Annotated in this window: 50 protein-coding genes and 2 tRNA genes; 19 read left to right on the forward strand and 33 right to left on the reverse strand. The window is 70.0% G+C overall.

Going from position 1 to position 55,074, the window contains the following annotated elements:
• Window positions 1-129: 129 nt before the first annotated feature.
• The 4 genes from D2K64_RS03620 to D2K64_RS03635 all read right to left on the reverse strand — a co-directional run bounded on the left by D2K64_RS03620 (window position 130) and on the right by D2K64_RS03635 (window position 2,896).
• Window positions 130-501 carry a hypothetical protein gene (locus D2K64_RS03620; RefSeq protein ID WP_120006858.1) on the reverse strand — a complete coding sequence of 124 codons (372 nt, stop codon included), beginning with the start codon at window positions 499-501 and terminating at the stop codon, window positions 130-132.
• A 100-nt stretch (window positions 502-601) separates the two neighbouring features.
• Window positions 602-1,120 (reverse strand): hypothetical protein, encoded by a 519-nt coding sequence (locus tag D2K64_RS03625; RefSeq protein WP_120006860.1) that lies wholly within the window; start codon window positions 1,118-1,120, stop codon window positions 602-604.
• A gap of 73 nt (window positions 1,121-1,193) precedes the next feature.
• Window positions 1,194-1,955, reverse strand: coding sequence for a TerC family protein (locus tag D2K64_RS03630; protein ID WP_120006862.1), 762 nt, complete (start codon window positions 1,953-1,955; stop codon window positions 1,194-1,196).
• Window positions 1,955-2,896, reverse strand: coding sequence for a lipid kinase (locus tag D2K64_RS03635; protein WP_120006864.1), 942 nt, complete (start codon window positions 2,894-2,896; stop codon window positions 1,955-1,957). The genes D2K64_RS03630 and D2K64_RS03635 overlap by 1 nt, the downstream gene beginning before the upstream one ends.
• 141 nt (window positions 2,897-3,037) lie before the next feature.
• On the opposite strand from D2K64_RS03635, the gene D2K64_RS03640 reads away from it, so the two are divergent.
• On the forward strand, window positions 3,038-3,802 hold the full coding sequence (locus D2K64_RS03640; RefSeq protein ID WP_120006866.1) for a phosphatase PAP2 family protein: 765 nt from the start codon (window positions 3,038-3,040) through the stop codon (window positions 3,800-3,802).
• 79 nt (window positions 3,803-3,881) lie between these two features.
• On the opposite strand, the gene D2K64_RS03645 is transcribed toward D2K64_RS03640, so the two are convergent.
• Complete coding sequence (locus D2K64_RS03645; protein ID WP_120006868.1) at window positions 3,882-4,232, reverse strand: hypothetical protein; 351 nt, start codon at window positions 4,230-4,232, stop codon at window positions 3,882-3,884.
• A 534-nt stretch (window positions 4,233-4,766) separates the two neighbouring features.
• The gene (locus D2K64_RS03650) at window positions 4,767-5,006 is read right to left on the reverse strand and encodes a hypothetical protein (RefSeq protein ID WP_120006870.1); all 240 of its coding nucleotides are present in this window, start codon (window positions 5,004-5,006) and stop codon (window positions 4,767-4,769) included.
• 272 nt (window positions 5,007-5,278) lie between these two features.
• Here D2K64_RS03650 and D2K64_RS03655 point away from each other — a divergent pair, with 272 nt between their 5' ends.
• Window positions 5,279-7,066, forward strand: a complete 1,788-nt coding sequence (locus tag D2K64_RS03655) for a hybrid sensor histidine kinase/response regulator (protein WP_120006872.1) — start codon at window positions 5,279-5,281, stop codon at window positions 7,064-7,066.
• 158 nt (window positions 7,067-7,224) lie between these two features.
• On the opposite strand, the gene D2K64_RS03660 is transcribed toward D2K64_RS03655, so the two are convergent.
• Together D2K64_RS03660 and D2K64_RS03665 are read right to left on the reverse strand one after the other, a co-directional pair.
• Window positions 7,225-7,296, reverse strand: a tRNA-Thr gene (locus D2K64_RS03660).
• Window positions 7,297-8,004: 708 nt separating this feature from the next.
• Window positions 8,005-8,223, reverse strand: a complete 219-nt coding sequence (locus tag D2K64_RS03665) for a hypothetical protein (protein ID WP_157985706.1) — start codon at window positions 8,221-8,223, stop codon at window positions 8,005-8,007.
• A 222-nt stretch (window positions 8,224-8,445) separates the two neighbouring features.
• Here D2K64_RS03665 and D2K64_RS03670 point away from each other — a divergent pair, with 222 nt between their 5' ends.
• On the forward strand, window positions 8,446-9,453 hold the full coding sequence (locus tag D2K64_RS03670; protein ID WP_120006876.1) for a DUF4214 domain-containing protein: 1,008 nt from the start codon (window positions 8,446-8,448) through the stop codon (window positions 9,451-9,453).
• Window positions 9,454-9,528: 75 nt separating this feature from the next.
• Here D2K64_RS03670 and D2K64_RS03675 read toward each other — a convergent pair whose 3' ends face one another.
• Window positions 9,529-10,704 (reverse strand): 2-methylaconitate cis-trans isomerase PrpF family protein, encoded by a 1,176-nt coding sequence (locus D2K64_RS03675; protein ID WP_120006879.1) that lies wholly within the window; start codon window positions 10,702-10,704, stop codon window positions 9,529-9,531.
• On the reverse strand, window positions 10,701-11,639 hold the full coding sequence (locus D2K64_RS03680; RefSeq protein ID WP_120006882.1) for a GntR family transcriptional regulator: 939 nt from the start codon (window positions 11,637-11,639) through the stop codon (window positions 10,701-10,703). The genes D2K64_RS03675 and D2K64_RS03680 overlap by 4 nt, the downstream gene beginning before the upstream one ends.
• Before the next feature lie 133 nt (window positions 11,640-11,772).
• Between D2K64_RS03680 and acnA the strand changes: the two genes are divergently transcribed.
• Complete coding sequence (gene acnA / locus D2K64_RS03685) at window positions 11,773-14,556, forward strand: aconitate hydratase AcnA (RefSeq protein WP_120006884.1); 2,784 nt, start codon at window positions 11,773-11,775, stop codon at window positions 14,554-14,556.
• A 15-nt stretch (window positions 14,557-14,571) separates the two neighbouring features.
• On the opposite strand, the gene D2K64_RS03695 is transcribed toward acnA, so the two are convergent.
• The gene (locus D2K64_RS03695; RefSeq protein WP_162306144.1) at window positions 14,572-16,359 is read right to left on the reverse strand and encodes an AI-2E family transporter; all 1,788 of its coding nucleotides are present in this window, start codon (window positions 16,357-16,359) and stop codon (window positions 14,572-14,574) included.
• A 166-nt stretch (window positions 16,360-16,525) separates the two neighbouring features.
• Between D2K64_RS03695 and D2K64_RS03700 the strand changes: the two genes are divergently transcribed.
• From D2K64_RS03700 to D2K64_RS26440, 3 genes are all read left to right on the forward strand, one after another.
• A complete protein-coding gene (locus D2K64_RS03700) occupies window positions 16,526-19,531 on the forward strand; it encodes a response regulator (RefSeq protein ID WP_162306145.1) in 3,006 nt (1,001 codons plus the stop codon).
• On the forward strand, window positions 19,528-19,905 hold the full coding sequence (locus D2K64_RS03705; RefSeq protein WP_120006890.1) for a response regulator: 378 nt from the start codon (window positions 19,528-19,530) through the stop codon (window positions 19,903-19,905). The genes D2K64_RS03700 and D2K64_RS03705 overlap by 4 nt, the downstream gene beginning before the upstream one ends.
• Before the next feature lie 63 nt (window positions 19,906-19,968).
• Window positions 19,969-20,814 carry an alpha/beta fold hydrolase gene (locus tag D2K64_RS26440; protein WP_456316363.1) on the forward strand — a complete coding sequence of 282 codons (846 nt, stop codon included), beginning with the start codon at window positions 19,969-19,971 and terminating at the stop codon, window positions 20,812-20,814.
• A 57-nt stretch (window positions 20,815-20,871) separates the two neighbouring features.
• On the opposite strand, the gene D2K64_RS03715 is transcribed toward D2K64_RS26440, so the two are convergent.
• Complete coding sequence (locus tag D2K64_RS03715) at window positions 20,872-22,638, reverse strand: SLC13 family permease (protein ID WP_120007279.1); 1,767 nt, start codon at window positions 22,636-22,638, stop codon at window positions 20,872-20,874.
• 157 nt (window positions 22,639-22,795) lie between these two features.
• On the opposite strand from D2K64_RS03715, the gene D2K64_RS03720 reads away from it, so the two are divergent.
• Complete coding sequence (locus tag D2K64_RS03720) at window positions 22,796-23,449, forward strand: DUF533 domain-containing protein (protein ID WP_157985708.1); 654 nt, start codon at window positions 22,796-22,798, stop codon at window positions 23,447-23,449.
• Here the strand turns inward: D2K64_RS03720 and D2K64_RS03725 are convergent.
• The 5 genes from D2K64_RS03725 to D2K64_RS03745 all read right to left on the reverse strand — a co-directional run bounded on the left by D2K64_RS03725 (window position 23,430) and on the right by D2K64_RS03745 (window position 26,941).
• A complete protein-coding gene (locus tag D2K64_RS03725) occupies window positions 23,430-23,864 on the reverse strand; it encodes a CBS domain-containing protein (protein ID WP_238383997.1) in 435 nt (144 codons plus the stop codon). The two genes, D2K64_RS03720 and D2K64_RS03725, sit on opposite strands and share 20 nt — an antisense overlap.
• Before the next feature lie 57 nt (window positions 23,865-23,921).
• Window positions 23,922-24,245 (reverse strand): antibiotic biosynthesis monooxygenase family protein, encoded by a 324-nt coding sequence (locus D2K64_RS03730; protein ID WP_120006892.1) that lies wholly within the window; start codon window positions 24,243-24,245, stop codon window positions 23,922-23,924.
• Between the two features lie 63 nt (window positions 24,246-24,308).
• On the reverse strand, window positions 24,309-25,574 hold the full coding sequence (locus D2K64_RS03735) for a molybdopterin molybdotransferase MoeA (protein WP_120006893.1): 1,266 nt from the start codon (window positions 25,572-25,574) through the stop codon (window positions 24,309-24,311).
• On the reverse strand, window positions 25,562-26,074 hold the full coding sequence (gene mobB, locus D2K64_RS03740; protein WP_120006894.1) for a molybdopterin-guanine dinucleotide biosynthesis protein B: 513 nt from the start codon (window positions 26,072-26,074) through the stop codon (window positions 25,562-25,564). The genes D2K64_RS03735 and mobB overlap by 13 nt, the downstream gene beginning before the upstream one ends.
• A gap of 51 nt (window positions 26,075-26,125) precedes the next feature.
• Window positions 26,126-26,941 carry a DUF305 domain-containing protein gene (locus D2K64_RS03745; protein WP_120006895.1) on the reverse strand — a complete coding sequence of 272 codons (816 nt, stop codon included), beginning with the start codon at window positions 26,939-26,941 and terminating at the stop codon, window positions 26,126-26,128.
• 77 nt (window positions 26,942-27,018) lie between these two features.
• Between D2K64_RS03745 and D2K64_RS03750 the strand changes: the two genes are divergently transcribed.
• A complete protein-coding gene (locus D2K64_RS03750) occupies window positions 27,019-28,017 on the forward strand; it encodes an NADP-dependent oxidoreductase (protein WP_120006896.1) in 999 nt (332 codons plus the stop codon).
• 46 nt (window positions 28,018-28,063) lie between these two features.
• Here the strand turns inward: D2K64_RS03750 and D2K64_RS03755 are convergent, their stop codons facing one another.
• Both D2K64_RS03755 and guaD read right to left on the reverse strand, forming a co-directional pair.
• On the reverse strand, window positions 28,064-28,321 hold the full coding sequence (locus D2K64_RS03755; protein ID WP_120007281.1) for a GlsB/YeaQ/YmgE family stress response membrane protein: 258 nt from the start codon (window positions 28,319-28,321) through the stop codon (window positions 28,064-28,066).
• Between the two features lie 197 nt (window positions 28,322-28,518).
• Window positions 28,519-29,880 (reverse strand): guanine deaminase, encoded by a 1,362-nt coding sequence (gene guaD, locus D2K64_RS03760; protein ID WP_120006897.1) that lies wholly within the window; start codon window positions 29,878-29,880, stop codon window positions 28,519-28,521.
• Between the two features lie 231 nt (window positions 29,881-30,111).
• Here guaD and D2K64_RS03765 point away from each other — a divergent pair, with 231 nt between their 5' ends.
• Window positions 30,112-32,670 carry a cation:proton antiporter domain-containing protein gene (locus D2K64_RS03765; RefSeq protein ID WP_120006898.1) on the forward strand — a complete coding sequence of 853 codons (2,559 nt, stop codon included), beginning with the start codon at window positions 30,112-30,114 and terminating at the stop codon, window positions 32,668-32,670.
• 16 nt (window positions 32,671-32,686) lie between these two features.
• On the opposite strand, the gene D2K64_RS03770 is transcribed toward D2K64_RS03765, so the two are convergent.
• The 4 genes from D2K64_RS03770 to D2K64_RS03785 all read right to left on the reverse strand — a co-directional run bounded on the left by D2K64_RS03770 (window position 32,687) and on the right by D2K64_RS03785 (window position 37,610).
• Entirely contained in the window at window positions 32,687-34,885 is a 2,199-nt protein-coding gene (locus D2K64_RS03770) for a response regulator (RefSeq protein ID WP_120006899.1), read from the reverse strand.
• Window positions 34,886-35,052: 167 nt separating this feature from the next.
• Window positions 35,053-35,676: a class I SAM-dependent methyltransferase gene (locus D2K64_RS03775; RefSeq protein WP_238383998.1), complete on the reverse strand. Its 624-nt coding sequence runs from the start codon at window positions 35,674-35,676 to the stop codon at window positions 35,053-35,055.
• Window positions 35,677-35,703: 27 nt separating this feature from the next.
• Window positions 35,704-36,747 carry a glycosyltransferase family 4 protein gene (locus tag D2K64_RS03780; protein ID WP_120006900.1) on the reverse strand — a complete coding sequence of 348 codons (1,044 nt, stop codon included), beginning with the start codon at window positions 36,745-36,747 and terminating at the stop codon, window positions 35,704-35,706.
• A gap of 38 nt (window positions 36,748-36,785) precedes the next feature.
• Window positions 36,786-37,610, reverse strand: coding sequence for a UDP-2,3-diacylglucosamine diphosphatase (locus tag D2K64_RS03785; protein WP_120007283.1), 825 nt, complete (start codon window positions 37,608-37,610; stop codon window positions 36,786-36,788).
• A gap of 172 nt (window positions 37,611-37,782) precedes the next feature.
• On the opposite strand from D2K64_RS03785, the gene D2K64_RS03790 reads away from it, so the two are divergent.
• Complete coding sequence (locus tag D2K64_RS03790; protein ID WP_120006901.1) at window positions 37,783-38,688, forward strand: diacylglycerol/lipid kinase family protein; 906 nt, start codon at window positions 37,783-37,785, stop codon at window positions 38,686-38,688.
• Window positions 38,689-38,697: 9 nt separating this feature from the next.
• Here the strand turns inward: D2K64_RS03790 and D2K64_RS03795 are convergent, their stop codons facing one another.
• From D2K64_RS03795 to D2K64_RS03830, 8 genes are all read right to left on the reverse strand, one after another.
• Window positions 38,698-39,486 carry an inositol monophosphatase family protein gene (locus tag D2K64_RS03795; protein ID WP_120006902.1) on the reverse strand — a complete coding sequence of 263 codons (789 nt, stop codon included), beginning with the start codon at window positions 39,484-39,486 and terminating at the stop codon, window positions 38,698-38,700.
• Between the two features lie 56 nt (window positions 39,487-39,542).
• Window positions 39,543-40,385, reverse strand: coding sequence for a metallophosphoesterase family protein (locus D2K64_RS03800; RefSeq protein ID WP_120006903.1), 843 nt, complete (start codon window positions 40,383-40,385; stop codon window positions 39,543-39,545).
• 3 nt (window positions 40,386-40,388) lie between these two features.
• Window positions 40,389-41,678, reverse strand: a complete 1,290-nt coding sequence (locus D2K64_RS03805) for an ABC transporter substrate-binding protein (RefSeq protein WP_120007284.1) — start codon at window positions 41,676-41,678, stop codon at window positions 40,389-40,391.
• Between the two features lie 26 nt (window positions 41,679-41,704).
• Window positions 41,705-42,541: a carbohydrate ABC transporter permease gene (locus D2K64_RS03810; protein ID WP_120006904.1), complete on the reverse strand. Its 837-nt coding sequence runs from the start codon at window positions 42,539-42,541 to the stop codon at window positions 41,705-41,707.
• Window positions 42,534-43,448, reverse strand: a complete 915-nt coding sequence (locus tag D2K64_RS03815; RefSeq protein ID WP_120006905.1) for a carbohydrate ABC transporter permease — start codon at window positions 43,446-43,448, stop codon at window positions 42,534-42,536. Before D2K64_RS03815 ends, D2K64_RS03810 begins: the two co-directional genes overlap by 8 nt.
• Complete coding sequence (locus D2K64_RS03820) at window positions 43,441-44,586, reverse strand: ABC transporter ATP-binding protein (RefSeq protein WP_120006906.1); 1,146 nt, start codon at window positions 44,584-44,586, stop codon at window positions 43,441-43,443. The genes D2K64_RS03815 and D2K64_RS03820 overlap by 8 nt, the downstream gene beginning before the upstream one ends.
• Window positions 44,587-44,686: 100 nt before the next feature.
• Window positions 44,687-45,319, reverse strand: coding sequence for a bifunctional nicotinamidase/pyrazinamidase (gene pncA / locus D2K64_RS03825; RefSeq protein ID WP_120006907.1), 633 nt, complete (start codon window positions 45,317-45,319; stop codon window positions 44,687-44,689).
• Window positions 45,320-45,346: 27 nt separating this feature from the next.
• Window positions 45,347-46,372: an amino acid ABC transporter substrate-binding protein gene (locus tag D2K64_RS03830; RefSeq protein WP_120006908.1), complete on the reverse strand. Its 1,026-nt coding sequence runs from the start codon at window positions 46,370-46,372 to the stop codon at window positions 45,347-45,349.
• Between the two features lie 196 nt (window positions 46,373-46,568).
• Here D2K64_RS03830 and D2K64_RS03835 point away from each other — a divergent pair.
• The 7 genes from D2K64_RS03835 (at window position 46,569) to hpf (ending at window position 52,297) form a co-directional block, all read left to right on the forward strand.
• Window positions 46,569-46,652: transfer RNA gene (locus D2K64_RS03835), tRNA-Leu, on the forward strand.
• 56 nt (window positions 46,653-46,708) lie between these two features.
• Window positions 46,709-47,362: a ribonuclease D gene (locus D2K64_RS03840; RefSeq protein WP_120006909.1), complete on the forward strand. Its 654-nt coding sequence runs from the start codon at window positions 46,709-46,711 to the stop codon at window positions 47,360-47,362.
• A gap of 248 nt (window positions 47,363-47,610) precedes the next feature.
• On the forward strand, window positions 47,611-48,237 hold the full coding sequence (lptC, locus tag D2K64_RS03845) for an LPS export ABC transporter periplasmic protein LptC (protein ID WP_238383999.1): 627 nt from the start codon (window positions 47,611-47,613) through the stop codon (window positions 48,235-48,237).
• The gene (locus tag D2K64_RS03850) at window positions 48,234-49,244 is read left to right on the forward strand and encodes an LptA/OstA family protein (protein WP_120006911.1); all 1,011 of its coding nucleotides are present in this window, start codon (window positions 48,234-48,236) and stop codon (window positions 49,242-49,244) included. The genes lptC and D2K64_RS03850 overlap by 4 nt, the downstream gene beginning before the upstream one ends.
• Window positions 49,241-49,993, forward strand: coding sequence for an LPS export ABC transporter ATP-binding protein (gene lptB / locus D2K64_RS03855; protein WP_120006912.1), 753 nt, complete (start codon window positions 49,241-49,243; stop codon window positions 49,991-49,993). The genes D2K64_RS03850 and lptB overlap by 4 nt, the downstream gene beginning before the upstream one ends.
• A gap of 73 nt (window positions 49,994-50,066) precedes the next feature.
• Window positions 50,067-51,557 (forward strand): RNA polymerase factor sigma-54, encoded by a 1,491-nt coding sequence (gene rpoN, locus D2K64_RS03860; protein WP_120006913.1) that lies wholly within the window; start codon window positions 50,067-50,069, stop codon window positions 51,555-51,557.
• Window positions 51,558-51,634: 77 nt separating this feature from the next.
• A complete protein-coding gene (hpf, locus tag D2K64_RS03865) occupies window positions 51,635-52,297 on the forward strand; it encodes a ribosome hibernation-promoting factor, HPF/YfiA family (protein ID WP_120006914.1) in 663 nt (220 codons plus the stop codon).
• Window positions 52,298-52,401: 104 nt separating this feature from the next.
• On the opposite strand, the gene D2K64_RS03870 is transcribed toward hpf, so the two are convergent.
• Together D2K64_RS03870 and pdxH are read right to left on the reverse strand one after the other, a co-directional pair.
• Window positions 52,402-53,277, reverse strand: a complete 876-nt coding sequence (locus D2K64_RS03870) for a universal stress protein (protein ID WP_120006915.1) — start codon at window positions 53,275-53,277, stop codon at window positions 52,402-52,404.
• A 207-nt stretch (window positions 53,278-53,484) separates the two neighbouring features.
• On the reverse strand, window positions 53,485-54,081 hold the full coding sequence (gene pdxH, locus D2K64_RS03875; RefSeq protein ID WP_120006916.1) for a pyridoxamine 5'-phosphate oxidase: 597 nt from the start codon (window positions 54,079-54,081) through the stop codon (window positions 53,485-53,487).
• 111 nt (window positions 54,082-54,192) lie between these two features.
• Here pdxH and fabI point away from each other — a divergent pair, with 111 nt between their 5' ends.
• Window positions 54,193-55,032, forward strand: a complete 840-nt coding sequence (gene fabI / locus D2K64_RS03880) for an enoyl-ACP reductase FabI (protein ID WP_120006917.1) — start codon at window positions 54,193-54,195, stop codon at window positions 55,030-55,032.
• Window positions 55,033-55,074 lie beyond the last annotated feature (42 nt).

The following is a 55,074-nucleotide window of genomic DNA, read 5'->3' on the forward strand; positions in this document are numbered from 1 at the left end:
GCCTTCACCCCAGCAGAATGCGCCAACTACTTCACCGCCGCCGGATATGAGCCGGAGTAGGTGGAAAATGCTCTAGTTGGCCCGGATGCTGGCCGGCATCCGGCGGAAGCGGCCAGTGGAAACGCCGCCTCAGGACACCACGCCCGGCACCAGCCGGATGCGCTGCTTCCGCTGCGCCGGCATCCAGCCATGCGCCCGGATCACCGCATTGCTTTCCACCGGCCGGCGCCCCTCCGCCAGGGACCAGGTGATGTGAAAGGTGGACCCGTCCGGCCGATCAGTGGTGCCGTCGATCTCCACCACCAGCGCCTGCACCCCGGCGCCGTCATCGGCCTCGCCCAGCACGAGCCCGTCGGTGACCCGGCGCAGCCACTCCGCGGTGTCGGCACCCTTCATCGTCACGTGGTGGGCGATGAGGCGTGGATAGCGCGGCGGAAACTGCCGCAGCAGCGCGTTCCGATCCTCCGCTGGCAACAACCAGCCGCGTGTCGCCTTGCTCATCGCTCCGGCCTTCATCACCGTGGCGGATCCCGGCGGAGAAGGGTTTCAGCGCCGGCATCCGCCGTTCAGCGCACCGCCGCCCCACTCGGCGGGCTTCCCGTCAACGGTCGTTCTGGGCCTGAAAATTCTTGTTCTGCTGCGACACGCTGCCGACCTGCCGCGGATCCACCGTCGCGGTCCCGGCACCGCTTTCGACCGGCCGCATGCCGTGCGCGGCCGTACGGCCCGCGCCGGGGTGGTGCCGCATCCGGTTGGCGCGTTTCATCTCAAGGGCGCGCCGGGCGATCTCGCCCTGGCTTCCGCGGCGGTCGGCATCCTCCTGCCGCGTCAGCTGGCGGTTCACCCGCTTCAAGGCCGAGGCGAAGACCTGCTTCTTTTCCGTGAGCCCGCTCGGGTCGCGCGCCGGGGTGGCTCCGCGCGGCTCGGCCTTGCCGCGAGCTTCCCGGCGGCGGGACCGGCCCAGGTCCCGGGCCTTGTCGCGGAAGTTCCGCAAGCTGCGGGCGACCTCCACCAATTCGCCACGCTCGAGTTGGCAGATCACCGGGTACCGGCTGCGTTCCACGGCAGACAATTCTGCGCCGGTGAGAATGCGTCGCTCGTCGGCAATGGGGCGGCTCATGCGATCTCCTTCTGGTGCGCCGCCCGGTCTGGCGGCTTCATGAACATGACAAAACGTTCATGAAGCCAGGGTTTCAATGAGTCGCGGCCGGCCTGCCCGCCATCTTCCGATCGCGCGCGCGGCGCGACAGCATGTTCAGGCCCTCCACCAGGATCGAGAAGGCCATGGCGGCGTAGATGTAGCCCTTGGGCACATGCGCCCCGAAGCCTTCGGCGATCAGCGTCATCCCGATCATCATCAGGAAGGCGAGTGCCAGCATCACCACCGTGGGGTTGTGCTTGATGAAGGTGGCCAGCGGGTCGGCGGCCAGCAGCATCACCGTGACGGCGGCCAGCACCGCGATCACCATGATGGGCACGTGCGGCGTCATGCCGACCGCCGTGATGATGCTGTCGATGGAGAAGACCAGGTCCAGGATCAGGATCTGCACGATCGCCGATCCGAAGGTCAGCCCGGCCGCCTTGCCGTCGAACATGTCGCCCTCGGCCGGCGGATCGACGTTGTGGTGGATCTCCTTGGTGGCCTTCCACACCAGGAACAGGCCACCCGCGATCAGGATCAGGTCGCGCCAGGAGAAGGCGTGGCCGAACAGCTCGAACAACGGGGCGGTGGCGCGCACGATGATGGCGATGGTGCCGAGCAGCGCCAGCCGCAGGATCAGCGCCAAGGCGATGCCGATTCGCCGCGCCCGCGCCTGCTGCTCCGCCGGCAGCTTGTTGGTGATGATCGAGATGAAGATCAGGTTGTCGATCCCGAGCACGATCTCCATCGTGACCAGCGTGGCGAGTGCGATCCACACGGCCGGGTCGGCGGCCAGGGCGAGCAGCGAATCCATCAGGGGACGGTTCCTTCGGGATGGGTGGGGGCGAAAACCTGGACGGCCCGCGGCAGCAGCCTGAAGCGGGCGGGAGTGCTGGCGTTCAGCTCGCCATCGGTGTTGATCGGCATTGGCCGGCGGGTGCGCACCTCGCATTCCGTGGTGTGGAAAGTGCGGACGTCCTTCCATTGGCCGTGGGTGCCGCGCCGCAGATAGGGCAGCAGCGCCAGCAGCCGCCACCAGTGATCCAGCTCCAGGCTGTACACGTCGAGCTTGCCGTCATCGGGCCGCGCATCGCTCGCCACCGTCATGCCACCGCCGTAATGCCGCCCATTGCCCACCGAGACCTGGATGGTTTTGCCTTTCTCCTCGGCGCCGTCATGCCGGATCCAGACGGTGAACGGCCGGGACCGGCGCAGCAGCCGGAAAGCGGCGATGGCGTAGCCCAGCTTGCCCCAGCGCTTCTTCACGTCCTGGCCGAGGTCCCGCGCCAGCTCTGCGCTGAAGCCGATCGAGGCGACATTGAAGAAAGGGATGCCGTTCACCTCCCCGAGGTCGATCGGGCGGGGCGGCACGCCCGCGATGATGCGGGCCGCCTCAACGGGGTCGGGCGGAATGCCGAGGCTGCGTGCCAGATCATTGGCGGTGCCGAGGGGCAGGATGCCAAATGGGAGGCCCGTCTCGATCAGCGCCGGCGCCGCGCCGTTCAGGGTGCCGTCGCCACCGCCGAGGATCACCGCCCCGATCTCCGGCCGGGCCTGGGCGCGGATCACGTCGGCCGCCATCTGGCCCGGGGAACAGGGTACCTCCTGCAGGATCCAGCCGGCCCCGCGCAGCACGTCCAGCGCTTCCTCGATGGCGGCGCCGCCATTGCGGGCGTTGCGGTTGACGATCAGCAAGGCATGTCGTGCCCCGATCGTGGTCAGGGCCTCTGCGCTGGACGCGGCCCGCTCCTGCATAACTGCCCCCTGTCCGAATGCTGCCGCAGATTGCGATAAACTGTCGCCGGCGCAATGTGCAAAGCCGCAGAAGCTCGGCAGTTTCCGGCAACTGTTCCGCCCCGGCGGCGTCTGAGCCCTGTCCGCTGCCGAGGAACCGACATGCCCGACGGTCTGCCCTTCCATCGTCAACTGCGCGCGCGGTTCGGCTGGGGACAATTCGTCACCCTGGCGGCCCTGCTTTGCTGCGCCCTGGGGCTGTGGGGCTTCGCCTGGCTGGTGGACGAGGCGCTGGAAGGCGACACCCGTGTTTTTGACGAGACCATCCTGCTGGCCCTGCGCAACCCGGCCGACCGCTCCGACCCGATCGGGCCGTTCTGGCTGGACATCATGATGCGCGACTACACCGCGCTGGGCAGCCACGCCGTGCTGATCCTGGTCGGGCTGCTAGCGCTGGGCTACATCCTGTTTCTGAGGAAATGGGCCTCGGCGCTGTTGCTGGCAGTTTCGTTCGGCGGCGGCATGCTGCTCAACAGCCTGTTGAAGCAAGGCTTCGACCGCCCGCGGCCTGGCCTGGTCGCGCATCTCGCCGAGGTGCATACGGCCAGCTTCCCGTCGGGCCATGCCATGCTGTCCGCCACCTGCTACCTGACGCTGGGCACGCTGCTGGCCGGCGTGACCCGGTCGCGGCGGCTGAAGGCTTATGTTCTGGGTGCCGCGGTGATGCTGGTGGTGATCATCGGGGCGAGCCGGATCTATCTCGGCGTCCACTGGCCGACGGATGTGCTGGCCGGCTGGGCCCTGGGCGCGGCCTGGGCCATGGGGTGCTGGCTGGCGCTGCGGGCCTGGGTGGCGTGGCAGGGTGACTGGCCGGCGACACCGGATCAGGCGGGCCGGCCACCGGCGGCCGGCGATCCGCCGCCATGACGGGGCGGGCGGGCCCACGCCGGCATCGCCTTGCCCGACCGGAGGCCGACCTCATCCCGCCGCCCGGCCGCGACCCGCGCTAGAGCCCGCCTGTCGGGCTCCAGCCCTGGTCACGCATGCAGCTGGCCACCACGCTCTCGCGCAGCCCCGCATTGGCATCGCGGGTGCGATATTCCGGCCATTGGAAGCGGGCGCCATCGTTGCGGCAGGCCCGGCCATCAGCGGTGCATTCGGTGCGGGAGGGGATCCAGGCGCCGGAGCGGGCAATGGTGTTCTCCCACACCGGCGGCACCGCGGCCTCGGCCCCGGCCTCGCATTGCCGCAGCGTGGCCCGGCGCTCGGCCGTGGAGGCTCCGGGCTTGCTCCAGCTGGCGCAGCCGGACACCAGAAGCAGGGCGCAGCAGGCCAGGCGGTTCCAGGACATTGCCATGCGGGTTCTCCCTCGACCGGTCAGGCCCGCATTCTACACCAAGCCTGCCGCTGAGGCGCACTCTCCGGATGGCGGGATCGGTGATCCTGCCGAATGACCCATGAGCGGCCTTCACGAGGCCGGTGGCAAATTGGATCACCTGGAGCCAGCCGCAATAACGTATGTATGCAAATGAACTACTCGCTGTGAGGCACAGCGGAGAACTTAATCTCTCGGTTGACGCGGCGCGGCGGCGATCCCTACAGTCACAACAAGCATAATAAAAACGCCAACAAACCCAGGAAAACGTTCATGATGATAGTTGCCGCCGCCGGCATTACCTGGAGCCTGATGGGGATAATGCTCTACTGGGCCCATCAGGACTCGTCTTTGCGCCCAGCCGCCCGGCGGGTAGCGCCTCCCGCAGTCCCCAGCCTCGGCATGATGCCCGCCGAGTAGGCCGAGCCGGCCGGAGTTGCCATCTGGTCCTTCCGCCCGGGCCGGCCGCCTTCCGCCGCCGGACTGGCCGCGCCGGCAGTGTTCGCTGAACGATGCTTAGTCTCGTCCGCGATGGGCAGATGTAAGCCGGTCCAGCTCGGCATGCAGCTCCGCGGCCATGCGGGCACGCATCATCGTCTCGCCCACGGCATCGCCCTGAAGCGGGACCATCTGCAGAAGGTGGTCCAGCGAGGCCTTCAGGCCCTCCAGCCTCCCCGCCAGCGTGGCCGTGTCGGCGCACTGCTCCCTCACATACTGCCGCAACAGATCCCGCAGGTCATCACTGACGGTGGACATGGGCGCTCCTTCGCTGAGCACAGCATAGGCGCGACCCCGCTCCGGCCAGCCTCAAGTTTTGATCAGGAGGCGGATCCCTGGCCCTGTCCACTTGTTCCCGATCACCGGGCATCGGGCTGATCCGTTTCCGACCCTGCCACCCAATGCAGCCCCAGGTTGCTTTTGGCAGCCCGGGCGCCTACCAGAGCTCCAGCAAATCAGTCGATCGGCTCAGCTGGTGTCAGCCGCCCTCACCAGCGAAGTGAGCCGTCCGGGTGGATGGTCCCAGCATCATGCCAAACATGGCCAAGCAGAGCCGGCTTCTTCTGGCATCTGCGATCGCAGTTCCGGCCCTGGTCTTCGTGACAGCGGCCACGTGGAACCGCAACGAAGTGCTTCGTGACAGCACCAGCACCGTGGAGCGAACGGCCGCGGTGATGCATGAGCATGCCGCGAAGGTTTTCGATACGGCTGAACTGATCCTGGCCCATGTCGATGAACACACCCGGTCGATGTCGCGGGATCAGATCGTGGGGCCCCAGACCAACGCATTCCTGGCCCGCGCGATCGCGTCGCTGGACCAAGTAGTGTCGGTCTGGATCACCGATGCGGACGGTGTTGTGCAGGCCGGCAGCCAGCCCTGGAGCAAGGACGTCCGCCTGTCCGACCGGCCATTCTTCCAGGCGCATGTCAACAATCCAGCAGAAGAAACGCAAATCGGTTCCTGGTTCGTGGGACGCGCAACGGGGATCCCATCCTTCGCGATGAGCCGGCGGCGCACATCGCCTGATGGATCCTTCAACGGGGTCATCCACGTGTCCCTGAGCCCGGAATACTTCCAACGATTCTACCAGGACGTCATCCCGCCCACCACCTTCGCCGCAGTCCTGGCGCGGAGCGACGGCGCCGTGCTGGCCCGTGAACCGCAGGTGCCTGCCGGCCAGACCGTGGTGTTCTCCCCGGGCAATCCGCTCCGGGCCGCCATGGGCCGGGGGCAAAGCATGGGGACCGTTGTCACGGCCTCGGCGAGCGATGGCGAGGAGATCATTCTCGCCTTTCGGCAGATCGGCTCCCGGCCTGCCTATGTGGCGTATGCGGCCAAGACTGACGCCCTGCTGGGCCGTTGGCGCCGGAACCTGCTCACCTATGGTGCCGTGGCTCTCGCAGCGTCCCTCGTGCTGGTGCTCGTTTCACTCTTCACCCTGCGCCGGATGCGGGCGGAACGTGCCGCCCTTCAGTTCGCGGCCGAGGAAGGCCAGCGCCGCCTGGCCATGGAAGAACGGTTGAAGCAGACCCAGAAGATGGAGGCGCTGGGGCAGCTTGCCGGCGGCGTTGCCCATGACTTCAACAATGCGGCCGCTGTTGTTCTCGCCGGCCTGACATTGCTGGAGAAGCGGCACGCCAGGTTGCTCGATGAGGGTGGTGCCGAGGTTCGCCGGCTCATCGCCGGCATCAGCGAAGGAGCCGAGCGCGGCGCGATGGTGACACGTCGCCTCCTGACGTTCTCGCGGCGCGATGAGCTGCATGCCGAGGACGTCGATCTGGCCAGGTTCGTTGACGACCTCGAAGCCGTCCTGATGATCAGCCTTCCGCCCGGAATGAGCATTCGAGCAAAGGTCGAGGGCACGACGCCCCACGCCCATGTCGATCCCGGACAGCTTCGAACCGTTCTGATCAACCTGGTCATCAATGCGCGTGATGCCATGCCGGCAGGCGGCACGATTTCGCTGGGAGCGGAGCCGGGCGGAGCGGTGGTCGGTGAAGCCGACGAGGATCGCCCTCCCACGGCGCCCTTCGTGCGGATCTTTGTGTCGGATACGGGAACCGGGATGAACCAGGAGACGCTCAAGCGGGCGGCGGAACCCTTCTTCACCACCAAGCCTTCCGGTCAAGGCACCGGGCTGGGACTGTCCATGGCGCATGGCTTCGCCGCGCAATCAGGAGGATCGATGCGGATCGAGAGCGAGCCCGGGCAGGGCACAACGGTGTCCCTCTGGCTGCCCGCCTCCCGGAATGCCGCAACTCCGCCAAAGCCACCGGGCGATCAGCGTCAGCGCCGGGTGCATCGCGGCGTGGAATGAACTCGCCTCCCGAGGCTGCCGACCTGCAAGCGAAGCCGGTCCGACGCAGGAGCGGCACGGCTTCCGTTCCGAGAGCGGGCGAGGCCCCTTCTTCCCTGACACCTCCGGACAGCAATCAGCTGCCGAATGGCTTTGCGAACCGGATCTGTTCAGGATGATGCCGGGTGAGGGGATCGAACCCCCGACCTTCGGTTTACAAAACCGCTGCACTACCGCTGTGCTAACCCGGCAGATTGTTGATCAAGAGGGGCTCCAGCGGATCCCCCTCCCAAACACAGGTATCGTCCGAGTTGAATAATTCACCTCGGCGCGCCGCGCTCCTTTTCCCCGGTTTGCCATAGCTTTTCAAGCCCGCAGCTTCAGGTTCGAAGTGCTGCCGAACTTGTCCCTTACCGGTGAGGATGTTGCTGGGAATGACATCTGGAAACATCGTTTCCGGATCTTCGTGCCGCCGGAGATCAAAGCATCGATTTCCCTGGTTTCATCTGACATCGAGGCCGCCACCCGCTGCACGGACGAACATGGCCGGACGTCATGGATATCTTGGTGCTCGTGTCGCGGCCGTGGGTTCGTCGCGTCTTCAGCATGCGGGTCGTCCGTGATCTGAGCTGGACGAAGGACCTGCTCGGTTCGTTGTGGATCGCGCGGCATCCCGGCCCGGGCCCGTTCGGTCCGGTCATCGCCCGGGATCAACTGTCTGGCCCGCGCTTGCCAGCATGGCTGTTGCTTCGCCTCCACCGAAATCCATCAGGTTACCCGGTTGGAACGGTGGGGACCGGCCAGGCCGTGTCACGAAGCCTCGTCGTCCTTTGGACCACAGGATGGCGAACTCCGGCTCCCCCTTTACTCTGCCCGCGACGTCACAGGGCGCAGCCCGTCTGGCATGATGATCCTCCCCGCAGGCCTGGCAGACGCTTCGCCTCCGGATGGCGGCTCATTCAGAACCTTCGTCCGGGAAAGGGGGCAGGCAGATCGGTCGATACAACACCGCATCCGAGCGCAACCATGACGGTGATCGCTGTACGCAGCGCGAGACGGTCAGGGCAGACGACCTGTACCTGGTTCGCGTCGAGGTACTTGACCTCGCCGATGTCCGACCCGAGCACCTGAAGGTTCACGTCCTCCACGGGCAGCATGAGAACCGCGTTCTGTGTCACGGGTGTTCCTCCTGACCACTGGCCTGCCGCATGATCTCGGTTGCTTGCCATAACGAGCATACAACCATAACGGGTGCTTTCTTGAAGTTCACAAACTGCTGAGAGGTTTCAACACGAACGCTCCCGGAGCATGGTTTCCGATCCACCGGCGGCGCTGATCTGCTCCGGAACCGGAACCCCCATTGACCGAACAGGCCAGAGAATCCGGCCACAGGAGCGCCCATGCCAATCGTCACCACGACCCTTGCAGGACAGGATGCTTCGGAAGGTCCGGTCCTCGTGGCCGAAGGCTACCCGGTCACGTTTGAGTTTGTTCACGACGACCCGGCGGACGCCACGAGCTTCGCCTTTCGCCCTCTTTCCGAGGACAGCATCGCCGATTCGCGGCAATATCTGGGCTACAGCACGCCCATCACCGTGAGCTTCGCTCCGGGAGAGACGGGTCCGAAGACCGTGACGCTGAACACCGCCGAGGATGATGCTCCCGTCGCACCGTCCTGGATGGTGTGGGGGCTGGAGGCCGTTGAGGGGGTGGACGAGTTTGTCGGACCAGCAACAGGCTACGGCGCCCCGGAATTCTTTCCGATCGCCGTTTCAAACAATGATGGCGGCCCGGACGCCGACCTGATCGAGGGAGGCGACCGGGACGACGTGTTCTCCGGACAGGGCGGGAACGACGTAATCAGCGGCCATGGCGGCACCGACACCGCCCTTTACCGGGGGCCGTGCGCGGATTTCACCGTGACCAGGGAAGGAACCACCGGCCAGGTCGAGGATGGCGTGGCCGGCCGCGACGGCATCGACAGCCTGGATGGCATCGAGCGCCTGGAATTTACAGATGGCACTCTGGCGCTGGATGCCGATGGTCCGGCCGGCCAGGCCTACCGGCTCTACCAGGCCGCCTTTGCCCGCGATCCCGATGTGGACGGCTTGCGGCACCAGGTCCAAGCCCTGGATGAAGGGCTCGGCCTGTTGGCCATCAGTTCCAACTTCCTCGATTCGTCGGAATTCACCGGACGCTACGGGACGAGTCCGTCCGACGCGGAATTCGTCACCCTGCTGTATCGCAACGTCCTGGCCCGGGAACCCGAGGAGGTCGGCTTCCAGGCGCACACCGCCGGCCTGGGCAACGGCCTGACGCGCGAGCAACTCTTGGTGAACTTCTCGGACAGTGCGGAAAACCGGCAGCAGACCGCCGCCGAGATCAGCGACGGGATCTGGCTGGGCTGACAACAGCCCTCCGCCTGGGCGTCGGCTGCGAGGCCGCCGGGCCTATCCGATGGAGGCCGCACGCAGGTGTGGTCGTCAGCCGGCGTGGCCCGCTTCCGCCACGGCGGCGCCCGGCACCCAGACCTGCCCGTCGAACAGCCGCCGCGCCGTGCGGTAGAAGGAGCCGGCCCGGGCCACCCAGGTGCCGCCCGCCTCCTGCAACACATCGGCACCCACCGTCAGCACGCCGGACGGCATGCCGATGCGCAACGCTTCCTGCCCGGCTTCCGGCGACAGCGCCTCGGCAACCAGCGTGCCGCTGATCCGGGCGGCAACGGCCGTGCAGAGCGACACGGTTAGCGGCAGGGCGCGGTGCGGCTGTCCGTTGGACAGTACGCGCGCCACGAGGTCCACCTCGCCTGCCCGCACCACCTCGCCCGACAGGGTGCGGCCTTCGGCCGGCGGACTGACGAAGCCGATATAGGGCACGCTGGTGATGCCGCGGGCCGCCTCAACGTCCGGCGCGATGCCCATCCGCACCGAAGCCTGCAGCCGGATCGCCTGCAACAGCTCCAGCATCGCGGGATCGGCTTCCAGCTCGTCCGGAAGTTCCAGGCCGGTCAGGCCGATGTCGCGCGCGCGCACGAAGACGGCGGCGTTGGCGGCATCCACGAGGGAGGCTTCCAGCCTGCCGAAGCCCGGCACCTCCAGCACGTCCAGCACCGCGCCGCTCGGCAGCAGCCGGCCGGTGGTGGCGCCGCCGGGCTCCACGAAATCCAGCCTGATCGGCGCGCCCGTGCCGCCCACGCCGGGAATGGCGAGGTCGCCATCGTAGCGCGGGCGGCCATCCTCCACCGGGAAGGTGGCGTGGATGATCTTCTGCGTGTTGGTGTTGAAGATGCGCACCCGGGCCGTGTCGCCCTCCGTCCGCACCAGCCCTTCCTCCACCGCGAAGGGACCGACGGCCGAACTCATGTTGCCGCAATTGCCCTTGTAGTCGACGCGCCGCTCTTTGATCAGCACCTGCGCGAAAGTGTAGTCGATGTCGGCGTCGGCGCGCGGCGAGGGCGCCAGCACGCAGACCTTGGACAGCGAGGAGACGCCGCCGCCCATGCCGTCGAGCTGCCGGCCATAAGGGTCCGGCGTGCCCATCGCCGCGGTGAAGATTGGCGTCCAGGCGGCGCGGTCACCGGGCAGGTCGCGGGCGTGCAGCATCAGCGCCTTGCTGGTGCCGCCGCGCATGAAGACGGCGGGAAGGGAACGCTGGATCATGGGGTTTCCTTGTGGGTCCGGTTCTTGTTGATCTGATTCGGGGAGGCACGCTCCGCCCGCCGCAAAAGCCGCACCTTCTCCGCGCCCGCCTGGGCCAGATGGCTGGCCAGAAGCTCCGCCGCCGCGCCGGAGGCACCCTCTTGCAGCCGTTGCAGGATGGCCAGGTGCTCGACGCATTGGTGGCGCACCCGCTCGCGGTCCAGGATGGCGCGGTATTCCACCAGCCGGCGCAACTGGTTCTGCCGCACCACCATCTGCAGCACGAAGCGGTTGCCCGACAGCGCCGCCAGGGATTCGTGGAAGGTGGAGTTGGCGGCGAACAGCTCGGCGTCGCCGGCGCGGAACACGGCACCTCCCACCAGCGCCTCCTGCTGCGCTCGCAGCCGCGCCAGCACGGCCGGGTCGGGCGCGAAGCCCGGCAGATTGAGCGCCGCCGGCTCCAGCACGGCGCGCAGGGTGTAGCTCTCGGCGCAGGCCTCCGGCCCGTCGATCATCGGCAGAAAGGACCAGCGGCGGGACGGGCGCTGCTCGATCCAGCCTTCCTGGGCGGCGCGCGCCAGCACCCGGCGCAGCGCGTCGCGCGCCAGGCCAGTGCGGCGCATCGCTTCGTTCTCCGACAGCACGGCCGGCAGCTCGCCCGCCAGCCGCGCGCGCGCCAGGGCAAGGTAGGCGCGTTCCTCGGCCGGGGCATCGGGGCGGTGGCGCTCCAGCGCCAGCTCGGTGGCATCGCGCGCCAGGAACAGGCCGCGGCGCGGCGGGCGCGGCACCAGGATGCCTTGTGCCGCCAGATGCGCCAGCGCGCCCCGGATCGGGGAGCGGGAGGTGCCCAGCACCGGTTCCAGCGATTGTTCCGTCAGGTGGTGGCCGGCGGTCCATCCCTCAGCCCGAATGTGGTCAAGGACGCGGTGCGCCAGCAGCACGTGCAGCGATCCCATGGCCCCTTCCTGCCTCCATCCGAGCTTTCTCTTGTACGATACCCGCTCATGGTACAAAACACCAGTCGAACGGCCGCCCCGGTTCCCAGCACCCCCTGTTTCCCGGTCCCCCCTGTCCCAAGGAACGCCCCGCATGGCTCCCTCCCCTGCCCTCCAGACCCTGGACGTCGGCGGCCGCAGCCTCCGCTACGTGCCCATCGCCGATGTGCCGGAAGTGGAAACCCTGCCGGTCACGCTGCGCATCCTGCTGGAGAACCTGCTGCGCCAGGCCGCGCTGCGCGGCGCCGACACGGCGGCCGAGGTCCGGTCGCTGCTGAACCGCGAGGTGGGCGCCGGCATCACCTTCTACCCGGCGCGGGTGTTCGGCCAGGATATCCTCGGGCTGGTGATGCTGGTGGACATGGCGGCGATGCGCGACGCCGTGGGGCGCGCGGGCGGCGACCCTTCCACCGTCTCGCCCCAGGTGCCGATCGACGTCATCATCGACCATTCGCTGCAGGTGGACAGCTGGGCCAACCCGGATGCCGCCCGCATCAATCTTGCCCGCGAATACGACCGCAACGGGGAGCGCTTCGCCTTTCTGCGCTGGTGCTCGTCGAGTTTCGAGGGCGTGCGCGTGGTGCCACCCGGCAAGGGCATCATGCACCAGCTGCACATCGAGCAGATTGGCCGCGTGGTCTGGACCGACAACACGCCGGAGGGCGAGGTCGCCTACCCCGACAGCTGCGTCGGCACCGACAGCCATACGCCCATGGTGAACGGCCTCGGCATCCTTGGCTGGGGCGTCGGCGGCATCGAGGCGGAGGCGGTGATGGTGGGCAAGCCCGTCGCCATTGCCCTGCCGGAGGTGGTGGGCATCGAGGTGACGGGAAGCCTGCGCGACGGCGTGCTGCCGACCGACCTGGTGCTGGCGATCACCGAGAAGCTGCGCTCCCTCGGCGTGGTTGGCAAGTTCGTCGAGTTCTTCGGTCCCGGCCTCGACGTGCTGTCCCTCGGCGACCGCGGCATGATCGCCAACATGGCGCCCGAATACGGCGCCACGGCGGTGTTCTTCCCCGTTGACCGCCGCGCGCTTGACTACATGCGCGTCACCGGCCGCGACGAGGAGCAGGTGGCGCTGGTGGAAGCCTATTGCCGGGCCCAGAAGCTGTGGCACGACGAGACGGTGCCGGCGCCGCGGTTCGAGACGGTGCTGACGCTGGACCTCGACAGCATCCGCCCCGCCATCGCCGGCCCACGCAACCCGGAAGACCGGCTGGACCTGGAAACCGCCCCCGCCGCCTTCGCCGAGCACCACCGGCAGATCGCCGGCCGCCCGATCGACCCGGCCCGCCGCTCGCCCGTGGCCGGCAGCGATTTCGCGCTGTTCGACGGCGCGGTGGTGATCGCCGCCATCACCTCCTGCACCAACACCGCCAACCCGGCCAACATGATGGCAGCCGGGCTGGTGGCGAAGAAGGCCGTGGCGCGCGGCCTGCGCTCCCGGCCCTGGGTGAAAACCTCCCTGGTGCCGGGCAGCCAAGTGACCGCCTCGGTGCTCGAGCGGGCTGGGCTGCAAGGCGACCTCGACGCGCTGGGCTTCCACATCGCCGGCTTCGGCTGCACCACCTGCAATGGCGGCTCCGGCCCGCTGCCCGAGCCGGTGGTGGAGGCGATCGAGGGCGAGAAGCTGGTCACCACCGCCGTGCTGTCCGGCAACCGCAATTTCGAAGGCCGCATCCACCCGAATGTGCGTGCCGCCTACCTCGCTTCTCCGGCGCTGGTGGTGGCCTATGCGCTGGCGGGATCGCTGACGGTGGACATCACGCGCGACCCGCTGGGCACCGGCGGCGACGGCCAGCCCGTCTACCTGCGCGACATCTGGCCCAGCGCCGCCGAGGTCTCGGCGGCCATCGAGGGCGCCTATGCCCGCGACCTGTTCGTGGAGAAATATGCCGAGCTGTACGAGGGCGGCGAGCCCTGGGACGCGCTGGCCCGGCCGCACAGCGAAAGCTTCGCCTGGGAGGGCGACAGCACCTATATCCGCCGCCCGCCCTATTTCGACGGGCTGACGCGCGAGGCACCGCCGGTTCGCGACATCACCGGCATGCGGCCGCTGGTGATCCTGGGCGATTCCATCACCACCGACCACATCTCGCCCTCCGGCGCGATCAGCCTAGGCACGCCGGCGGCGGATTTCCTGCTGTCCAAGGGCGTGCAGCGGAAGGACTTCAACAACTACACCACGCGGCGCGGCAACCATGAGGTCGCGGTGCGCGCTACCTTCGCCAATATCCGCCTGCGCAACCGAATGGTTCCCGGCATCGAGGGCGGCGTCACCCGGGTGATGCCGGAAGGGACGCAGATGCGCGTCTTCGAGGCGGCGCAGGAATATCTAAGGCGCGACGTGCCGCTGGTGGTGGTGGCGGGGCGCAACTATGGCTGCGGCTCCTCCCGCGACTGGGCGGCCAAGGGCGTGGCGTTGCTGGGCGTGAAGGCGGTAATCGCCGAAAGCTTCGAGCGCATCCACCGCACCAACTTGGTCGGCATGGGGGTGCTGCCGCTGCAATTCGCCGCCGGCACCACGGCCGAGACGCTGCGCCTCGACGGCAGCGAGGTGTTCGACGTGATCGACCTCGCCGGCAGGATCGGCGTGCGTGCCGAGCTGCGCTGCGTGATCCACCGGGCCGACGGCAGCAGCGACACCATTCCGCTGACGGCGCGGCTGGATACGGCGGAGGATGTGGAATACTGGCGCCATGGTGGCATCCTGCCGCGCGTCTGGCGCTCCTACGTCACCGGCACCCCGATGCGGGACGCGGACAGCGACACCGCGCCGCGGACGGCCCGCGACGGCACCGGCCCGGGCCGCGAGCTGCCCGATGCCTTGCCGGCCAGCGACACGCCGAGCGAGGCGCAGGGCCCGGCCATCGGCTGACAGCGGCCGGAACGGTCAGGCGGGCGTTTCGGCGCGCGCCGCCTGCCCGGCCGAGGCCCGCCACAGCGCCGCCAGCTCGCCTAGCGAGGTGACGATGGGGTGGCCGGTGGTTTCCTGGCGCAGCTGCGCCAGCATTGCGCTGTCGGGCCGGGCATGCCACACGCCGATGGCGATGCCGGCCTCCGGCAGCGCCTTCTCCCAGCGGCGGATCATCAGCCGGACGCTGGCCGCGCTGCTGCCTTCCTCCAGCACCGAGATGCAGCACAGCCGCGTGCGCGACGCGAGGTCCGGCGGCAGCTCGGCGCCTTCCGGCGTCATGGCCGCCGCCACGCCTTCCGATTGCAGCGCCAGGGCCGCGATCGAGGCCGACAGGTCATCCAGCCGGCCGCGCCCGGCGGCGCACAGGCAGAGCGGCGCATCCGCCGGCAATTCCGGCACCGGGGATTCCTTCTGCACGGCGTCCAGCAGGCTGGCGGTCTGGACCCGCACCTGGTCCAGACGCTCTGGCTCCAGCTCCTCGCGCGACCAGTCGTGATCGGCCAGCGCCAGCGCCGGCAGCGCCACGCCGTCCAGATAGGCGGTGAGCGATGGCGCCTCGCGCAGCGTCAGCCGCGCCTGCTCCAGCAGCGCGGCGGCATTGCCCTGCAACGAGCGCTGGTAGAAGCTTTCCTCCGGCCGCAGCGAAGGCCGGTCGCCCAGCATGACATCGAGGAAGCCGAGACTCGGCACGTGCCGCCCGAGCACCACCAGCACCACGGTGAGCGGCATCGCCAGCAGCAGGCCGATCGGTCCCCAGATAAAGGTCCAGAACACCGCGGCGATCACCACCGCCACCGGCGACAGGCCGGTGGAGCGGCCGAACACCATCGGCTCCAGCACATGGCCCATCATCGGCTCGGCCAGCAGAAACAACACCAGCACCCAGATCGCCAGGCCCCAGCCCGGATCCACGGCCACCGCCAGCAGCAATGGCGGAATCAGCGCGATGAACAGGCCCAGGAACGGCACGAAGCGCATCAGCCCGGCCAGGATGCCCCACAACGCCGCGCTGGGCAGGCCCAGCAGCCACAGCACCACGCCGATAAAGGCACCGAGCGCCGCGTTCAGCGCCACCTGCGCCAGAAACAGCCGGGACAGCCGCCGTGCCGTGTCGTTCAGCGCCACGGTGGTGCGGTGCAGGTCGCTGCTGCCGGCCAGACGGATCACCCGGTCGCGCAGGTCCTCACGGTACAGCAGCACGAAAATGGCGAACAGCACCACCACGCCGGCGGTGGCCAGCGGCGCCAGCACCGGCCCGGCCAAGCCCTGGATCACCTCCAGCGGCGTGGTGCCGAGGTCCGGCGGCATCGTGCTGTTGCCGGCCGGGGCGGCGTGGCCGCCGCTGCGCGCGCCGGAAGGAAGGCTGTCACCCACCATGCTGCGCAGATCCTGCAGCACCAGCTGAACTTCCTGCATCAGCTCGGCCAGGTGCAGGTTCTGCAGCTTCTGCCGCAGGTTCTCCTGGTAGGCGGGCAGGCCGCTGACCAGACTGCCGGCCTGCCGCGCCATCACCATGCCGATGCCCAGGATGGCCCCGGCACCGAGCAGCACCGACAGCACCACCGCCAGCGCATTGGGCAGAAACACGCGGCGCAGCACCGTCACCACCGGCGCCAGCACGAAGGCCAGCAGCACCGCCAGCACCAGCGGCACGATCACGTCGCGGCCGAAATACAGCCCGGCGATGATCAGCGCGGTGGACAGCAAGCCGTTCTGCAGCGCGCGACCGGGCTTGGCGGCCGACGCGGCCTGGGGAAGTATCATGGGTGGTGCTCCTGCGGCCCAGCCGGTAGGGCATGAACCGGCTCCATCAACGCCGCAGCGCCCAAGGTGGTTGAGGCCAGACCCATAAGGTGAAGCTTCGGTGACGCGGTGGTGAACCCCGCGGCCGTGCCGCGCGTTACCGGTGGCAACCCTGGAACCTACGGCCTTGCCCACTTCGCCATCCGCCGCGCCTTCCGCCAGACTGACGCGCCTTGCCCTGCCCGCCGCCCTTGTTCTGCTGGCGCTGTCCATCGGCCTCGGGGTGGCCGAATGGCGCCTCGGCGCCGCGACCCGCCACCAGATCGCCCAGGCCTCGGCGTCTGTGCTGCAGGCGGAAAGTCTGCTCTCGGCGATGAAGGACATTGAAACCAGCCAGCGTGGCTTTGTGCTGGTGGGGGACGAGGCTTATCTGGAGCCTTACGAGGAGGGCCGCCGTCAGGTGGCGGAACGCTTGGCCGCGTTGCGAACGGCCGCCGAACCCTCCGGCGAGACGCCATCGATGAGTCGCCTGCGCGAGTTGCTGGACGCCAAGCTGGCCTGGACGGCGCAGAACATCGCCCTTTACCGCCAGCAGGGCCGTGACGCCGCGGTTCGCATGATCGAGACGCGTGACGGCAAGCAGCTGATGGATGGCATCCGTGGCGAGGTCAGGACCCTGCAGGCGGCGACTCGCGACCACCAGTTCCGGCTGGAGCAGCGCGACGCGCGCCGGGCGCCATGGCTGGCGGGCTCCTCCCTCGGCGCGGCGGCGGCGGCCTGCCTGCTGCTGGCGCTCTACGCGCGCAACCGTCGCCGGGCGGAACGGCGCGCCACCGCTCTGCTGGACGGCGTGATGGAACATGCGCCGGTGGGCCTCGGCTTTCTGGACCGCGGGCTGCGCGTAAGACATGCCAACAAGACCCTGGCCGAACTGGGCGAACGCGTGCTCGGCACGCGCGACGGCACCCTGCCTGAGGAAGCGCGGCAACAGATCGAGCCGCAGCTTCGCCGGGTGCTGGAAGGGGGCAAGGCGCAATCCGACGTGGAGGTGACGCTGCGGCCGAATGGCAGCGCCGCCCGCCACCTCCGCATGAGCTTCTTTCCGCTGCATGACGGCAGCACCCTGGCGCAGCACCTCGAAGGCGTTGGGCTGACGGCGGTTGACATCACCGCCCGCCGCCGCATGGAGGACCGGCTGCGCCGCAGCGAGGCTCGGCTGCGCCTGATCATCGATTCGGTGCCGCAGCTCGCCTGGATGACCGACGACCAGGGGGAGATCCAGTGGTACAACCGCCGCTGGTTCGACTATACCGGCAGCACCATGGAGGAGATGCGCGGCTCCGGCTGGCAGAAGGCGCATCACCCGGACTATCTGGAAGCCGCCACCCAGCGCTTCCGTGCCGCCATCGCCGCCGGCGAGCCGTGGGAAGACACCTTTCCGCTGCGCGGCGCCGACGGCCAGTACCGGTGGTTCCTGTCCCGCGCCCTGCCGCTGCGCGACGCGCCGGATGATGAATTCCCGGATGGCAAGCTGATCGGCTGGTTCGGCACCAACACCGACATCACCGAGATCCGCCAGGCTGAGGAATCCCTGGCGCTGGCCAAGGACGCCGCCGAGGACGCCAACAAGGCGAAGAGCCAGTTCATCGCCAACATGAGCCATGAGCTGCGCACGCCCTTGTCCGCCGTGATCGGCTATTCCGAGATGCTGGAGGAGGAGGCCCAGGATCTCGAGGATGGCGAGAACTTCCGCGAGGATCTGGCCAAGATCAAATCCAACGCCCGCCACCTGCTGTCGCTGATCAACGACGTGCTCGACCTGTCCAAGATCGAGGCCGGCAAGATGGAGGTGCAGCCGGAGGATTTCGACACCGCCGGCCTGCTGCGAGAGGTCGCGGACACGGTGGAAGCGCTGGTGGCCAAGAAGCACAACGCCCTGGTTCTCGACCTTGCGCCGGATTTGCCGGCCATGCATTCCGATCCGGTCAAGCTGCGGCAATGTCTGTTCAACCTGCTCGGCAACGCCGCCAAGTTCACCGAGGCGGGCCGCATCACCCTGAGCGCGCATCCCGACCCGCAGGAGCCGGGCTGGCTGGTGTTCCGCGTGGGCGACACCGGCATCGGCATGACTCCGGAACAGCTGGACCGGCTGTTCCAGCGCTTCACCCAGGCCGACAGCTCCACCACTCGCCGCTTCGGAGGCACCGGACTCGGCCTCGCCATCACCAAGGCATTCTCCAGCATGCTCGGCGGCAGCATCACGGTGGACAGCAAGCCTGGCCAGGGCACCTGCTTCACCATCCGCCTGCCGGCCGACCTGCGCGAGGTCCGCGTCGACGAGGCCGATGGCGCGGTGCAGGCCGGCGGCACCTCGCTGGCGGCGGAGGAGGCGGAGGCGGCCGACCAGGCCGGCCTGGTGCTGGTGATCGACGACGATGCCGCGACGCGCGACCTGCTGGCCCGCTTCCTCAAGCGGGAAGGCTTCGCGGTGCGGGTCGCCCCCGACGGCAAGGCGGGGCTGGAGATGGCGCGGCTGCTGAAACCCGCCGCCATCCTGCTCGACGTGATGATGCCGCGCCTGGATGGCTGGGGCGTGTTGTCGGCCCTGAAGGCGGATCCTGACCTCGCCAACACCCCGGTGGTGATGGTGACGGTGGTGCAGGAGCGCGGCCTGGCCTTCTCGCTCGGCGCCGCCGACTACCTGAACAAGCCGGTGGAATGGGGGCGCCTGAAGCGCGTGCTCGATCGCTACCGCCTGCAACCTGCCCCCGGCGTGGCCCTCGTGGTGGAACAGGACACCGAGCAACGCGGCGAGCTGCGCCAGTTGCTGGAGCAGGAAGGCTGGAAAGTGGAGGAAGCCGAGAACGCCGCTGCCGCCCTGGGGCGCATGGCGATGCAGCCGGCGCCCGGCCTGCTGCTGGTGGAAGTGCAGGATGGCGGCCCGGGCGACGGCTTCGGCCTGATCCAGGAGCTGCGCCAGCGTGCCGAATGGCGTTCCCTGCCGATCATCGCCATGACCGAGGGCACGGCCGACGAGGAGGAGCTGCGCCGCCTGCGCACCGCCGTGCACGAGGTCACGCCCGGCGAGGACAGCATCCCGGCCGAATTGATCACTGAGTTGCGCCGCATCGCGGCAACCGCGCCACGCACGGCGGAGGCGACCATCACCCGTCCTGAAGGAGGCACGCCATGACCAAGATCCTGCTGGTGGAGGACCACGAGGAGCTGTGGGATTTTCTGTCACGCCGCCTGCGCCGCCGCGGCTTCGAGGTGATCCTGGCGCATGACGGGCAGCAGGGCGTGGACAAGGCCACCGCCGAAACGCCGGATGTAATCCTGCTCGACATGAACCTGCCGGTGATGGATGGCTGGACAGCGGCGCGCACGCTGCGCGGGCAGGACAGCACGGCGCGGATCCCGATCATCGCGCTGACCGCGCATGCCATGTCCGGAGACCGCGCAAAGGTGATCGAGGCCGGCTGCGACGACTACCACCCGAAGCCGGTGGATTTCTCGCGCCTGCTGGAGCAGATCGACACCGTTCTGCTGCAGCGAGAGGAAGGCTGAGGCCAACCATCCGGGCGCTGCGCGGTTGTGGAAGCGGCAAACCTTCCGGAAAAGGAACCGCGCATGCCATTCGCGAAAGCCCCCGACGGAACCGAGATCTTCTTCAAGGATTGGGGCAGCGGCCGGCCCGTGGTGCTGATCCATGGCTGGCCGCTGAACGCCGATATGTGGGAATACCAGGCGCCGGTGCTGGCCTCGGCCGGGCTGCGCGTCATCTCCTATGACCGCCGCGGTTTCGGCCGCTCCGGCCAGCCCTGGAGCGGCTACAACTACGACACCCTGGCCGACGACCTGGCGGCGGTGATGGATCACCTGGATCTGCGCGACGCCACGCTGGTCGGCTTCTCCATGGGCGGCGGCGAAGTGGCGCGCTACCTGTCGCGGCACGGCGCTGCGGGACGCGTCTCCAGGGCCGTGCTGGTGTCCGCCGTCACGCCTTTCCTGCTGCGCACCGCCGACAATCCGGATGGCGTCGACCGCTCCGTCTTCGACGGGATGATCGAGGGCCTGCAGAAGGACCGGCCGAACTTCCTCGCCACCTTCGGCAAGCAGTTCTTCGGCGCCGGGCTGCTGACCTTCAGCATTTCCTCGGAGCTGCTGCAATGGGCGTCGATGCTGGCCCTGCAGGCCTCGCCCAAGGCGACGATGGATTGCGTGCGCGCCTTTTCGGAAACCGATTTCCGGGGCCGACCTCGCCGGGATCGCCGTGCCGACGCTGGTGGTCCATGGCGAGGGCGACGCCACCGTGCCGATCGGCGTGTCCGGCCGCCGCGCCGCGCAGATGATCCCGGGCGCGCGGCTCGTGGAATATGCCGGGGCGCCGCACGGCCTGTTCTTCACCGAGAAGGACCGGCTGAACCAGGACCTGCTGGCGTTCATCCAGGGCTGACAGGTGCCCGGCCTACCTAAGCCCACAGTTCACGCGCCGTTCACGCGCCCCCGGCGGCCCGGATCGGCGGGTCGCCCTCACCGCGCCGCCAGTGGCCACACCCAGGCGATCAGCGGCACGCCCACCAGCAGCACGATGGCGGTGAGCGGAGCGCCCAGCCGCGCATAATCGCCGAAGCGGTAGCCGCCCGGCCCCATCACCAGCGTGTTGCACTGGTGGCCGATGGGGGTCAGGAAGTCGCACGCCGCGCCCACCGCCACCGCCATCAGGAAGGCATCGGGGCTGAGGCCGAGGCGCGTCGCTAGGCTGGCGGCGATCGGTCCCATCATCAGCACCGTGGCGGCATTGTTCAGAAACGGCGTCACCGCCATGGCGATCGCCATCATCAGCCCCAGCGCGGCGAGCGGCGGGATGCCGCCCACCAGGGCTTCCAGCCCGGCGGCGATCAGGTCGGTGCCGCCGGTGCTCCGCACCGCCTCGCTGACCGGGATGAGCGCGCCCAGCAGTACCAGCACCGGCCATTCGATGGCGTCGTAAGCCTCGTGCGTCGAAAGGGAGCGCAGCAGCAGCAGGATCACCGAGGCGCCGAAGAACGCCATGGCGACCGGAACAACGTGCAGCGCCACCAGCAGCATGGCGCCGCCCAGCACGATCACCGGGATCCAGGAGCGGCGGCTGCGGCCGAGGGTGATGCTGCGCTCCGTCAGCGGCAGCACGCGCAGGGTGGACAGCGCCTCGGCCATGCCGCCGGCGCCGCCGCGCAGGATCAGCACGTCGCCAGCGCGCAGCCGCAACGTGTCGAGGCGCTGCACCACGCGCGTGCCGCTGCGGCTGACGGCCAGCAGCCCGACGCCGAACCGCTCCTGCAGCCGCGCCTGCGCCACCGTGGTGCCGAGCAGCGCGGATTCGCCGGTGATCACACCTTCCACCACGCTCGCCTCCTGCCCCTGGGTGCTGCCGCCGACCAGCTCCAGCCCGGCGCGCGCCACGATGCGCTCCAGATCCTCCGGCTCGCCGCGCAGCAGCAGCGTGTCGCCGTCGCGCAGCGTCCATCCGGGCGTCGGCAGGAAGCGGCGGAAACGCTCGCGGATCACGGTCGCAACGGTGATGCGGCCCTCCCCCATCTCCTCCAGCCGCGCCACGGTGGCACCATCCAGCACGCTGCCGGCGGGCAGCCGCGCCTCGGTGGTGTAGTCTTCCAGCGTCACCGCCGCATCGAGGCCGCCTCCGCCGCTCCGGCCGCGCGGCAGCAGCCTCCAGCCCACCGTCAGGAAGGCCAGGCCGCACAGCGCGATGCCGAGGCCCACCGGCGTGAAGTCGAACATGCTGAAGGGCGTGCCCGTCACCTCCTGCCGCACGCGGGCGACGATGATGTTGGGGGAGGTGCCGGTCAGGGTGATCAGCCCGCCGATCAGCGAGGCAAAGGCCATCGGCATCAGCAGCGCCGAGGGCGAGGTGCCGGTGCGCCGCGCCAGCTGCAGCGCCACCGGCATGAAGATCGCCAGGGCGCCGATGTTCTTGGTGAACACGGAGGCCACCAGCACCGCTCCCGCCAGCGCTGGCACCTGGGTGTTGGCGTCGCGCAGATGCGGCAGCACCGGGCGCATCATCCGCTCCACCGCGCCCGAGCGGGCCACCGCGGCACTGACCAGCAGGGCGGCGGCGACGATGATCACCACGTCGTCCGCGAAGCCCTCGAAGGCCTTGTCCACCGGGATGATGCCGACCACCACCCCCGCGAGCAGCGCCAGCAACGCCACCAGATCATAGGCGATGCGGCCCCAGATGAAGAGGCCGACGGTGACGCCGAGGATGCCGAAGGCCAAGGCCTGATCCAGGGTCATCCGCGCCGGGACCATGCAGGGAGGGCGGGAGGGTGGCACATGCGCGGGTGGTCCTGTTCAGCGGAAGGCTATGCCACAACCCGGCCCTTCCCAGCCGGTTGCGGCGGCGCAACCAGGAAGCGCACGGTTCCGTTGCGCCGGACAGGAGACCCAGCGCATGACCCTCGTGATTCAACGGCTGTTCGCCATGTTCTCGCCCGCCGCGGCGCCCCGCGACGGCGACAGCCAGGCGCTGGCGGAACAGGCGCTGGAGATGCCGGCCGATCTCGCAGTCGCCGCCCGGGCCGAGGCGGCAGCCGGGGCCGCGCAGCGCCGCGGCGCCGCGCCGCCGCCGCCCTACCGCGTGCTACAGGAAGCCGTGGCGGCCAAGCTCTTGCACGCCTGGTTGCAGAACCGCCACCAGACGCTGTTTCCCCTGGCGCTCAACCTGCGGAACTTGAAGCCCGAGGTCAGGGCCCTGCTGGTTGAACTGCTGGCGGCGGGCGCCCGCATGGCCAGCCTGGAGGAGGATGGCGTGTCGCAGCGGGCCTCGGCCGTGCTGGCCACCATGGGGGGCGGCGCGGAGGAGGCGGCGCTGCTGGATCGGGCGCTGCAACAGCCGCAGCCGTTGCCCGGCCTGCTGGATGGTGCCCGAGACGCCGGGCTCGGCGCGCATGCCTACGCCGCGGCGTTGCTGTTGGCCGGGCGCAGCGGCCGGCTGGAGCGGGCCTGGACCGATTACCTCGCGGCACGCTTCGCCTTGCCGGCCGAGCTGGTGCTCGACCTGGAGCGGCGCAGCGGCGGGCGACGGATCAGGCGGAAGCCTCGGTAACTTCGCGCAGCGCCTGCTGCAGCGCCTCGTTGTCCAGCATCAGGCGGCGCGACAGGTCGGCCAGAGTCACCCAGCCCACCACGCGCTCCTCGGCATCGCGTACCGCCAAGCGCCGGATGTTCTGCGCCGCCATCAGGTCCATGGCCGTTTGCACGGAATCGCCGGGACGGCAGGCGGTCACCGGGCTGGTCATGATGTCGCGCACCCGGATGGCGGTCGGCGCATCGCCCTCGGCCACCACGCGGTACAGGATGTCGCGGTCGGTGACGATGCCCAGCAGGTCCTCCGGCTTGCCGACCGGCAAGGCACCCACATCCAGCTCCCCCATCATCTCCGCCGCCTGCTGCACCGTGGCATCGGGCGCGATGAACTCCACATCGCGGCTCATCAGGGCGGCCACTTCCATCGGCGTCATGCTCCATCCAGAGCAGCGGCAACCCGCCAGCGTGGCGGCGGGTTGCGCCGGGCGAGGTCAGGCGGCGCCGGAACCCACCGTCTGGATCACCTCGAAGCCCTCGAATTGCGGCGGGCCGAGGTAGAGCGGCCTGGTGCCGCCGGCGCCGCGATGCGCCGCGCGGAACGCCTCGGAGCGGGTCCATTCCTCGAAATCCGCCTTGCTGCGCCAGATGGTGTGGGAGGCGTAGAGCACGTGGTCCTCCCGCGACGGGCCACGCAGCAGGTGGAACTCCACGAAGCCCGGCACGGTGTGCAGGTGGGATTCGCGGTTCATCCACATCTGCTCGAAATCCTGCTCGGCGCCGGGGGCAACCTGGAAGCGGTTCATGGCGATGAACATGCGGGCACTCTCCTGTTCGGCTGCGCCACAGATGGGGCCGGATGCGGCGCGGTCCAGCCGTTTCTAGAGCAGCCCCGCGAAGGGCAGCACGGCGACCATCTCGCCCGCCACGACGCCGGTGCCGTCCTCGGGCAGCTCGGCGAAGGCATCGCTGCCGGTCAGCGAGGTCAGCGAGGCCGAACCCTGCCGAGGGAAAAGCCGTGCCACCGGCAGCCCGCCGGGCGCGGCCTCCAGCGAAACGCGCAGGTATTCGCGCCGTCCCGGCTTCTTGCGGTGGTCGAAGCCGGCGCGGGCGGCGAAGCGCGGCAGCACCTCCGGCCGGGCGCCGCACAGCCGCATCGCCAGCGGCCGCGCCAGATGCAGAAAGGCCACCATCGCGGCCACCGGGTTGCCCGGCAGGCCCAGCACCGGCGTGCCATCCACCACGCCCATCGCCGCCGGCCGGCCCGGCTTCACCGCCAGCCGCCAGAAGCGCAGCGTGCCGCAGCGGGCGATGGCGCCGCGAACATGATCCTCCTCGCCGCCGCTGATGCCGCCCGAGGTCAGCAACAGGTCATGCGCGGCGGCGGCGTGGCGCAGCGCGCCCGCGGTGGCCTCGGCGTTGTCGGGCAGGATGCCGAGGTCCACCGGCTCCACCGGCAGGCCGGCCAGCAGGGCCAGCAGCGCGAAGCGGTTGCTGTCGAAGGTCTGCGCGGGGCCGAGCCGGCCACCCGGCGCCACCAGCTCGTTGCCGGTGCTGAACACGCCGATCCGCGGCCGCGGCCGCACCGCGAGCTCCACCTGACCCAGCGCGGCGGCCAGCGCGATCTCCGCAGGCCCGAGCCGCGTACCTTCGGCCAGGGCCTCGGCATCCGCCGCCATGTCCTCGCCCGCCATGCGGCAGTTCGCGCCCGGCGGCAGCACCAGGGCGAGACCCTCCGGCAGACGCAAGGCGGCGCCCTCGACCCGCGCATCCTCCTGCATCACCACCGTGTCGGCACCAGGCGGCAGGGGAGCGCCGGTGAGGATGCGGCAGGCCTCGCCGGGACCAAGGGGCGCGCCGGGGGCCGTGCCGGCGGCCAGCCGCCCCGCCAGCGGCAGCACCGTGGCGCCCCGTGGCGACAGCGCGGCATGGCGAAAGGCGAAGCCATCCACGGCACTGTTGCTGAAGGGGGGCAAGGCATGCGGCGCCCGCAGCGGCGCGGCCAGCACACGGCCGCGCGCGGCCTGCAGAGGCACCAGTTCCCGCCGGGTGGGGATCGGCACGCCGGCCACCACTAGGGCCGCCGCCGCCGCCACGTCCAGCGACGCGCCGCCATGCGCGAAGCAGTCGGCGCTCAGCCCCGCCATGGGCCGGGCCAGGGCGCCGCGTGCTGCAGCACCAGCGCCGCCACGGCCTCCACATCGTCCAGCGCCGCATGCGGCAGGGTGGCCCGCGGCGGCACGTCGGAGGCCACGGCGCGGATCGCCGGGTCCTCCGGGTGCAGCCAGGGCTTGTTGTTGGCGGCGCGGTGCACCTCGATCTTCGGGTGCCGGTCGCGCTTGAAGCCTTCCACCAGCACCAGCTCGACCGGGTCCAGCTTCGCCAGCAGCTCGGCCAGGGGCGGCTCGGGGGCGCCGCGCAGCTCCGTCATCAGCGCCCAGCGCGTGTCGGAGGAGACCAGCACCTGGTGCGCGCCGGCCTGCCGGTGGGTGTGGCTGTCCTTGCCGGGCTGGTCCACGTCGAAGCGGTGATGCGCGTGCTTCAGCGTGGACACGCGCAATCCCTGCCCGGTCAGGCAGGGGATCAGCCGGGCGAGCAAGGTGGTCTTGCCGGCACCGCTCCAGCCGGCCAGTCCGATCAGGCGCATCGCCCGCCCTTAGGCCCTGGCCCGGGACGCGGCAAGGGTGCGCGGCACCGTTCAGTGATGGCCGGCATGCCCGTCGGCCGTTCCGGCCCCGCCGGAGCCATGCTGCATGTGCTGCATGCCCGGGATCTTGGCCGGGTCGACGTGAATGGCGTCGGCACCGCCGGGATACTGCGCCATGACACCGTCCATCAGGGCGATCTGCTGCGTCTGCTCGGCGATGATCTCGACGTTCAGCAGGCGAAGGAAATTGTTCCGTGCGTCGTTTCCGGCATTATAGGTTTCCGCCATGCGCACGGCCGCAGCATGGTGAATGCGCATCGATTTGGCGAAGCGCAGATCGGCTTCCGAGATGGGGGCGTTGCGGTTCAGCAGGCCAATCGGCGTGGGACCGGGGATGCCCATGAAACGCGTCTCGGGTCCCAGTCCCTCCACGCCCACCGGCCGCATCACCCAGCCGCCCAGAAGATCCCGCAAGGGCTGGTCCAACTGTTCCGCCACCTTGTCCAGCAGCGTGATCTCGAAGGCTTGGCCAGCGAGGATGTTGCGCGCGAGGTCGCGCAGCAGCGGGTTCCGCGCTTCGGGATCCTCGAGGTACTGGCGCGACAAGGTCAGCGCCCCGGCATGGTGCGGCCGCATGCCAGCGACATAGCGGCGGTCGGCGGCGATGCCGGCCTCGGCCGTGGCGCGGCTGGAGATATCCCACCACGTCACGAGGAGTGGACCATCATCGTCGCGCGCAGGATCGTAATCGCGGCCGACCCGGCCCTTGTCCTGTGCCAGCGCCGACGCGGTGGCACCCAGCAGCAGCACCGCCAGCACCAGCCAGGAACCGGCCCGGCATCGCAAGGAGGTGGTGTTGCGCATCATCGGGGTCGCTCCAAACTGGGTTGGTACCGCGAAGGGTTCGCCCTTCCCAAGCCACCTCCGCACAGGAAGTTGCACCGATGAGCAGCACCAATCTCCGCATCCTGCTGAAGGCCCGGCCGCAGGGCCGGCCCGGCCCCGAGCATTTCCAGCGCGCTGAGGAGCCCCGGCCCGCGCCGCAGCAGGGCGAGGTGCTGGTGCGCCACCGCTTCCTGTCGCTCGACCCCTATATGCGCGGACGGATGAGCGATGCGCCGTCCTACGCCGCGCCGGTGGCGCTGGGCGCGGTGATGGAAGGCGAATGCGTGGGCGAGGTGGTGGAAAGCCGGCACCCTGGCTTCACCGCCGGCGACTGGGTGCGCGGCGCGCGGGGCTGGCAGCAATGGTCGGCGGCGCATGGCTCCACCCTGGTCAAGCTGCCGCGGCAGGTTGGCGTGTCACCTTCGGCCTATCTGGGCGTGCTGGGCATGCCGGGCACCACGGCCTGGATCGGCACCACGGAGATCCTGCAGCCGCGCCCCGGCGAATGCTTCGTGGTGTCGGCGGCCTCCGGCGCGGTGGGCGGCGTCGCCGGGCAGATCGCCAAGCACATGGGCGCCCGCGTGGTGGGCATCGCGGGAGGCGCGGAGAAGTGCCGCTTCGTCACCGGGGAACTGGGCTTCGATGCCTGCGTCGATCATCGCGGGGACCTCGCGACGGCGCTGGATGAGGCCTGCCCGAGCGGCATCGATTGTTATTTCGAGAATGTGGGCGGCGCGGTGCAGGCCGCAGTGTTTCCACGCCTGCGCGAGTTCGGCCGCATCGCCTTCTGCGGCATGGTGGCAGAATACAACCAGATTCCCGCACCACCCGGCCCGAACCTGATGGCCCTGGTGCGCAAGCGTCTGCGGCTGCAGGGCTTCCTGGTGAACGACCATCCGCGCGCCTGGAAGCAGTGGGGCGAAACCGGTGCCACCCTGCTGCGCGACGGCAGGCTGCGCTTCCGTGAAGATGTGGTGCAGGGCCTGGAAAACGCGCCGGAGGCCTTTGCTGGCCTGCTAGAAGGCCGCAATTTCGGCAAGCTGGTCGTGGCGCTCTGAAGATCGGGATGCGCCGGCCCCCGCTTCCGGGGGCCGGCGCGGAGCCTCACGCCCGGGTGCTGCGGCCGGCGACCATGCGGTAGATCGCCAGCAGGATCACGGCGCCCACCACCGCGCCGATGAAGCCGGCGCCTTCGCCGGCCCGGTACCAGCCCACCGCCTGGCCCAGATAGGTGGCGATCACGGCGCCGACGATGCCCAGCAGGGTGGTGATGATGAAGCCGCCCGGATCGCGGCCCGGCATCAGGAACTTCGCGATCAGCCCTGCCAGAAAGCCGATGATGATGGTGATGATGATGGACATGCTGCTGTCTCCGCATGAGCCCGCGTCGCCGCGGGCCCGCTTCCGGTTGAGGAAGGGCCGGGGCAGCCTGCCCCAAGCCCTTTCGGTTTCCTGACCGGCCGGCGCCGCCACCGCGACCACCGCCTTGCCATTCTCGATGTTTCGGAGGGTTTCCCCATCCGGCCCCCGTGCAACGTGCCGCAATGGTGCCGGTTTCGCTACGACGGCCCGGCTTGTGCGGTTCCCGTGAGGATTCTGCTACCGGCCACATAAGTGGCGCGAACCACCCGCTCGTCGCCCAGCGTCATCAGCACGAAGAGTTTCTCCGCCAGGTCGCGGCACCGGGCGGTGCGAAAGCGCAGCAGCGGCGTGGCCTGCGGATCGAGCACCACGATGTCCGCCTCGTATCCGGGTGCCAGCCGGCCGATGCGGTTCTCCAGCGCCAGCGCCTCCGCCCCGCCCAGGGTCGCCAGGTAGAAGGCGTGCAGCGCCGATAGGCCGTCGCCGTTCAGCTGCGCCACCTTGTAGGCTTCGCCCATGGTGCGCAGCGCCGAGAAGCTGGTGCCGGCGCCAAGGTCGCTGCCCAGTCCCACTCGCACCGGCCGGTCCGCCCGTTTCGCGGCAAAGACGCGAAACAGCCCGGAGCCGAGAAACAGGTTGGAGGTCGGGCAATGCGCCAGCGCCGAGCCGGTCTGGTGGCAGCGGCACAGCGCCCCTTCCGACAGGTGGATGCCATGACCGAACAGGGCGCGCGGACCGGTCAGCCCGGCGCGATGGTAGACGTCGAGGTAGTCCGATGCCTCGGGAAACAATTCGCGCACCCAATCCACCTCGGCGGTGTTCTCGGCGATGTGGGTCTGCATGTAGCTTCCGGGATGCGCCCGCCAGAGCCGCCCCGCCGCCTGCAGCTGCGCAGGGGTGGAGGTCGGCGCGAAGCGCGGCGTCACGGCATAGAGCTGCCGGCCCCGCCCATGCCAGCGCAGCAGCAGCGCTTCCGATTCCGGGATGCCATGCCCCGGCCCGTCCAGCAGGCCGGGCGGAGCGTTGCGGTCCATCAGCACCTTGCCGGCGATCATGCGGGTGTTCAGCCTGGCAGATTCGGCAAAGAATGCTTCCACCGACGCTGCATGCACGGTGCAGAACACCGCCGCCGTGGTGGTGCCGGCGGCCAGCAGCTCGCGCAGGAACAGCCGCGCCACGCGGGCCGCATGCTCCGGATCGGCGAATTCCAGCTCGGCCGGAAAGGTGTAGCGCTCCAGCCAAGCCAGCAGCTGCTCGCCATAGGCGCCGATCATCCCGGTCTGCGGGTAGTGCACGTGGGTGTCGACGAAGCCGGGGCAGAGCAGCGCTTCCGGGTGATGCGTCACGGGCAGGCCGGCCGCCGCCTCGGGCGAATATGGCCCGATGCTGGCGATGTGGCCGTTCTCGATCACCAGCAGCGCGTCGGGCCAGTGTTCCAGCGCCTCGGCCGGGTCGGACAGAAAGGGATCGGCGCGAAAGCTGATGGCGCCGCCGCGCAGGGCGTGGCGGGGCGGGGCGGGCTCGGGGCGGGGAACAGGCAGGGTCCGGTCTTGCGGCATGGGGCGCATCATGCACCGGCCCCGCCCCCGGCCGCGAGCCTGGCCGGATCGCCCGGGGGCGGGGGCGGCCAGGCGGCGAGGCGCGGCGGAAGACCTGCCGCGGGGCTGCGCCTGCCCTGAATCTGCCTTACACCCCTTCCATACCCACGCCGAGTCCTGAAACACGTCATCCTGGCCTGGCGGATGGCGCCGCTCCCGGACGTCAAGCGGGGCGCCAGACGAGTGGAGCCGATGCTGTCGACCTTGCCGAACACCCTTCTCGCCATTGCCCTGTTGTTGATCGTGGTCAGCGCCATCCAGCCGCTGGCGCGGCGCATGATGTTGTCGTCCACCGTGCTGCTGGCGGTGGTGGGCGTGCTGCTGGGCGGCGGCGCCGCCTTTCTGTTCAACACCCCGCATCTGGCGGCGCTGGACCAGGCCGCGGGCACGCTGCTGCGCTTTCCCGTCAACGCCGAGGCGTTCCTGTATATCTTCCTGCCGCTGCTGGTGTTTCACGGTTCGCTGTCAATCGACGTGCGGCGCCTGGCGCGGGACTGGGCGCCAGTTCTGGTGATGGCCGTGGTGGCGGTGCTGGTGACCACGGCGGCGATCGGCTTCGCGCTGCAGCCGCTGGCCGGGGTGTCGCTGACCGCCTGCCTGATGCTGGGCGCCATCGTCGCGACCACCGACCCTTCCGCGGTGGTCGGCGTTTTCCGCGAGATCGGCGCCAACAGCCGCCTGACCCGGCTGGTGGAAGGCGAAAGCCTGCTGAACGACGCCGCCGCCATCTCCATCTTCACCATCTTCCTGGGCCAGCTCACCGGCCAGCACAGCCTGGCGCCGGCCGAGGTGGTGCTGAGCTTCCTCACCTCCTTCATCGGCGGCCTGGCGGTGGGCTTCCTGATGGCCCGCGCCATGCTGTTCGCGGTGCCGCTGATGGGCGGCAACCGCACCGCCGAGGTGTCGCTGACCCTGGCCCTGCCCTACATCGCCTACATCGTCTGCGACCATACGCTGCACTTCTCCGGCGTGGTGGCCGCCGCCGCCGCCGGGCTGACGGTGAGCGCCGTCGGCCCTTCCACCTTCCGCCCGCGTTCCTGGCAGTTCCTGCAGGACATCTGGGACCAGCTGTCCTTCTGGGCGTCCTCGATGGTGTTCATCCTGGCCTCGATGCTGGTGCCCCGTCTGCTGCTCGGCATGCAGCAGCGCGACCTGCTGCTGATCGGCGTGGTGATCGTGGCGGCCATGGCGGCGCGCGCCGCCGTGCTGTTCGGCGTGATGCCGCTGCTGCGCCATGCCAAGCTGTCGCAGCGCGTGCCGATCCCGTTCAAGGTGACCATGCTGTGGGGCGGGCTGCGCGGCGCCATCACCCTGGCGCTGGCCCTTTCGGTGACCGAGAACCCGCTGGTGCCGCAGCGCGTCCAGCAATTCGTCGCCATCCTGGCCACCGGCTACGTGCTCTCCACCCTGCTGGTGAACGGCACCACGCTGCGCTTCCTGGTGCATGCGCTGAAGCTCGACCGGCTGTCCGCCTCCGATCAGGCGCTGCGCAACCAGGTGGTGGCGATCGGCCTCGGCGAGGTGCGCGACAAGCTGCGCCGCACCGCCGGCGAGCTGGCCTTCTCCGCCCCCGCCACCGCGCATGTGGTGGAAATGTACGACCGGCGGGTCAAGGTGGAAACGGCGGCCAACACCTTCGATACCGCCATCGGCGACCGCGACCGCGTCACCCTCGGCCTGATCACCTTCGCGTCGCAGGAGCGCTCGCTGCTGCTGGAGATGTTCCAGGAGCAGGGGCTGTCCCGCCGGGTCATGGAAACCCTGCTGTGGACCGCCGAGAGCATGATCGACGGGGCGCGCAGCGAAGGCCGGCTCGGCTACATCCAGGCGGCGCGGCGGCGGCTGCAGCCGAATCTGCGCTTCCGCCTGGCCCAGGGGCTGCACCGGCAGTTCCGCATCGATACCCCGCTGATGCACTGCATGGCGGAGCGCTTCGAGATGCTGCTGCTGTCGCACCTCGTTTCCGCCTCCATGACGCGCTTCATCCGCCGCCGCATGGAGCCGGTGCTGGGCCATCGCGTGACCGAGGTGGTGGGCGACATCGTCGGCCGGCGCGAGGAGCTGCTGCAGGACGCCATGGAAACCCTGCGGCTGCAATATCCCGGCTACGCCGAGGCGCTGGAGACGCGCATCCTGCGGCAGATCGGGCTGCGGATGGAGGCCGAGGAATACGCCACGCTGAAGCGCGAATCTCTGGTGGGCGAGGAACTGCATGACGAGTTGATGCGCGGCCTCGATGCGCTGCGCGCCCAGGTGGCGCGGCCCCTGCAGTTCAACATCCAGTCCGGCCTCGACAAGCGGATCGAGGAGTTCCCGATCTTCGCCGCCCTGCAGGACGCGCTGCTGCACGACCTGGCCATGAGCGTCACCATCCGCTTCGCCGTGCCGGGCGAGTGGATCTTCCGCCGCCGCCAGCGGGCCCGCTCGGTGTTCTTCATCAGCCGCGGCGAGGTGCTGCTGCAGGGCGATGGCACCGAATTCCCGCTGACCCATGGCGAGTTCTTCGGCGAGGGGGAGCTGCTGGACAAGCGCACCCGCCGGCGGACCCGCGCCCGCGCCACCAGCTTCTGCCACCTGCTGGAGCTGGACGCCGCCGCCTTCCACCGCCTGCTGGCGGAGGCGCCGGACCTAGCCGGCCGGGTCGAGCGGGTGGTGGAAGCGCGCCGGCCAGCGGCGGTGCCGGAACCGCCGGCCGTGCCGGGCCCGGTGCTCGGGTTGGACGGGTTGAGCGAGGCGCGCCTGCCGGGCTGAGGCGCGGCGGACCCGTTCAGGGCGCGGCGGGCTGCGGCCCCGGAGCCGGCTCGCGCAGCAGCGCCGCGAGGCGCTCGGCCAGTTCTTCCGGATCCACCGGCTTGTGCAGCAGGATCAGCGGCCCGGCCTCTGCCGCCTCGCCCAGCGCATGGTCGGCGGCATCGCCGGCATAGCCGGTGATCAGCAGGGCCGGAAGGTTGGGCCGGCGCTGACGTGCGGCGCGCAGCACCGCCAGCCCGTCCATGCCGGGCATTGCCAGATCACTGACCAGCGCATCGCAGGTGGCGGTGCTTTCGAGATGCACCACGGCGGCCGGGCCGTCCGCCGCCTCGAACACTGTGTAGCCCTGCTCGCGCAGCACCAGGCTCAGCACCTCGCGCACCTGCGCCTCGTCATCCACCAGCAGGATATGGCCGGACGCATGGGCGGCCTCAGTTATGCCGGCCGTCTCCCGGACATCCCGCGCCGGGGCGACCGGCAGCCACAGCAGCACGGTCGTGCCCCTGCCCAACTGGCTGCGGATCGCCAGCGCGCCGCCCGATTGCTCGGCGAAGCCCTTGGCCATGGCGAGGCCGAGGCCAGTGCCCTTGCCCTTCGGCTTGGTGGTGAAGAACGGCTCCATCGCCTGGGCCAGCGTCGCCGGGTCCATGCCACTGCCGGTATCCTCCACCGCCACCGACAGGTAGCGGCCGGGCTCGAGCGCGGCCGAGGCATCCACCGCGTCCTCCGGCCCGACCTCGCGCAGGCGGAAGCACAGGCGGCGCTCGGAGCTGGCCTGCATGGCGTCCCGCGCGTTGATCGCCAGGTTGATCAGCACGGTTTCCAACTGCGCCCCGTCCACCATGGCCGGCGGCACGCCGGGGGCGAGGTCCAGCTCGATATTCACCTCGCGCCCCAGCGTGTGGGTGAGCACCTCCTGCAGCCCCTGCAGCATCTGGTCGAGCCGCACCGGCACGGCGCGCAGTTCGACGCGGCGAGCAAAGGTCAGCAGCCGCCGCGTCACCGCGGCGCCGCGCTCCGCCGCTTCCTGCATCATGCGCGACAACTTGCGCACCGCCGCCTCGTCGGCCGGCCGCTTGCCCATTAGCTTGGCGCCGCCCAGAACGGCCTGCAGCACGTTGTTGAAATCATGCGCGACGCCGCCGGCGAGCCGGCCCAGCGCTTCCATGCGTTGCGACTGCACCAGCCGCTGCTGGGTCGCTTCCCGTTCCCGGCGCGCCTGCTCCAGGTCGTGCAGGGTGCGCCGGCGGTCGAGCCACAACAGCGACAGGGCCAGCGCCGCCAGCAGCAGCACGGAGAAGGCCAGTGCGGTCGCCCGCAGCGCTGGCCGGACGAAATCGGTGCCGGCGATCTCGTTCTCGGCGTCCAGCGACACCAGAACGGCCAGCGGCACGTCCTCGACGATGCGGAACGCCGTGAGCTTCTCGCGCCCGTCAGCGGGCGAGCGCAGGCTCAGCGCGCCGTCATGGCCGCTGTTGAGCACCTGCATCAGCGGATCGGAGGGCGGCAGCACGTCGCCCGGATCCTGCGGCGCTTCCTGGCCGCGCGCCAGCACGGTGCCGTCCCGGCGCAGCACCAGCGCGGCGTTGCGGCCACCCAGGCTGAGCGTGGTGAGGTCCTGCGACAGCCGCTCGGGATCCACCGATACCACCAGCACGCCGGCCTGCTGCCCATCCTTGCCGAGCAGCGGCCGGGTGAATTGCAGGCTCTGCTGCCCGGAGATCCGGCCCAGCACGGGGGCGCTGACATGAAGGCCCGGCGCTTCGCCCGATTGGTGTGCCAGGAAATGCGGCCGGTCGCCCAGATACACCGGCCGCCAGCCCGGCGCGGAGGACCAGGCGAGCCAACCGTCATTGTTGATCACCGCGACCTGCAGCACGCCGAAGCGGCGGCAGGCCGGCACCGAGGTCAACTGCGCCTCCACCAGCGACACCGATTCCTGCGTGCCGCTCTGTTGCAGCAGGTGCCGCGTCTGCGCCAGGTCACCGAGGCCGCGGATCCCCTCCAGCATGCGCAGGAGGTTCTGCTCGATCGCCTCGGCCGCGACCTGCGCGCGGGCCAGCGCGGCGAGCTTGGCATTGGCCTCGACGCGGCTGGCGCTGCGCTCGGCCACGGTCCAGGCCGTGGTTGAACAGGCCAGCCAGCCAACCAGCGCCAGGATCCAGATCGCCGGCCCCTTTGGAGCTAGCAGGCCGCCTGTCTTGTAGATCGGCATCCGCAGCGGGCAGGCTCCTGTGCGGGCGCGGCCGGGTGGCGGCAGCGCGGGGAAAGGATCGCTGTGCTGCCGGACCAGAACGGCACCACGTGCCACCGCCCCCCAGGATCACTCCGGGTCGGCGGCTCGACCCTTCCAGATGCTACGGAAGCCCGGCTTTATCAATGTCAAAGACTCGTGGGCACATAACGCCACACGCTGGCGGGCGGCAGGTTCAGCGGCGTCCAGGCTTCCCGCCGCGCGGCCAAGCCGAGCCGGCGCCAGGGCAGTGGCGAGGTGACGCAGTAGCTGTACAGCAGGAAACCCTGCCCCGGCGCCACCGCCTCCACCGCCGCGACGAAGCGGCGCTGGCGTTCCAGGGGCAGCAGCACCAGCGGGATGCCGCAGATCGCAGTGCCGACGCGGCCATGCAGCGCGGCCGGCAGGATCTCCGGCAGGGCGAAGGCGTCGCCGCTTAGCACGGTCACGCCCGGCAGGGTGCGCCGCAGATGGGCGGCCATGCCCTCCTCGATCTCCACCACCACCAGCTGGCGCGGCGCCAGGCCGTGCTCCAGCAGGGCGCGGGAGATGACGCCGGTGCCGGCGCCGAGTTCCACCACCACCTCGTCCGGTGCACAGCGGGTCAGCCGCGCGATGCGGCGGCACAGGGCGGGGGATGACGGGGTGATGCTGCCCATGCGCAGCGGGTTGCGCGCCCATTCGCGCAGAAAGGTGCCGCGCGCGGGCTGGCCGGCGGGGCGAGGCGGGGATGCGAGGCGGTCGGGGCGAGATTCGGCGAAAGGCTCGGACAAGCGGCGTCCTCCTGCAGCGCCCGCTGCTCAGTGGCGGGCCGGCGTCATGGTGTCGCGGAACCGGGCGGCGCAGGCTTCCCAGGACCAGCGCTCCGCGTGGCGGCGGCAGGCGACGCGGTCGGCGGTCAGCGCCGCGAGGCAGGCGGCGCGCAGATCCTCGTCCAGCGCGCCGACCTTTTCCGGTGCGGGCCCGATCACGTCGAGCGGCCCGGTCACCGGAAACGCCGCGACGGGCGTGCCGGAGGCCAGCGCTTCCAGCAGCACCAGCCCGAAGGTATCGGTGCGCGAGGGAAACACGAACACATCCGCCCCGGCATAGGCGGCGGCGAGATGGCCGTTGTCCAGACGTCCGGTGAAATGCGCCTGGGGAAAGCGGGCCTGCAGGGCGGCGCGCTGCGGCCCGTCGCCCACCACCGCCTTGCTGCCCGGCAGGTCGAGCGACAGAAAGGCGGCGATGTTCTTTTCCACCGCGATGCGGCCGGCATACAGGAACACCGGCTGCGGCAGGTGCGCCCAGGGATTGCCGGGCTGCCCCGGCGCCGTCACCGGGCTGAAGCGGCGCGTGTCGACGCCGCGCGACCAGGGGGTCAGGTTGGTGAAGCGGCGCCCCCGCATCTCGGCCGCCAGCGACGGCGTCGCCACCAGCGTGGCGGCGGAGGCGGCGTGGAAGCGGCGCATCACCGCCCAGCTCCAGCCCACCGGCACGCGGGTGCGGGCATGCAGGTATTCGGGAAAGCGGGTGTGGAAGGAGGTGGTGAAATGCCAGCCGCGCCGGCGGCAGATGGCGCGCGCCGCCCAGCCCAGCGGACCCTCGGTGGCGATGTGGACGGCATCGGGCGCGAACTCGTCCACCAGCTGCGCCAGCCGCCGGCGGGGGGCGAGGGCCAGGCGGATCTCGGCATAGCCCGGCGTCGGCATCGAGCGGAAGCGGTCCGGTCCGATCACCTCCACCGTGTCGCCGCCGGCGCGCAGCAGCTCCACCACGGTGGACAGCGTGCGCACCACGCCGTTGACCTGCGGGAACCAGGCATCGGTGATCACCAGCAGCCGTGCCGGCAGGCCGGCGATCACCGGCGGGGCTCCGAAATGCGGAAAAGCATCGGCGGCGATCAGGCGGGCAATGCCAGGCGGGAGGGCGGCAGCGGCGCCGCCGGCCAGGGCGAGAGGCGGTTCTCGGCCGCCCAGTCGATCAGCTCGAACCGGCCATCCGCGTGCTCCACCAGCGCGGTGCAGGATTCCACCCAGTCGCCATCATTCATGTAGAGCACGCCGCCGATGTCGCGCATCTCGGCATGGTGGATGTGGCCGCAGATCACGCCATCGAAGCCGCCGCGCCGCGCTTCCAGGGCCAGGGCGGATTCGAAGCGGTCGATCGCCTTCACCGCCCCCTTCACCTGCCGCTTCAGCCATTGCGAGAGCGACCAGTAGGGATAGCCGAACTTGCGGCGCACGAGGTTGAAGTAGCGGTTCAGCGCCAGCGCCAGGTTGTAGGCGCCGTCGCCCAGCAGGGCGAGGAACTTGGCATAGCGCACCACGCTGTCGAACTCGTCGCCGTGGATCACCAGGAAGCGGCGGCCATCGGCGGCGGTGTGCTCGGCGTTCAGCGCCAGCTTCACCCCCGCCATCTCCAGCCCCAGCCAGTTGCGGAAGATCTCGTCGTGATTGCCGGGGATGTAGGTGACGGCGGTGCCGGAACGCGCTTGGCGCAGGATCAGCCGGATCACCTCGTCATGGTGGGCGTCCCAGTACCAGGTCTTGCGCAGCCGCCAGCCATCGACGAAGTCACCGACGAGGTACATCTGCTCGCATTCGGTGCGGCGCAGGAAATCTGCCAGGAAATCCGCACGGCTGCCGCGCGTGCCGAGATGCGCATCGGAGATGAAGATGCTGCGGTAGCGGCGCTTCGCGATGGGGGCAGTCCTGCTCTGGTGCATGGTCATCCAGCTGCTGCGGTATGGCCTGCATAGGCTCAACGGGCGCGGGATGGCGTGACGTTTTCCTGACAGGCAGCGGGTTTTCATGAAGTTTCGGCGACGCCGCGTTTGACGCGCGACGCCGCCCGCACCGCGCACCACATTGCGCGGCAAGCCGCATGAAGCCCCAGGAATGACGACGCTGCACTCCATCGCGCCGCTGATCGTGTTCAATCCCGCCGCGGGCAGCCGCCGCCGCCAGAAGCTGCGCCGCGCCCTGCGCCTGTTGCCGCATGCCGAATTGGCGGAAACCGCCGCGCCCGGCGATGCCGAGCGCATCGCGCGGGAGGCCGCGCGTTCCGGCCGGCCCTGCGTGGTGGCGGCCGGCGGCGACGGCACCATCGCCGAGGTGGCGGCGGGGCTGGCCGGCAGCGACACGGCGCTGGGCATCCTGCCGCTCGGCACCGCCAATGTGCTGGCGCAGGAGCTCGGCCTGCCGATGCTGCCGGAAGCCGCCGCCGCCTGCCTGACCGGCGGACGGGAAGCGCTGCTGTGGCCGGGCATCGCCCGCTTCGCCGATGGCCGGCAGCGCCTGTTCGTGCAGATGGTGGGCGCCGGCTTCGATGCCGCCGTGGTTCACAACCTTGATCTGCGGCTGAAGAAGGTGCTTGGGCGCGGCGCCTATGTCTGGCATTCGCTGCGCGAGCTGCCGCGCTACCGCTTCGCGCCGATCGCAGCCTCGCTGGACGGCGCGGCGGCCGTGCCAGCTTCGGCGCTGGTGATCAGCAAGGGGCGGTTCTACGCCGGGCGCTACATCCTGGCGCCGGGCGCGAGCCCGGCGCAGCCCGGCTTCCACGTGGCGATGATCCAGGGCGGCGCGGCGCGGGCCATGCTGGCCGGTGCCCTGCTGCCCTTCGGCCTGCTGCCGCGGCTGCCCGGGCTGACGCTGCACCGCGCTGCGCATGTGGCGCTCACCGGGCCGGAGGTGCCGGTGCAGGCCGATGGCGATCCGGCTGGCACCCTGCCCCTGACGGTGGAGGATGCCGCCGGGCCGCTGCGCGTCCGGCTGGCCCGCGAGCCGCTCTGGGCGCCGGGCTGAGGCGGGCGATCAGCCGGCCAGTTCCATGCCGGTCAGCGCCGCCAGCGCCTCCGCCACGCCCGGGGCGGCAGCCAGGATCGGCGCCCCCTGCCCGGCCGTGTTCTGCCGGAGAAAGGGGCTGGTGCGGGCGCCGGCTTCCGACAGCACCGCCAGCGCGGCGGCCACGTCCCACAGGTTGATGTGCCGCTCCACATAGGCGTCCAGCGCGCCGCAGGCGACATCGGCCAGGCCCAGCGTGCCGGAGCCGCCGGAGCGCAGCATCGCCCCCTGCCCCATCACCGCCTGGCACAGCGCGTGGTAGGCCTCGTTCGCCACGCGCGGCGACCAGCCGCATTCCACGATGCTGCGCCCCAGCGCATCCGTGGCGGCGGCGCGGATCGGCCGGCCGTTCAGCGTCGCGCCGCGCCCCTCGGCGGCCAGGAAGCACTGGCCCAGCTCCGGCGCGACGATGGCGCCCAGCACCGCGCGATCCCCCGCCACCAGCCCGACGGACACGCACCAGCGCTGCCCGCCATGTGCGAAGTTGGAGGTGCCGTCGATCGGGTCCACCACCCAGCGCAGCGCGCCGTCGCGGTGCAGCCCGGCTTCCTCCCCCTGGAAGCCATCCTCCGGAAAGCGCTCGCGCAGGGCGTCGGAGAGGAACCGCTCCACCGCGCCATCGGCCTCGGTCAGCCAGTCCTGCGCGCCCTTCAGGGTGATCGCCGCGCTGCCGGGCGCCGGGCGCAGCCGCAGCGCCAGCCCGGCCGCTTCCCGCGCCAGGGTTTCCGCCTGCCGCAGGCGTTCGCTCAGATCGGTCATGGTGCAAGATCCTTCCGCCGCCAGCCTAGCAGCCCGCGGCCGGCGGCGTCAGGGCGTCAGGCGGCGACCAGCGGCCGCATCGCCGGATAGATGCCGGGCATCAGCCCGAGATCGTGGCGCCGCATTCCCTGCGGCTGCACCAGGCGGCATTCGTGGCGGCCATCCTCGTGCAGCAGGTGCTCGAGGTAGCCGACCGGCTTCTCGCCCACCGGCAGCTGCCAGGTGTCGCCCACCATGAAGGCGGCGGCCGGCGCCCAGACCTGGCGCAGTCCTTCCACCGTGCCGCGGTCCCGGTACTGGTGCACATGCCCCGAGGCGATGAACCGCGCCGGATGCCTGGCCAGCAGGTCGAGGATGCGGCGGCGCGGGCGCGGCTGCACCGCCCAGTAGGTGATCTCCTCCTCCGCCACGGTTTCCTCGCAGAGCGGCTTGTGCAGGAACAGCGCGACGGCACGGCCGCCGGCGGTGGCCAGCGCCTCCTCCAGGAAATCGAACTGGTCCTCGTTCTGCGGCAGGTCGGTGCCGGTCAGCAGCGTGTTCAGCCCGATCAGCCGCCAGCCCGGCACGTCGCGCCGGAAATGATCGGCACCCAGGATGCCGAGCCAGCGTGACAGCCGCTCCGCATCGGCGGGCGTCGGGCCGTTCAGCTGCGGATCATTGCCGACGTCGTGGTTGCCGGGAATGGCCAGCCAGTCGAGGCCGAGCGCCGCGTGCTTCTCCCGCGCGAAGGCGAGGTCATCCCGCTCCAGCTCGCCATGCGCCGACAGGTCGCCGGTGTTGACCACGAGATCCGGCGCATCGGCCCGCAGATGCTCGGACAGCACGTCGAAATTCGCGGTGAATTCGGGGTGCTGCTCCGACAGGTGCGTGTCGCTGATCTGCGCAACGCGGAACGCCATGGCTCAGGACCTCCGCGGCAGCAGGCGGCGGACCTCGGACGCCATGTCCTTCTGCACCTCTTCCGGCGTGGCGCGGCTCTCCACGAGGCGGGCCAGGTTGTCCACCATGGTCTGCGTCACGCGCACGCTGTTGCTGCCGGGGAAGGCATACCAGGGGATGGAAACCGGGATCTGCTTCACCGACGGCACGAAGAGCGGGTTGTCGCGGTAGAACTGCGCCAGGTATTGCGGATCGTCGATGGCGATCTGGTTGCAGGGAAGGTAGCCGGTGTTCTTCACCATCATCGCCTGTCCCTCGGGGCCGGTGGAGAAGCGCAGGAACTTCCAGGCGGCCTCGCGCCGGGCCGGGTCCTTGGCGCACAGCATGCCGGCGGCGCCGCCCGTCGGCAGGCGGCTCGTCTCCGCGTCGATCACCGGCATCCCGGTGGTGCGCAGCTCGAAATTGCTGCCGACGCCGGAGGCGGTGCCGCGCACCAGCGCCGTGGTCTGGAAGATCATGCCGAGCTTGCCGGCGGCGAAGGCCTGGCGCGCCGCGGCGGCCGTCAGGTTGGGCATGCCGGCCTGCTTCACCATGCGCTCGATCAGCTTCAGGGAAGCGAGGCCTTCCGGGCCGGCGAAGCCGACATCGCTCTCATCCGCGCTCAGCATCCGCCCGCCATGGCCGAACAGCAGCGCGGAGAACATCCAGTCGTCACCGTTCCAGGTGTACCACATGCCCTCATGGCCATCGCCCAGCGCGTCGATCTTCGCCGCCAGCGCCAGCACGCCGTCCCAGTCGCGCGGGAAATTGTCCGGATCGCCGCCGGCGCGCTTCACGAGGTCGGCGTTGTAGTAGCAGATCGGGTTGGAGGCGGCGTAGGCGAGGCCCGCCTGGATGCCGCCGAACTGGCCGAGCGCCAGCAGGTTGGGCGTGTAGCCGGCCTTCGCCGGATCGCCTTCGGCGCGCAGCAGCGGCGACAGGTCCTGGGCGATGCCGCGCTCGGCGAAGACGCGCAGCCGGTTGAAGCCTTGGTAGGACAGGTCCGGCAGCTGGTTGGTCGCCGCCTGGCGCAGAATCAGCTGCGCGCCTTCCTCATAGTTCGGCGTGGTGACCGTTTTCACCGCGATGGCGGGCTCGCGCCGGGCGAACTCCGCCAGGATGGCGTCGTAGCTCTCCTTATAGATGAAGGGCTGCGCGTAATGCACCGTGATCTCAGTGGCGGTCTGGGCGCGCAGGATGGCGGGCATCGCCAGGGTGGCGGGCATGGCCCAGGCGACGCGGATCGCGGCGCGGCGGGTGATGGTGGTGTTCATGCGGAAGCTTTCCGGAAACATGCGGGTCAACCCTTCAGGCCGGTGGAGGCGATGCCTTCGACGAAGCGGCGTTGCGCCAGCAGGAAGGCGATCACGAGGGGGGCCGTCATGATCATCGCGGCGGCCATCAGCGCGCCGAAATCATCGCCCGCCTCGGCCGAGCGGAAGAACAGGACGCCGAGGGCGGGGGTCGCGTGGCTGTCGCCATTGGCGATGATCAGCGGCCAGAACAGGTCATTCCAGTGCGCCACGACGGAGAAGATGGCAAAGGCGGTGGCGGCGGGCCAGGCATTCGGCAGCACCACGCGCCAGACGATGGCCATCTCGCTCATGCCGTCGAGCCGCGCCGCGTGGATCAGGTCGTCCGGCAGGGATTTGAAGAACTGCCGGAACAGAAAGATGGCGAAGACCGAGATGGTGAAGGGCGCGATCAGCGCGGTGTAGGTGTTGAGCAGCCCCACCTGGCTGAAGGCGACGTAGAGCGGCAGCGCCGGCACGTGGGGCGGCACCAGCAGGCCCAGCATCACCGCGCCGAACACCAGCTCCCGCCCGCGGAACCGCAGCTTGGCCAGCGCGTATCCGGCCGGCACGGCGAACAGCACCTGGAACAGCAGGATGCCGCCGCACACCACCACGCCGTTCCACAGGTACAGCCCGACCGGGATCCGGGCGAACACCTTGCCGTAGTTCTCGACGGCGAAGAAGCGTTCCGGCCAGAGCGACAGGGAGGCGCGGAAGATCTCGTCCAGCGGCTTCAGACTGGCCGCGGCCATCCAGATATAGGGCATCAGCATCAGCAGCCCGGCGGCGGCCAGGAACAGCAGGCGCGGCAGGTCGCGCAGCAGGGAGGTGCGCTCAGGCATAATGCACCCGCTTGTCGAGGATCCTGGTCTGCAGCCACATCAGCGCCAGCACGATGCCGAGGAACACCAGGGTGATGGCCGCCGAGTAGCCGATGCGGAAATAGGTGAAGCCTTCCTCGTACAGCGTGTAGAGCAGCACCTGGGACGCCTTGTTCGGCCCGCCCTGGGTCAGCACCGCCACGGTGTCGAAGACGCGCACCGAGCGGATCATGGTGATGGTCAGCACGAACAGCGTGGTGGGGCCGAGCAGCGGCCAAGTGACCAGGCGGAAGCGCTCCCAGGCGGACGGCACGCCATCCACCGCCGCCGCGGCGTAGAGTTCGCGCGGAATGGCGGTGAGCCCGGCCAGGAACAGCACCAGGTTGAAGCCGAGATTTTCCCAGATGCCGATGCCGGCCAGGGCCAGCAACACCGTGTCGGAGGAGGACAGCCAGGCCGGCCCCGCGATGCCGAGGCCGCGCAGCGCCGCGTTCAGCGGCCCGATGGTCGGGTGCAGCAGGTATTGCCAGGCCGAGGCCATGGCGACGCTGAGCGACACCACGGGCAGAAAGAACACGGCGCGGAACAGGGTGCGGCCGCGCGTGCCGGCCTCGATCGCCAGGGCCAGCACCAGGGCTCCCAGGATGGAGCCCGGCGTCACCAGCCCGACATAGATCAGCGTGTTGCGCAGCGATTGCAGGAAGCCGCGGTCGTCGAGCATCTCGGCGAAATTGCCGAGGCCGATCCAGCGGAAGCCGTCGAGGCCGAGTTCGTAGTCGGTGAAGGCCAGCGCGGCGGTGGCCAGCGTCGGCAACAGCAGCATCAGCAGGTAGGCAATGACGGCCGGCAGGCACAGCGCCCAGGCGGCCAGCGCCTCCCCGGCAGCGGCGGCCCGGAAGCGGGGCGCGGCGATGGCGAGGTCAGACAAGCGCCGGCTCCCGCGCCACGGCCAGCTCGGCGCGGCAGCGCGCGCCGTCCGGGCCGAACAGCAGCGCCGCCTCCGGCGCGAAAGCCAGATGCAGCTCGCCCCCCGGCTGCGGCAGGTGGCCGGCCGCCTCGGGCGGCAGGCGCAGCACCAGCGGCGTTCCGCTGGATTCATGCCGCGCGTGCAGCAGCACGGACTCGCCCAGGAACTCGACGGCCTCGGCTCGGGCCACCAGCCCTTGCGCGGCGGGAACCAGAGCCTCGGGCCGGACGCCCAGCGTCAGCGCGCCCCGGGCGGCGCAGCGCAGCCCGACCGGCAGCCCGGCGACGCGCACGGCGCCATCCGTGCCCGCTTCCGCCGGCAACAGGTTGATGCGCGGCGAGCCGATAAAGGTGGCGACGCGCAGCTCGGCGGGATCGGCATAGATCTCGCGCGGCGGCGCCACCTGCAGGATGCGGCCGGCCTGCATCACCGCCACGCGGTCGGCCATGGTCAGGGCCTCGGACTGGTCATGCGTGACGTACAGGGTCGCGGCGCCGGCGCGGCGGTGGATGGCGACGATCTCGCGCCGCGTCTGCACCCGCAGGCTGGCATCGAGGTTGGAGAGCGGCTCGTCCATCAGAAAGGCGGCGGGCCGGCGCACCATGGCGCGGGCCAGCGCCACGCGCTGCCGCTGGCCGCCCGAGAGCTGCGCCGGGCGGCGATCCAGCAGCGTGCCCAGGCCGAGCGCCCCGGCCGCCATTGCCACCTCCGCAGCGATGCCCTGCCGCGCGGCGCGGGTGCCGGGCAGCACGCCGCCCAGCAGCGGCAGGCGCTGCCACGCGTTCAGCCGGCGCATGGCCAGCGGCACGGCGATGTTTTCCGCCACCGTCAGGTGCGGGTACAGCGCGTAGGACTGGAACACCATGGCGACGTCGCGCTCGCCGGCGCGCAGGGCGGTGGCCTCGCGCCCCTGGATCTGCAGCGTTCCCGAATCGGCGTGCTCGATGCCGGCGACGATCCGCATCAGCGTGGTCTTGCCGCAGCCGGAAGGCCCGACCAGTGCGACGAACTCGCCCGCCGCGACGCGCAGCGACACGCCATGCAGCACGGTGGTGCCGTTGAAGCTCTTGGTGACCGATTGAAGATGAATGCCGGACAAGCCGTGCTCCGCGCCTGGGGTTCGGCGCGGCACTTAGCCCGTGGCTGTGACAGCCCTGTTCGGCTTGCGTGAAGCTTTCATGTCCATGCGGCGGCAGGCATCAGCCGGCGAGGTCCCCGCTCCGCGCCAGCAGCACACCCCTGCCCCGCAGGCGATGGCTGCCGGCGTCGGTCGCTTCCGGGGTGATGCCGCGGCAGGCATCCTCCAGCAGCACCACCTGGTAGCCGAGATCGGCGGCGTCCTCGGCCGAGAAGTCGGTGCAGTAGCCCCGCGCCAGGCCGGCCACGAAGATGCGGCGGATGCCGCGCTCCGAAAGGTAGCCGTGCAGCCCGGTCGGCGTGGTGCGGTCGTTCTCGCGGAAGGCGGAATAGCTGTCGATGCCGCGGCGGAAGCCCTTGCGCAGCACCAGCTGGAACCGGCCCGCCTCCAGCGCCGGATGCAGCGCCGCGCCCGGCGTGTTCTGCACGCAATGGTCAGGCCAGAGCACCTGCTCGCCATAGAACAGCCGCACCGTCTCGAAGGGCGCGCGTCCCGGATGCTGGCTGGCGAAGGAGGCATGGTCGGCCGGATGCCAGTCCTGCGTCGCCGCGGCCTGGTTGAAGCGCGGCAGCAGGCGGTTGATCACCGGCACCACGGCATCGCCGCCGGGCGCCGGCAGGGCGCCGCCTGGCATGAAGTCGGGCTGCACGTCGATGGCCAGCAGCAGGTCGGTGTCAGGCGCGATGCGGATCATGGCGGCGGCCCCTGGACATGCCGGCTCTCAGCGGAACGGCGGCGACCACATCAGCCCGCCATCCCGGGCCAGCCGGTTGCGGCCACGGTCGATGCCCACGGGAGTCATGTTGCGCTCCCAGATCTCGCCATAATGGCCGACCGCGGTGATCGCCTTCAGCCCCCAGTCGTTGTTCAGGCTCAGCGCTCGGCCGAAATCGCCGGTGGTGCCGAGCAGCCGCTGCACCTCGGGGCTGGGGTCCTGCAGCCGGGCCGCAGCGTTGGCGGCGGTGACGCCATGTTCCTCGGCGGCGATCAGGGCGTTCAGGGTCCATTTCACGATGTCGGTCCAGCGGGCATCGCCCTTGCGCACCAGCGGGCCCAGCGGCTCGCTGCTGACCGTCTCGGGCAGGATCACGTAGTCATCCGCCTGGGCGCCCTGCGCGGCGCGCACAGCAGCCAGGCCGGTGCGGTCGGTGGTGTAGGCGTCGCAGCGGCCGGCCACAAAGGCGGCGGTGACCTCCTGGAAGCTCTCGATCACCACCGGGGTGAAGCGGATGTTGTTGGTGCGGAACCAGTCGGCCAGGTTCAACTCGGTGGTGGTGCCGGGCTGCAGGCAGATGGTGGCGCCATCCAGCTCCCTGGCGGAGGACAGGTTGAGGCCGCGCTTCACCATGAAGCCCTGCCCGTCATGCACCAGCACCCCGGCGAAGGTCAGGCCGATGCCGACGTCGCGGGCGAAGCTCCAGGTGGTGTTGCGGGACAACAGGTCGATCTCGCCCGATTGCAGGGCGGTGAAGCGGTTCTGCGGCGTGGTCGGCACGAAGCGCACCTTGCCGGCATCACCGAGCACGGCCGCGGCCACGGCCCGGCAGAAATCGGCATCGATGCCGCGCCACTCGCCCCGCGAATCCGCCTGGGACAGGCCGGCGACGCCGGTGGAAACGCCGCAGGCCAGAGTGCCGCGGGACTTCACCGCCGCCAGCGTATCGGCGGCGGGCTGCTGCGCCCAGGCCGGGGCGGCTGCGGCCAGGGCCAGGGTGAGGCCGGCCAGGGCATGAAAGGGGCGGCGCATGATGGAGAACTCCCGCTGGTGTCGCGCAAGCTGCCAACCCGCCGCGGCAGCGGCGGTTTCGCCCGCCCGCGCGGCACTGCCCTGGCGTTTTCGCGGGGCACCAGCCAGGGCGTCGCATTTCTGTAAAAACGCCCGTTGACGCCACGCTTCGGCGCCCATAAAAGCCCGTCCACGCCATTCGGCGGTTCGCCTCCTTGCCCAGGTGGTGGAATTGGTAGACGCGCTGGCTTCAGGTGCCAGTGACCGCAAGGTCGTGAAGGTTCGAGTCCTTTCCTGGGCATATCTCCCCCGCCTCCTCCGGCACTGACTGCATCGCCGGACGCTGCTGAGGAGATGATGGCCAAGACCCTGTTCACACCCGCTTCAATGATCAAGCTGCACCGGCACGACCTGCCGCCCGGGCTTGATTTCGGTTCCGTGGTTGCCGTGGACACGGAAACCATGGGCCTCGATCCGCGCCGCGACCGGCTGTGCCTGGTGCAGCTCTCGGCCGGCGACGGCACGGCGCATTGCGTGCAACTCGTGCCCCCCTCCCTGGGCGGGCGCGGGGCCGATTGTCCTAACCTGAAGGCGCTGCTGATCGATCCAGCGGTGGTGAAGCTGTTCCACTTCGCCCGCTTTGACCTCGCCATGCTGCGCGCCGGGCTCGGCATCGAATGCGCCCCGGTGCGCTGCACCAAGGTCGCCGCCAAGCTGGTCCGCACCTTCACCGAGCGGCATGGATTGAAGGAGCTGTGCCGCGAGCTGCTGGGAGTGGAGATCTCCAAGCAGCAGCAATCCTCCGACTGGGGAGCCGCCGAGCTGACGCCCGAGCAGCTCGCCTATGCCGCCTCCGACGTGCTGCACCTGCATGCCTTGTGGGCCACGCTGGAAGGCTTGCTCCGGCGCGAAGGGCGGCTGGAACTGGCGGAAGCCTGTTTCCGCTTTCTGCCGACCCGGGGGGCGCTGGATCTGCTCGGCTATGACGATCCGGATATTTTCGCGCATTAGGCGTTATCGGTTGAAATCGCTGCGGCACTGGCATGATTTTTGATTGGGCTTCGCGCAACCCGCGTTGACCCCGGCGCCCCCCCGCCCCATACAAGGCGAGTGAGGCCCTTTCCGAACTTCCTGAACCTGTCGCGCCCTGGCCGCGGCTTCCGGATCGCCGTTCCGGGGCCGGCATGAGCATGGCCGTTCCGCCACGGGACATCCCGGCCGCGCCGGTCCGGAGCAGCGGGGGCCAGAGCCGCTCGCGCATGCTGCAGCCCTCCCGCGCCCGCATGGTGATGAACGAGGGCGCGCTGGCCCGCCGCCGCTTCTTTGTCCGCTTGGCCAAGTGGCTGCTGCCCGTGGGCGCGCTGGCCTTGCTGGCGGTTGTGGCCTTGTGGCCGGAATTCGACAGCGCCGAGGATCGTGGCCGGCTGGCCTTCCGCCGCGCCGGGCAGACGACCACCGATGCCATGCGCCTGTCCACCGCCCGCTACCAGGGCATCGACGAGCAGGGGCGGCCGGTCAACGTCACGGCCGACCGGGCACAGCAGCGCGAACAGCAGGACCTGATCGACCTGACCCGCCCGCGCGCCGACATGGTGAGCAGCAGCGGCGCCTGGGTTCTGCTGGAATCGGAAGCCGGCGAATACGCCCGCGACAAGGATGAACTGGATCTGGCCGGCAAGGTGACGCTTTGGCACGAGGATGGCAGCACGCTCCGCACCGAGGCGGCGCATATCGACCTGAATGCCGGCAGCGCCGAGGGCGACCGCCCGGTGGCGGCGCAGGGCCCGTTCGGCACGCTGGTCAGCCAGGGCTTCCGGCTGGAGAATCGCGGCCAGGTGGTGGTGTTCACCGGCCAGGCCAAGGCGGTGCTGGAGGGCGGCCGATGAGGCGCATCCTCGCAACCGCCGCGCTGCTGGCCATGCTGGGCATCGAGCCGCTGGCGGCGCAGGCGCTGGACATGACGCAGGGCGGCCCGATCGAGGTCACCGCCAGCAACGGCATCGAGTGGCGCCAGCAGGAGCAGGTGGTGATCGCGCGCGGCAATGCCCGCGCTGTTCGCCAGGGCGTCACCGTCACCGCCGACCGGCTGATCGCCCGCTATCGGCCGCGCGGGGGCCAGCCGGCTGCGGCGCCGGCGGCGGGCGGTGAGCCCTCGCCTATGTCGGGTGGCGAGATCTGGCGGCTGGAAGCGGAAGGCAACGTCAAGATCGACAGCGCCACCGACCATGCCGAGGGCGACCGCGCGATCTACGACATGGACCAGGCGGTGCTGGTGCTCACCGGCCGCGCCCTGAAGCTGACCACGCCGCAGGAGGTGCTGACCTCCCGCGACAGCATGGAATACTGGCCGCAGAAGCGCATGGCGGTGGCCCGCGGCGCGGCGCATGTGGTGACGCAGGACCAGCGGCAGATTTTCGCCGACACGCTGGTGGGCTATTTCCTGGACGGCAATGCCGCGCCGGCGCAGCGCCCGGCCAACGCCGCCGCGCGCGGCGGCCCAGCTGGTGCGGCAGGGGGAACCCCGGCTGAAGGCAGCCAATTGGAGCGTGTCGAGGCGTTCGGCAATGTCGAGATCCGCACCCCCGCCGAAGTGGTGCGCGGCGACCGCGGGGTTTATTCCGAGCAGACCGGCATGGCGCGGCTGCTGGGCGGCGTCCGCATCACTCGCGGGGACAACCAGCTGAACGGTCAGGAAGCCATCGTGAACATGCGCAGCGGCGTGGCCCGCCTGGTGTCCACCCCGGGCCAACGCGTGCAGGGGCTGATCATCCCGCAGCAGGGCCAGGAAACCGCCCCTCAAGGGCAGACCCAGGGACAGATCCAGGGGCAGCCTCAAAGGCAGGGCCAGCCTCCCCGGCAGGAACAGCCGCAGGGCCAGGGGCGCGGCCGATGAGCGCCGGGCTGAAGGTGGTGGAAGGCGAAGGCGGCCTGGTCGCCCGGGATCTCGGCAAGCGCTACAAGAAGCGGCCCGTTGTGCGCGGCGTGTCGCTCAGCGTGCGGCGCGGCGAGGCGGTGGGGCTGTTCGGCCCGAACGGCGCCGGCAAGACCACCACCTTCTACATGATGACAGGCCTGGTGCGCCCCGACCAGGGCCAGGTGTTCATGGACGGGCAGGAGGTCACCACCCTGCCCATGTATCGCCGCGCCCGAATGGGCCTCGGCTACCTGCCGCAGGAGGCCTCGATCTTCCGCGGCCTCAGCCTGGAAGACAACATCCGCGCCGCGCTGGAAGTGGTGGAGCCGCAGCGCGAGCGGCGCGAGCAGATGCTGGACGAGCTGCTGGTCGAGTTCGGCTTGACGCATCTGCGCAAATCGCCGGCCCTGGCGCTGTCGGGCGGCGAGCGCCGCCGCTGCGAGATCGCCCGCGCCCTGGCGACGCATCCGGCCTACATCCTGCTCGACGAGCCGCTGGCCGGCATCGACCCGATCGCGGTGGGCGAGATCCGCGACTTGGTGAAGCACCTGAAGAACCGCGGAATCGGCGTGCTGATCACCGACCACAACGTGCGCGAGACGCTGGAGATCATCGACCGCGCCTACATCCTGCATGATGGGCAGGTGCTGATGGAGGGCACGCCGGCCGACATCGTGGCGCATGAGGGGGTGCGCCGCGTGTATCTGGGCGAAAGGTTCAGCCTGTAGCATGAACCCGCTGCACCGGTTCCGTGCGGCACCTTTTCGTTCAGGCCAGGCTCCGGACCGGGCGGCCTGAGCGGTGGCGATCGGTCCGCGCCTGGATCTGCGGTTCACGCAATCCCTGGTGATGACGCCGCAGCTGCGGCAAGCCATCAAGCTGCTGCAATCCTCCAACCTGGAGGTCAGCGCCTTTGTCGAGGAGGAGCTGGAGCGCAATCCCCTGCTGGAGCGCGACGAGCGGCCCGACGCGCCGCCGCTGGAAGCGGCCGTGCCGCGCGAGCCGTCCGTGTCCACCCCCGACAGCTTCGACGGCGCCAGTGCCGCCACCCTGCCGGCCGAAGCCGAGTCCCCGCTGGACATCCGCGACTGGTCCAATGTTTATGACGGCGAGCCGGCGCGGGGCGGCGGCCGGGCCGATTTCGAGGATGATTCCCGCGGCATCGAGGAGCTGGCGGCGAAGCGTCCGCGCACCCTGCGGGAAGAGCTGGCGGAGCAGGTGCGGCTCACCTTTCCCGACGCCGGCGACCGGCTGATCGCGGCGCAACTGATCGCCCTGCTCGATCCTGCCGGCCGCCTTGCTCCGGAGGATGGAGCGATCGCCGCCGCCATGGGCTGCGACGCGTCACGGGTCGCCGCCATCCGCGGACGCATGCAGCGCTTCGAGCCGGCGGGGCTGTTCTGCCGTTCCTTGCGGGAATGCCTGGCCGTGCAGCTGGCGGAACGCGACCGGCTGGACCCGGCCATGAGCGCGCTGCTCGACCACCTCGACCTGCTGGCGCGGCGCGACCTGCGCGCCCTGATGCGGATCTGCGGCGTCGATGCCGAGGACCTGGCCGACATGGTGGCGGAGCTGAAGCGGCTCGATCCCAAGCCAGGCGCCGGCTATGACGCGACGCCCGCCCTGGCGCTGGTGCCGGACGTGCTGATGCGCCCCGCTCCCGCCTGGACCGCCCCTGATGGCACGCCGGAAGCCGCCTGGATCCTGGAACTGAACCCCGAGACGCTGCCGCGCGTGCTGGTCAACCGCGGCTTCCACGCCCGCGCCCAGGTCAGCGCCACGCGGGAGGAGCGGGCGTTCCTGTCGGAAAAGTACCAGGCCGCCAACTGGCTGGTGAAAAGCCTGGAGCAGCGCGCCAACACCATCCTGAAGGTCGCCGCCGAGATCGTGCGCCGCCAGGACGGCTTCTTTCGCCATGGCGTTTCGCACCTGCGGCCGCTGATCCTGCGGGACGTGGCGGAGGCGGTGGAGATGCATGAATCGACCGTCAGCCGCGTCACCGCCAATAAGTACATCGCCACGCCGCGCGGCAGCTTCGAGCTGAAGTATTTCTTCACCACGGCCATTGGCGGCACCGCCGGTGAAACTTTCAGTGCCGAGGCGGTTAGACATCGTATCCGGAGCATGGTCGCCGCCGAGGCCCCGGACGATGTCCTCAGCGACGATGCGATCGTCGCAGCTCTTCGACGTGAAGGTGTGGACATCGCCCGCCGAACGGTGGCCAAATACCGGGAAGCGTTGCGCATACCTTCATCGGTGCAGCGCAAACGGGAGAAGGCCGTCCCGGCCTGACCCGGTGCGGGCGCGACCCGCCCGTTCCGCCGTCCCATGGGACGGCCCTTCCAGCCAAGAAGGAGGGGTTACTTCACATGCACATCGTCGTCGCAGGCAAGCAGGTCGAAACCGGCGAGGCCCTCAAGGTCCACGTCGCCGAAGGCCTTAACAACGTGACGAAGAAATACTTCGATCACGCGCTGGAGGCCTATGTCACCTTCAGTAAGAACCGAGCATTCTTTGCCTGCACCGTCGACATTCATGCCGGACGCGGCCTCAGCCTGCGCGGGGAGGGCGAAGGCCCCGACGCCCACCGCGCCTTCGACCAGGCCGCCGCGCACATCGCCAAGCGCCTGCGCCGCTATCGCCGCCGCGTCAACGAGCATTCGCGCAACCAGGCCACCGACCGGCTGCCGACCACGGCGGAGACCGCCCGCTCGGTGATCCTGGCCCAGGCGCCGGACGAGCCGGACGAAACCATCGATCCCGACATCCTGCTGGACCGCGTCGGCGATGACGGCGTGTCCGGCGCCGACTCGCAGGATGGCCTGGACGGCGCGGATGGGCATGACCATGGCACCGTGATCGCCGAAACGCCCACCGAGATCGCCCGGCTCACCGTCAGCGAGGCGGTGATGCGCATGGATCTCGGCCAGATGCCGGTGGTGATGTTCCGCAACCAGGTGAGCGGCCAGCTCAACGTCGTCTATCGGCGGCCGGATGGGCATGTCGGCTGGATCGATCCGCAGGCCGGCTGAGCCGGCCGCAGGAGCCGGTGCGCCAGGGAACTGATACGCCAGGGGGGCACAGGCCCCCTGGATGTCCTGGCGGAAACGGCGCGGCCAGGCCGCGCCGCGTCAGGTTAGCGGCACATCAGCACGGGGATGTCGGCGTTTTCCAGCACGTGGCGGGTGACGCCGCCCAGGATCAGCTGACGCAGCCGCGAATGGCTGTAGGCCCCCATGCAGAGCAGGTCGGCACCGAAATCGCGCGCGCCGCCCAGCAATCCGGCGCCCACTTCACGCGTCAGGGGCTTGAAGGGCACCGCCTCGGCCTGGATGCCGTGCCACCGCAGATAGGCCTGCAGCCCTTCGGCGCCGGGGCCACGACGCTGGTAGTCGTCGCTGTACAGGATGCGCACCGCCTCGGCATGGTGCAGCCAGGGCAGCGCGGCGGCGACCGCGGCGGCGCTCTCGGCGGTGCCGTTCCAGGCGCAGCAGACCCGCTTGCCGATGGTGTCCGGCGCCTCGCGCGGGGCGATCAGCACAGGCCGGCCGGAATCGAACAACACGGCGTGCAATGCGTCGGAGGAGGACACATCCTCGTCCGCTTCCGGATGCGGCACCACCGCCATGTCGTAGAGACGGGATTGCTGCGCCACCACATCCTCTTCCCGCCCGGCGATTGATTCGAAGGACAGGGTGGGGCCGTCGCTCTTGGCCGCGGTTTCGGCGGACAGCGCGATGGTGACATCGCGGCCCTGCACGAAGCGTTCGAACAGGCCGCGTACCCGGCCGGCCCGCTCACCGCTTTCGCGCTCCGTCGCCGCCATCATTTCCTCGATCATGGCGCCCGACAGCCCTTCGCCGGCCAGCGGCGCCACGTCGCGGGCATCCACCCGCACATGCAGGCAATGCACGTGGCTGTGCCAGGTGCGGGCCACCATCAGCGCCGTGTTCAGCGCAGCCTCCCCCGCGGCGGTCCCGGTCAGGGGCAGCAACAGCCGGCGATAGGCCATGGCTCGATACTCCTTTGATCCAATCCGGCGCCCAAACCCGTGCCGAAGAATGGGGCATCGCCTGCATAACACGGCCAAGCCCCAGTTGTTCCAGTGGGCCCATCTCCCTGGCGGCGCAGGGGCGCCGGACATGACCCAGGCTAGAGCGGGAACGGGCCGAAGCGGAATGAAATCTCGCTCAGGCCCGCGCGCCCACGGCGGCGTGGCTCAGGGAAAGGCGCGGCCGATGCGCCAGCCGCCGCCCGGCGCCGCGTCGAACATGCGGCGGTCATGCAGCCGGAACGGCATGTCTTGCCAGAACTCGAAATGGAGCGGCAGCAGGCGGAAGCCGCCCCAATAGGGCGGGCGCGGAATGGCCTCATCAGGGAAACGCTGCTCCACCGAACGCAGCGCGGCTTCCAGCGTGGCGCGGCTGTCGATCGGGCGCGATTGCTGCGATGCCCAGGCACCCAACCGCGACAGGCGGGGACGCGTGGCATAATATTGGTCCGATTCCGCCTCGGTGACGGCCTCGATGTCTCCTTCGATGCGGATCTGGCGGCGCAGCGACTTCCAGTGGAACAGCAGAGCCGCGCGCGGATTGGCCAGCAGCTCGCCACCCTTGCGGCTTTCACGATTGGTGAAGAACACGAAGCCGCGCTCGTCGAGCCCCTTGAGCAGCACCATGCGAGCGGAAGGAAAGCCATCCGGCGTCGTGGTGGCGAGGCACATGGCGTTCGGGTCGTTGGGCTCGCCGGCCTCAGCCTCGGTCAGCCAGGCGCGGAACAGCGTGAACGGATCGTCGGATGCGTCGGACGCGGTCATGCGGCCCCCTTGCCCAGTTGAGGTCGGTGTGCCACCACCGGTTGGCCCTTGCAACGGGGATGCCCCGCCCGGTCACCCTGCCAACCCTGAGCCAAACGGTCCTGCCCATCCATGGAAGCTGACGCCCCGCATCCCAACGGCCCCGCCACCGGCACTTTGATGGCGGGCAAGCGCGGCCTGATCATGGGTCTGGCGAACGAGAAGTCGATCGCCTGGGGGATCGCCCGTGCCGTGGCCGCGCAGGGCGCCGAGCTGGCCTTCACCTATCAGGGCGAGGCGCTGCAGAAGCGGGTGCGGCCGTTGGCCGCCAGCCTCGGCAGCGACATCGTGCTGCCCTGCGACGTGGCCGACGAGGCCAGCGTCGATGCGGCCTTCGGCGCCCTGGAACAGCGCTGGGGCCGGCTGGACTTCCTGGTGCACGCCATCGCCTATGCCGACAAGCAGTACCTGCGCGGCCGCTACATGGACACGCCGCGGGACGCCTTCCTGCAGGCGATGGACATTTCCTGTTATTCCTTCGCCTCCGTGAGCCGCCGCGCCGTGGCGCTGATGCCGGAGGGCGGCGCGCTGCTAACCCTGACCTATCTCGGCGCCGAGCGCGTGACGCCGCACTACAACGTCATGGGCGTGGCGAAGGCAGCGCTGGAGGCCAGCGTGCGCTACATGGCCGTGGACGTGGGCGACCGCAACATCCGGGTCAACGGCATCTCCGCCGGCCCGATCAAGACGCTGGCCGCCAGCGGCATCGGCGATTTCCGCTACATTCTGAAGTGGAACCAGTACAACTCGCCGCTGAAGCGCAACACCACCATCGAGGATGTTGGCGGCGCCGGCGTGTTCCTCCTGTCCGATCTCGGCAGCGGCGTCACCGGCGAGGTGCTGCATGTGGACAGCGGCTACCACGTCGTCGGCATGAAGGCCGTCGACGCGCCGGATATTTCCACCGTCTAACGGCGAACCGCGGCCCGGCCATGCCGGGCGCGCGGAAACCTC

The organism is Teichococcus vastitatis, assembly GCF_003604215.1.
Lineage (GTDB): Bacteria > Pseudomonadota > Alphaproteobacteria > Acetobacterales > Acetobacteraceae > Pseudoroseomonas > Pseudoroseomonas vastitatis.

What these genes read in the sequence shown, in the direction of transcription:
- mobB (WP_120006894.1), bottom strand. Translation starts at nt 26,074, where the DNA reads ATGCGCCTGATCGGACTGGCCGGCTGGAGCGGTGCCGGCAAGACCACC.
- D2K64_RS03705 (WP_120006890.1), top strand. Translation starts at nt 19,528, where the DNA reads ATGACCAAGATCCTGCTGGTGGAGGACCACGAGGAGCTGTGGGATTTT.
- D2K64_RS03840 (WP_120006909.1), top strand. Translation starts at nt 46,709, where the DNA reads ATGGCCAAGACCCTGTTCACACCCGCTTCAATGATCAAGCTGCACCGG.
- lptB (WP_120006912.1), top strand. Translation starts at nt 49,241, where the DNA reads ATGAGCGCCGGGCTGAAGGTGGTGGAAGGCGAAGGCGGCCTGGTCGCC.
- D2K64_RS03625 (WP_120006860.1), bottom strand. Translation starts at nt 1,120, where the DNA reads ATGAGCCGCCCCATTGCCGACGAGCGACGCATTCTCACCGGCGCAGAA.
- pdxH (WP_120006916.1), bottom strand. Translation starts at nt 54,081, where the DNA reads ATGACCGCGTCCGACGCATCCGACGATCCGTTCACGCTGTTCCGCGCC.
- D2K64_RS03640 (WP_120006866.1), top strand. Translation starts at nt 3,038, where the DNA reads ATGCCCGACGGTCTGCCCTTCCATCGTCAACTGCGCGCGCGGTTCGGC.
- D2K64_RS03680 (WP_120006882.1), bottom strand. Translation starts at nt 11,639, where the DNA reads ATGGGATCGCTGCACGTGCTGCTGGCGCACCGCGTCCTTGACCACATT.
- D2K64_RS03795 (WP_120006902.1), bottom strand. Translation starts at nt 39,486, where the DNA reads ATGACCGATCTGAGCGAACGCCTGCGGCAGGCGGAAACCCTGGCGCGG.
- D2K64_RS03735 (WP_120006893.1), bottom strand. Translation starts at nt 25,574, where the DNA reads ATGGCGGGGCTGAGCGCCGACTGCTTCGCGCATGGCGGCGCGTCGCTG.
- acnA (WP_120006884.1), top strand. Translation starts at nt 11,773, where the DNA reads ATGGCTCCCTCCCCTGCCCTCCAGACCCTGGACGTCGGCGGCCGCAGC.
- D2K64_RS03715 (WP_120007279.1), bottom strand. Translation starts at nt 22,638, where the DNA reads ATGACCCTGGATCAGGCCTTGGCCTTCGGCATCCTCGGCGTCACCGTC.
- guaD (WP_120006897.1), bottom strand. Translation starts at nt 29,880, where the DNA reads ATGCCGCAAGACCGGACCCTGCCTGTTCCCCGCCCCGAGCCCGCCCCG.
- D2K64_RS03805 (WP_120007284.1), bottom strand. Translation starts at nt 41,678, where the DNA reads ATGAACACCACCATCACCCGCCGCGCCGCGATCCGCGTCGCCTGGGCC.
- pncA (WP_120006907.1), bottom strand. Translation starts at nt 45,319, where the DNA reads ATGATCCGCATCGCGCCTGACACCGACCTGCTGCTGGCCATCGACGTG.
- D2K64_RS03695 (WP_162306144.1), bottom strand. Translation starts at nt 16,359, where the DNA reads ATGATACTTCCCCAGGCCGCGTCGGCCGCCAAGCCCGGTCGCGCGCTG.
- hpf (WP_120006914.1), top strand. Translation starts at nt 51,635, where the DNA reads ATGCACATCGTCGTCGCAGGCAAGCAGGTCGAAACCGGCGAGGCCCTC.
- D2K64_RS03670 (WP_120006876.1), top strand. Translation starts at nt 8,446, where the DNA reads ATGCCAATCGTCACCACGACCCTTGCAGGACAGGATGCTTCGGAAGGT.
- D2K64_RS03850 (WP_120006911.1), top strand. Translation starts at nt 48,234, where the DNA reads ATGAGGCGCATCCTCGCAACCGCCGCGCTGCTGGCCATGCTGGGCATC.
- D2K64_RS03770 (WP_120006899.1), bottom strand. Translation starts at nt 34,885, where the DNA reads ATGCCGATCTACAAGACAGGCGGCCTGCTAGCTCCAAAGGGGCCGGCG.
- D2K64_RS03645 (WP_120006868.1), bottom strand. Translation starts at nt 4,232, where the DNA reads ATGGCAATGTCCTGGAACCGCCTGGCCTGCTGCGCCCTGCTTCTGGTG.
- D2K64_RS03765 (WP_120006898.1), top strand. Translation starts at nt 30,112, where the DNA reads ATGCTGTCGACCTTGCCGAACACCCTTCTCGCCATTGCCCTGTTGTTG.
- D2K64_RS03790 (WP_120006901.1), top strand. Translation starts at nt 37,783, where the DNA reads ATGACGACGCTGCACTCCATCGCGCCGCTGATCGTGTTCAATCCCGCC.
- lptC (WP_238383999.1), top strand. Translation starts at nt 47,611, where the DNA reads ATGCTGCAGCCCTCCCGCGCCCGCATGGTGATGAACGAGGGCGCGCTG.
- D2K64_RS03630 (WP_120006862.1), bottom strand. Translation starts at nt 1,955, where the DNA reads ATGGATTCGCTGCTCGCCCTGGCCGCCGACCCGGCCGTGTGGATCGCA.
- D2K64_RS03800 (WP_120006903.1), bottom strand. Translation starts at nt 40,385, where the DNA reads ATGGCGTTCCGCGTTGCGCAGATCAGCGACACGCACCTGTCGGAGCAG.
- D2K64_RS03730 (WP_120006892.1), bottom strand. Translation starts at nt 24,245, where the DNA reads ATGTTCATCGCCATGAACCGCTTCCAGGTTGCCCCCGGCGCCGAGCAG.
- D2K64_RS03750 (WP_120006896.1), top strand. Translation starts at nt 27,019, where the DNA reads ATGAGCAGCACCAATCTCCGCATCCTGCTGAAGGCCCGGCCGCAGGGC.
- D2K64_RS03785 (WP_120007283.1), bottom strand. Translation starts at nt 37,610, where the DNA reads ATGCACCAGAGCAGGACTGCCCCCATCGCGAAGCGCCGCTACCGCAGC.
- D2K64_RS03870 (WP_120006915.1), bottom strand. Translation starts at nt 53,277, where the DNA reads ATGGCCTATCGCCGGCTGTTGCTGCCCCTGACCGGGACCGCCGCGGGG.
- D2K64_RS03745 (WP_120006895.1), bottom strand. Translation starts at nt 26,941, where the DNA reads ATGATGCGCAACACCACCTCCTTGCGATGCCGGGCCGGTTCCTGGCTG.
- fabI (WP_120006917.1), top strand. Translation starts at nt 54,193, where the DNA reads ATGGAAGCTGACGCCCCGCATCCCAACGGCCCCGCCACCGGCACTTTG.
- D2K64_RS03620 (WP_120006858.1), bottom strand. Translation starts at nt 501, where the DNA reads ATGAGCAAGGCGACACGCGGCTGGTTGTTGCCAGCGGAGGATCGGAAC.
- D2K64_RS03650 (WP_120006870.1), bottom strand. Translation starts at nt 5,006, where the DNA reads ATGTCCACCGTCAGTGATGACCTGCGGGATCTGTTGCGGCAGTATGTG.
- D2K64_RS03635 (WP_120006864.1), bottom strand. Translation starts at nt 2,896, where the DNA reads ATGCAGGAGCGGGCCGCGTCCAGCGCAGAGGCCCTGACCACGATCGGG.
- D2K64_RS03655 (WP_120006872.1), top strand. Translation starts at nt 5,279, where the DNA reads ATGCCAAACATGGCCAAGCAGAGCCGGCTTCTTCTGGCATCTGCGATC.
- D2K64_RS03830 (WP_120006908.1), bottom strand. Translation starts at nt 46,372, where the DNA reads ATGCGCCGCCCCTTTCATGCCCTGGCCGGCCTCACCCTGGCCCTGGCC.
- D2K64_RS03725 (WP_238383997.1), bottom strand. Translation starts at nt 23,864, where the DNA reads ATGACGCCGATGGAAGTGGCCGCCCTGATGAGCCGCGATGTGGAGTTC.
- D2K64_RS03755 (WP_120007281.1), bottom strand. Translation starts at nt 28,321, where the DNA reads ATGTCCATCATCATCACCATCATCATCGGCTTTCTGGCAGGGCTGATC.
- D2K64_RS03720 (WP_157985708.1), top strand. Translation starts at nt 22,796, where the DNA reads ATGACCCTCGTGATTCAACGGCTGTTCGCCATGTTCTCGCCCGCCGCG.
- D2K64_RS26440 (WP_456316363.1), top strand. Translation starts at nt 19,969, where the DNA reads ATGCCATTCGCGAAAGCCCCCGACGGAACCGAGATCTTCTTCAAGGAT.
- D2K64_RS03810 (WP_120006904.1), bottom strand. Translation starts at nt 42,541, where the DNA reads ATGCCTGAGCGCACCTCCCTGCTGCGCGACCTGCCGCGCCTGCTGTTC.
- D2K64_RS03675 (WP_120006879.1), bottom strand. Translation starts at nt 10,704, where the DNA reads ATGATCCAGCGTTCCCTTCCCGCCGTCTTCATGCGCGGCGGCACCAGC.